At 65.8% G+C, this 56,989-nt stretch carries 50 protein-coding genes and 1 tRNA gene (2 of these 51 only partly in view); 33 read left to right on the top strand and 18 right to left on the bottom strand.

Annotated features, from left to right (window positions below):
• Positions 1 to 86: the 3' end of a ferritin-like domain-containing protein gene (locus tag HV681_RS05095; protein ID WP_175122066.1), read on the top strand. Its footprint begins 472 nt before the window's first position; 86 of the gene's 558 nt are visible here — the last part of the coding sequence; its start codon lies off the left edge, out of view; the stop codon is at positions 84 to 86.
• A 79-nt stretch (positions 87 to 165) separates the two neighbouring features.
• On the opposite strand, the gene rimO is transcribed toward HV681_RS05095, so the two are convergent.
• The 3 genes from rimO to HV681_RS05110 all read right to left on the bottom strand — a co-directional run bounded on the left by rimO (position 166) and on the right by HV681_RS05110 (position 2,728).
• Complete coding sequence (rimO, locus tag HV681_RS05100) at positions 166 to 1,512, bottom strand: 30S ribosomal protein S12 methylthiotransferase RimO (RefSeq protein ID WP_175122773.1); 1,347 nt, start codon at positions 1,510 to 1,512, stop codon at positions 166 to 168.
• 142 nt (positions 1,513 to 1,654) lie between these two features.
• Positions 1,655 to 1,906, bottom strand: a complete 252-nt coding sequence (locus HV681_RS05105) for a helix-turn-helix domain-containing protein (protein ID WP_175122067.1) — start codon at positions 1,904 to 1,906, stop codon at positions 1,655 to 1,657.
• A 189-nt stretch (positions 1,907 to 2,095) separates the two neighbouring features.
• Positions 2,096 to 2,728 (bottom strand): LysE family translocator, encoded by a 633-nt coding sequence (locus HV681_RS05110; protein WP_175122068.1) that lies wholly within the window; start codon positions 2,726 to 2,728, stop codon positions 2,096 to 2,098.
• A 94-nt stretch (positions 2,729 to 2,822) separates the two neighbouring features.
• On the opposite strand from HV681_RS05110, the gene rsmB reads away from it, so the two are divergent.
• The 7 genes from rsmB (at position 2,823) to HV681_RS05145 (ending at position 12,274) form a co-directional block, all read left to right on the top strand.
• A complete protein-coding gene (gene rsmB, locus HV681_RS05115; RefSeq protein WP_175122069.1) occupies positions 2,823 to 4,160 on the top strand; it encodes a 16S rRNA (cytosine(967)-C(5))-methyltransferase RsmB in 1,338 nt (445 codons plus the stop codon).
• A gap of 39 nt (positions 4,161 to 4,199) precedes the next feature.
• A complete protein-coding gene (locus HV681_RS05120) occupies positions 4,200 to 4,790 on the top strand; it encodes a DUF4390 domain-containing protein (protein ID WP_175122070.1) in 591 nt (196 codons plus the stop codon).
• Positions 4,787 to 7,102, top strand: a complete 2,316-nt coding sequence (locus HV681_RS05125; RefSeq protein ID WP_175122071.1) for a sensor histidine kinase — start codon at positions 4,787 to 4,789, stop codon at positions 7,100 to 7,102. Before HV681_RS05120 ends, HV681_RS05125 begins: the two co-directional genes overlap by 4 nt.
• 11 nt (positions 7,103 to 7,113) lie before the next feature.
• Complete coding sequence (locus HV681_RS05130) at positions 7,114 to 7,809, top strand: response regulator (protein ID WP_175122072.1); 696 nt, start codon at positions 7,114 to 7,116, stop codon at positions 7,807 to 7,809.
• Positions 7,806 to 9,185, top strand: coding sequence for a Trk system potassium transporter TrkA (gene trkA, locus HV681_RS05135; RefSeq protein ID WP_175122073.1), 1,380 nt, complete (start codon positions 7,806 to 7,808; stop codon positions 9,183 to 9,185). Before HV681_RS05130 ends, trkA begins: the two co-directional genes overlap by 4 nt.
• A gap of 53 nt (positions 9,186 to 9,238) precedes the next feature.
• Positions 9,239 to 10,708 carry a TrkH family potassium uptake protein gene (locus HV681_RS05140; RefSeq protein WP_175122074.1) on the top strand — a complete coding sequence of 490 codons (1,470 nt, stop codon included), beginning with the start codon at positions 9,239 to 9,241 and terminating at the stop codon, positions 10,706 to 10,708.
• A gap of 327 nt (positions 10,709 to 11,035) precedes the next feature.
• A complete protein-coding gene (locus tag HV681_RS05145) occupies positions 11,036 to 12,274 on the top strand; it encodes a YbdK family carboxylate-amine ligase (RefSeq protein WP_175122075.1) in 1,239 nt (412 codons plus the stop codon).
• Between the two features lie 111 nt (positions 12,275 to 12,385).
• On the opposite strand, the gene HV681_RS05150 is transcribed toward HV681_RS05145, so the two are convergent.
• On the bottom strand, positions 12,386 to 13,321 hold the full coding sequence (locus HV681_RS05150; RefSeq protein ID WP_175122076.1) for a methyltransferase domain-containing protein: 936 nt from the start codon (positions 13,319 to 13,321) through the stop codon (positions 12,386 to 12,388).
• 204 nt (positions 13,322 to 13,525) lie between these two features.
• On the opposite strand from HV681_RS05150, the gene HV681_RS05155 reads away from it, so the two are divergent.
• Positions 13,526 to 14,203 (top strand): ComF family protein, encoded by a 678-nt coding sequence (locus HV681_RS05155; protein ID WP_367647231.1) that lies wholly within the window; start codon positions 13,526 to 13,528, stop codon positions 14,201 to 14,203.
• A 223-nt stretch (positions 14,204 to 14,426) separates the two neighbouring features.
• Positions 14,427 to 14,897: a tRNA (cytidine(34)-2'-O)-methyltransferase gene (locus tag HV681_RS05160; protein ID WP_056559971.1), complete on the top strand. Its 471-nt coding sequence runs from the start codon at positions 14,427 to 14,429 to the stop codon at positions 14,895 to 14,897.
• A 22-nt stretch (positions 14,898 to 14,919) separates the two neighbouring features.
• Here the strand turns inward: HV681_RS05160 and HV681_RS05165 are convergent, their stop codons facing one another.
• From HV681_RS05165 to HV681_RS05185, 5 genes are all read right to left on the bottom strand, one after another.
• Positions 14,920 to 15,912 (bottom strand): Bug family tripartite tricarboxylate transporter substrate binding protein, encoded by a 993-nt coding sequence (locus tag HV681_RS05165; protein WP_175122077.1) that lies wholly within the window; start codon positions 15,910 to 15,912, stop codon positions 14,920 to 14,922.
• Positions 15,913 to 15,975: 63 nt separating this feature from the next.
• Positions 15,976 to 17,049 carry an NAD(P)H-dependent glycerol-3-phosphate dehydrogenase gene (locus HV681_RS05170; protein ID WP_175122078.1) on the bottom strand — a complete coding sequence of 358 codons (1,074 nt, stop codon included), beginning with the start codon at positions 17,047 to 17,049 and terminating at the stop codon, positions 15,976 to 15,978.
• 17 nt (positions 17,050 to 17,066) lie between these two features.
• Positions 17,067 to 17,597, bottom strand: coding sequence for a protein-export chaperone SecB (gene secB, locus HV681_RS05175; RefSeq protein ID WP_175122079.1), 531 nt, complete (start codon positions 17,595 to 17,597; stop codon positions 17,067 to 17,069).
• A 37-nt stretch (positions 17,598 to 17,634) separates the two neighbouring features.
• Positions 17,635 to 17,892: a glutaredoxin 3 gene (gene grxC / locus HV681_RS05180; protein ID WP_175122080.1), complete on the bottom strand. Its 258-nt coding sequence runs from the start codon at positions 17,890 to 17,892 to the stop codon at positions 17,635 to 17,637.
• 52 nt (positions 17,893 to 17,944) lie between these two features.
• Positions 17,945 to 18,367: a rhodanese-like domain-containing protein gene (locus HV681_RS05185; protein WP_175122081.1), complete on the bottom strand. Its 423-nt coding sequence runs from the start codon at positions 18,365 to 18,367 to the stop codon at positions 17,945 to 17,947.
• A 214-nt stretch (positions 18,368 to 18,581) separates the two neighbouring features.
• Between HV681_RS05185 and gpmA the strand changes: the two genes are divergently transcribed.
• The 7 genes from gpmA to HV681_RS05220 all read left to right on the top strand — a co-directional run bounded on the left by gpmA (position 18,582) and on the right by HV681_RS05220 (position 26,936).
• A complete protein-coding gene (gpmA, locus tag HV681_RS05190) occupies positions 18,582 to 19,334 on the top strand; it encodes a 2,3-diphosphoglycerate-dependent phosphoglycerate mutase (protein ID WP_175122082.1) in 753 nt (250 codons plus the stop codon).
• Between the two features lie 7 nt (positions 19,335 to 19,341).
• Entirely contained in the window at positions 19,342 to 20,943 is a 1,602-nt protein-coding gene (locus tag HV681_RS05195) for a peptidoglycan DD-metalloendopeptidase family protein (RefSeq protein ID WP_175122083.1), read from the top strand.
• A gap of 132 nt (positions 20,944 to 21,075) precedes the next feature.
• Entirely contained in the window at positions 21,076 to 22,521 is a 1,446-nt protein-coding gene (locus tag HV681_RS05200) for a S41 family peptidase (protein WP_175122084.1), read from the top strand.
• On the top strand, positions 22,518 to 23,276 hold the full coding sequence (locus tag HV681_RS05205; protein WP_108005846.1) for a HesA/MoeB/ThiF family protein: 759 nt from the start codon (positions 22,518 to 22,520) through the stop codon (positions 23,274 to 23,276). Before HV681_RS05200 ends, HV681_RS05205 begins: the two co-directional genes overlap by 4 nt.
• A 104-nt stretch (positions 23,277 to 23,380) precedes the next feature.
• A complete protein-coding gene (locus tag HV681_RS05210; protein WP_175122085.1) occupies positions 23,381 to 24,571 on the top strand; it encodes a GGDEF domain-containing protein in 1,191 nt (396 codons plus the stop codon).
• A gap of 236 nt (positions 24,572 to 24,807) precedes the next feature.
• Complete coding sequence (locus HV681_RS05215; RefSeq protein ID WP_175122086.1) at positions 24,808 to 25,527, top strand: FadR/GntR family transcriptional regulator; 720 nt, start codon at positions 24,808 to 24,810, stop codon at positions 25,525 to 25,527.
• Complete coding sequence (locus tag HV681_RS05220; protein ID WP_175122087.1) at positions 25,524 to 26,936, top strand: FAD-binding oxidoreductase; 1,413 nt, start codon at positions 25,524 to 25,526, stop codon at positions 26,934 to 26,936. The genes HV681_RS05215 and HV681_RS05220 overlap by 4 nt, the downstream gene beginning before the upstream one ends.
• Positions 26,937 to 28,108: 1,172 nt before the next feature.
• Here the strand turns inward: HV681_RS05220 and thiC are convergent.
• Entirely contained in the window at positions 28,109 to 30,022 is a 1,914-nt protein-coding gene (gene thiC, locus HV681_RS05225) for a phosphomethylpyrimidine synthase ThiC (RefSeq protein WP_175122088.1), read from the bottom strand.
• Positions 30,023 to 30,414: 392 nt separating this feature from the next.
• Here thiC and HV681_RS05230 point away from each other — a divergent pair, with 392 nt between their 5' ends.
• Complete coding sequence (locus tag HV681_RS05230; RefSeq protein WP_175122089.1) at positions 30,415 to 30,978, top strand: SecDF P1 head subdomain-containing protein; 564 nt, start codon at positions 30,415 to 30,417, stop codon at positions 30,976 to 30,978.
• A gap of 145 nt (positions 30,979 to 31,123) precedes the next feature.
• Here the strand turns inward: HV681_RS05230 and HV681_RS05235 are convergent, their stop codons facing one another.
• Positions 31,124 to 31,573 carry a helix-turn-helix transcriptional regulator gene (locus tag HV681_RS05235; RefSeq protein ID WP_175122090.1) on the bottom strand — a complete coding sequence of 150 codons (450 nt, stop codon included), beginning with the start codon at positions 31,571 to 31,573 and terminating at the stop codon, positions 31,124 to 31,126.
• A gap of 95 nt (positions 31,574 to 31,668) precedes the next feature.
• On the opposite strand from HV681_RS05235, the gene HV681_RS05240 reads away from it, so the two are divergent.
• Entirely contained in the window at positions 31,669 to 32,346 is a 678-nt protein-coding gene (locus HV681_RS05240; protein WP_254594889.1) for a transcriptional regulator, read from the top strand.
• A 1-nt stretch (position 32,347) separates the two neighbouring features.
• Here the strand turns inward: HV681_RS05240 and proB are convergent, their stop codons facing one another.
• The 5 genes from proB to HV681_RS05265 form a co-directional block, all read right to left on the bottom strand.
• A complete protein-coding gene (proB, locus tag HV681_RS05245; RefSeq protein WP_175122092.1) occupies positions 32,348 to 33,484 on the bottom strand; it encodes a glutamate 5-kinase in 1,137 nt (378 codons plus the stop codon).
• 55 nt (positions 33,485 to 33,539) lie between these two features.
• Positions 33,540 to 34,676 carry a GTPase ObgE gene (gene obgE / locus HV681_RS05250; protein WP_175122093.1) on the bottom strand — a complete coding sequence of 379 codons (1,137 nt, stop codon included), beginning with the start codon at positions 34,674 to 34,676 and terminating at the stop codon, positions 33,540 to 33,542.
• 201 nt (positions 34,677 to 34,877) lie between these two features.
• Entirely contained in the window at positions 34,878 to 35,138 is a 261-nt protein-coding gene (rpmA, locus tag HV681_RS05255) for a 50S ribosomal protein L27 (protein WP_006389959.1), read from the bottom strand.
• Positions 35,139 to 35,172: 34 nt separating this feature from the next.
• Positions 35,173 to 35,484 (bottom strand): 50S ribosomal protein L21, encoded by a 312-nt coding sequence (rplU, locus tag HV681_RS05260; RefSeq protein ID WP_006216228.1) that lies wholly within the window; start codon positions 35,482 to 35,484, stop codon positions 35,173 to 35,175.
• A gap of 242 nt (positions 35,485 to 35,726) precedes the next feature.
• Complete coding sequence (locus HV681_RS05265) at positions 35,727 to 36,485, bottom strand: IclR family transcriptional regulator (protein WP_175122094.1); 759 nt, start codon at positions 36,483 to 36,485, stop codon at positions 35,727 to 35,729.
• Between the two features lie 245 nt (positions 36,486 to 36,730).
• Between HV681_RS05265 and HV681_RS05270 the strand changes: the two genes are divergently transcribed.
• The 14 genes from HV681_RS05270 (at position 36,731) to HV681_RS05335 (ending at position 54,419) form a co-directional block, all read left to right on the top strand.
• Complete coding sequence (locus HV681_RS05270; RefSeq protein WP_175122095.1) at positions 36,731 to 37,900, top strand: fumarylacetoacetate hydrolase family protein; 1,170 nt, start codon at positions 36,731 to 36,733, stop codon at positions 37,898 to 37,900.
• A 181-nt stretch (positions 37,901 to 38,081) separates the two neighbouring features.
• Positions 38,082 to 39,047 carry an octaprenyl diphosphate synthase gene (ispB, locus tag HV681_RS05275; RefSeq protein WP_175122096.1) on the top strand — a complete coding sequence of 322 codons (966 nt, stop codon included), beginning with the start codon at positions 38,082 to 38,084 and terminating at the stop codon, positions 39,045 to 39,047.
• 141 nt (positions 39,048 to 39,188) lie between these two features.
• Positions 39,189 to 39,265 (top strand) — tRNA-Pro (locus HV681_RS05280).
• A 4-nt stretch (positions 39,266 to 39,269) separates the two neighbouring features.
• The gene (locus HV681_RS05285; RefSeq protein ID WP_175122097.1) at positions 39,270 to 39,596 is read left to right on the top strand and encodes a hypothetical protein; all 327 of its coding nucleotides are present in this window, start codon (positions 39,270 to 39,272) and stop codon (positions 39,594 to 39,596) included.
• 401 nt (positions 39,597 to 39,997) lie between these two features.
• A complete protein-coding gene (locus tag HV681_RS05290; protein WP_175122098.1) occupies positions 39,998 to 41,257 on the top strand; it encodes a nucleotide sugar dehydrogenase in 1,260 nt (419 codons plus the stop codon).
• Between the two features lie 38 nt (positions 41,258 to 41,295).
• Positions 41,296 to 43,773 (top strand): hypothetical protein, encoded by a 2,478-nt coding sequence (locus HV681_RS05295; protein ID WP_175122099.1) that lies wholly within the window; start codon positions 41,296 to 41,298, stop codon positions 43,771 to 43,773.
• Positions 43,770 to 45,827: a glycosyltransferase gene (locus HV681_RS05300; protein WP_175122100.1), complete on the top strand. Its 2,058-nt coding sequence runs from the start codon at positions 43,770 to 43,772 to the stop codon at positions 45,825 to 45,827. Before HV681_RS05295 ends, HV681_RS05300 begins: the two co-directional genes overlap by 4 nt.
• A 43-nt stretch (positions 45,828 to 45,870) precedes the next feature.
• The gene (locus tag HV681_RS05305) at positions 45,871 to 47,028 is read left to right on the top strand and encodes a polysaccharide biosynthesis/export family protein (protein WP_175122101.1); all 1,158 of its coding nucleotides are present in this window, start codon (positions 45,871 to 45,873) and stop codon (positions 47,026 to 47,028) included.
• Between the two features lie 7 nt (positions 47,029 to 47,035).
• Positions 47,036 to 48,373: an ABC transporter permease gene (locus HV681_RS05310; RefSeq protein ID WP_175122102.1), complete on the top strand. Its 1,338-nt coding sequence runs from the start codon at positions 47,036 to 47,038 to the stop codon at positions 48,371 to 48,373.
• A gap of 11 nt (positions 48,374 to 48,384) precedes the next feature.
• Positions 48,385 to 49,101 carry a hypothetical protein gene (locus HV681_RS05315; protein ID WP_056559922.1) on the top strand — a complete coding sequence of 239 codons (717 nt, stop codon included), beginning with the start codon at positions 48,385 to 48,387 and terminating at the stop codon, positions 49,099 to 49,101.
• Positions 49,102 to 49,222: 121 nt separating this feature from the next.
• Positions 49,223 to 50,254 carry a KpsE/RkpR family capsule polysaccharide export protein gene (locus HV681_RS05320; protein WP_175122775.1) on the top strand — a complete coding sequence of 344 codons (1,032 nt, stop codon included), beginning with the start codon at positions 49,223 to 49,225 and terminating at the stop codon, positions 50,252 to 50,254.
• Positions 50,247 to 52,160, top strand: a complete 1,914-nt coding sequence (locus tag HV681_RS05325; RefSeq protein ID WP_175122103.1) for a tetratricopeptide repeat protein — start codon at positions 50,247 to 50,249, stop codon at positions 52,158 to 52,160. Before HV681_RS05320 ends, HV681_RS05325 begins: the two co-directional genes overlap by 8 nt.
• A gap of 20 nt (positions 52,161 to 52,180) precedes the next feature.
• Positions 52,181 to 53,389 (top strand): pectate lyase family protein, encoded by a 1,209-nt coding sequence (locus HV681_RS05330; protein ID WP_175122104.1) that lies wholly within the window; start codon positions 52,181 to 52,183, stop codon positions 53,387 to 53,389.
• 97 nt (positions 53,390 to 53,486) lie between these two features.
• Positions 53,487 to 54,419, top strand: coding sequence for a glycosyltransferase family 9 protein (locus HV681_RS05335; RefSeq protein ID WP_175122105.1), 933 nt, complete (start codon positions 53,487 to 53,489; stop codon positions 54,417 to 54,419).
• 99 nt (positions 54,420 to 54,518) lie between these two features.
• Here the strand turns inward: HV681_RS05335 and HV681_RS05340 are convergent, their stop codons facing one another.
• Both HV681_RS05340 and HV681_RS05345 read right to left on the bottom strand, forming a co-directional pair.
• The gene (locus HV681_RS05340) at positions 54,519 to 56,615 is read right to left on the bottom strand and encodes a PhoX family protein (RefSeq protein WP_175122106.1); all 2,097 of its coding nucleotides are present in this window, start codon (positions 56,613 to 56,615) and stop codon (positions 54,519 to 54,521) included.
• A gap of 174 nt (positions 56,616 to 56,789) precedes the next feature.
• Positions 56,790 to 56,989 carry the 3' portion of a SecDF P1 head subdomain-containing protein gene (locus HV681_RS05345; protein ID WP_175122107.1) on the bottom strand. The gene runs 196 nt beyond the window's last position, so only the last 200 of its 396 coding nucleotides appear in the window; its start codon lies off the right edge, out of view; its stop codon occupies positions 56,790 to 56,792.

Genomic DNA, 56,989 nt, shown 5'->3' on the forward strand with positions numbered 1-56,989 from the left:
ACACGACCACGCGCCGTCTGCTGGAAGAAATCCTGGCGGTTGAAGAGGAACACGCCGACGATCTGTCGGACTTCCTGGAAAAGTGACGCGGCGCTGATCCGCCAAAGCAAAACGCCGTCCGGCGCGCGATGCGCCGGACGGCGTTTGTTCTGAAGACGCCCTGGATCAGACCACGTCGGCCCAGAGATCGTATTCGTCGGAGTCGGTGACGCGCACGCGCACCATGTCGCCCGGCTGCAGGGGCTTGTCCGAACTGACGTAGACGCAGCCGTCGATTTCAGGCGCGTCGGCGGCGCTGCGGCCCACGGCGCCGTCTTCGTCGACCTCGTCGATCAGCACGTCGATCTCGCGGCCCACCTTGAGCGCCAGGCGCTCAGCCGAAATGGTTTGCTGCAGCGCCATGAAACGCTCCCAGCGGTCCTGCTTGACGTCGTCCGGCACCGGATCGTCGAGCAGGTTGGCGGGCGCGCCTTCGACGGGCGAATACTGGAAACAGCCCACGCGGTCGAGCTGCGCTTCCTGCATCCAGTCCAGCAGGTACTGGAAGTCTTCCTCGGTTTCGCCGGGAAAGCCCACGATGAAGGTCGAGCGGATCGTCAGGTCCGGACAGATCTCGCGCCAGCGCTTGATGCGCGCCAGCGTCTTGTCCTCGAAGGCCGGCCGCTTCATCAGCTTCAGGATGCGCGGGCTGGCGTGCTGGAACGGGATGTCCAGGTAGGGCAGGATCTTGCCCTCGGCCATCAGCGGAATCACTTCGTCCACGTGCGGGTACGGATACACGTAGTGCAGGCGCGTCCAGACGCCCATCTCGGACAAGGCCATACAGAGCTCGGTCATGCGCGTCCTGACCGGGCGGCCGTTCCAGAAGCCGCTGCGGTACTTCATGTCCACGCCGTACGCGCTGGTGTCCTGCGAGATCACCAGCAGCTCTTTGACGCCCGCCTTCACGAGCCGCTCGGCTTCGTTCAGCACGTCGCCCACGGGGCGGCTGACCAGGTCGCCGCGCATCGAGGGGATGATGCAGAAGCTGCAGCGATGATTGCAGCCTTCGGAGATCTTCAGGTAGGCGTAGTGGCGCGGCGTGAGCTTGACGCCCTGCGGTGGCACCAGGTCCACGTAGGGGTTATGGTCGGTGCGCGGGGGCGCCGCGCTGTGCACGGCGCGTACGACCTCTTCATATTGCTGAGGGCCGGTCACCGACAGCACGCTGGGGTGCACGTCGCGGATCACCGATTCTTCGACGCCCATGCAGCCGGTCACGATGACCTTGCCGTTTTCGGCAAGGGCCTCGCCGATGGCTTCCAGCGATTCGGCCTTGGCGCTGTCGATGAAGCCACAGGTGTTGACGACGACCACGTCCGCATCGTTGTACTCGGGCGTGACTTCGTAGCCTTCGGTGCGCAACTGGGTCAGGATGCGTTCGGAGTCGACCAAGGCCTTCGGACAGCCCAGCGATACGAAGCCCACGCGCGGCGCGCGGCCGGGGTTGGCCTCTTGCGCGGCGGCCGTGATGGCATCGAGCGTGGCGTTGTTGCCGTTGCTGGGGGCAGCGCCGGCGCCTTTGCCGGGGCGGGAATGTTCAATAACTTCCAATCTAATTCACCGTAGGTTCGCGCACGGGCATTCGGCGTGCGGCGGGGTCATCGTCAAAGATTCAGGGCCAGGCCGGAGCGTCCTGGGAGGACAGGTGGCGCAGCGTTTCCGGATGCAGCATGGCGACGCGCAGCAAGGTCTGCGCGGCGCCGGAGGGGTTGCGCCGGCCTTGCTCCCAATCCTGCAAGGTGCGCACGCTTACGCCCAACAACTCCGCGAAATCCGCCTGCGGCAGGCCCACGCGATTGCGCGCTTCGCTGATATGCGACGCCTGCCACCGGACGGACCGGGCAGGCGGTACAGCCTTCTTCATAACTCAATCACTGGGAGGGGGCGGTGCGGCATTCCATTCGCGCCGGCGGGCATTCGGCCGGCGGCCGCACCGATGGGGATAGCGGGGCAGCGCAGGATTATACGGCATTGCCGTAGGCGGGAATAGCGGGATGGTGGGGCCCGTCCGGCAACGGGGGACGGAAAGCCGCGTGGAACCGGGGCCCGCGATTCAGGCCGCAGTGCGGCGATACAGCGCCAGCGTGCCCGCCAGTCCGATCAGCATGCCGCCGCAGATCCGGTTCAGCCAGCGCAGGCCGCCTGCCCGGAAGGCGCGCACCATCTGCGCACCCAGCGCCGCATAGGCCAGCATCGTCGCCACGTTCAGCAGCGCCAGCACGCCGGCCAGGATGGCGTACTGGGCGGGCAGGGGAGCGGCGGGGTTGATGAATTGGGGAAGGAAGGCCGACATGAACAGCAGGGCCTTGGGATTGGTCAGGGCCACGACGAAGCTGCGCAGTCCCAGCGACAGACCGGCGGGGCGGCTATCGCGGGCGTGTTCGGACGGCAGCGTCAGCGCCGTGTCCGAACGCAGGAGTTTCCAGCCCAGCCAGGCCAGGTACGCCGCGCCCACCCATTTGACGATCTGGAAAGCGACTTCGGAGGCGGCCAGCAGCACACCCAGGCCGCAGGCCACGGCGCCGATCAGGACCAGATCCGCCAGCACCGCGCCGCCCATGCCCCAGCAGGCGGCGCGCACGCCGTGGCGCGAGCCGTTGCTCATGGCGAGCAGCGTGGTGGGGCCGGGCGTGACGATGGCGACGGCAGAGGCCAGGACAAACAGCAGCAGCGTGGCGAGGGACATGACGGGCTCCAGGGCAGGGAGCCAGTGTGCCGCGCGGGCCGCCGTCCGTCCAGGTCCGGGCTACCATAGCGGTCTTACTCTTTGATTTCGCACCATGTCCACCCGTTCTGACTCCCCCAATCTGGCCCCCCCGCTTTCTTCCGTACTTCTTGCCAGCGCGGGGGTGGTGGAGGACGTGCTCGACGGGCGCTCGCTCACGGAGGCGCTGGCCGAGGTCGATGGCGCGCTGCGTCCGGCCACGCAGGCCGTGTCGTTCCACGCGATGCGCTACCTGGGCTGGGCCGACGCCGTCGGCCGCGAGATGGTGCAGCGTTACCCCAGCGTGTTGTTCGAATCCCTGCTGCTGGTGTCGCTGACGCTGCTCAAGGAAGAGGGCGATGCGGCCGTCGCCCTGCCCGGCATGCCGGTCTACGCCCCGCACACGGTCGTCGACCAGGCGGTGACCGCGGCCGCCGGGTCGCGCGCCCTGGCGTCCTACAAGGGGATGCTCAATGCCTGCCTGCGCCGTTTCCTGCGTGAACGCGCCGCGCTGGAGGCCGCGGTGGCCGACAGCCCCGAGGCGCAATTCAATCATCCCGGCTGGTGGGTCAAGCAACTTACCGTGGCCTATCCGAAGCAATGGCGCGAGATCCTGGCGGCGTCCAACCTGCCGGCCCCGCTGACCTTGCGGGTCAACCGCCGCCGCGCCACCCGCGAGCAGGTGCTGGCCGCCTTTGAAGAGGCGGGCTTGGCGGCAGAAGCCGTGGGCCAGTCGGGCGTGGTGCTGGCCACGCCCAAACCGGTGACGCAGTTGCCGGGGTTTGCCGAGGGCTGGTGGTCGGTGCAGGATGCGGGCGCCCAGCTCGCGGCCGAACTGCTGGCCCCTGCCGACGGCATGCGCGTGCTGGACGCCTGCGCGGCGCCCGGGGGCAAGACGGCGCATCTGCTTGAACTTGCCGACATCGACCTGCTCGCCCTGGATGCCGACGCCGACCGGCTTGGCCGCGTTGAACAGAACCTGGAACGGCTGGGCCTGGGCGGCGGCCATGTCCGTCTGAAGGCGGCCGACGCCGCCGACCTGGACGCGTGGTGGGACGGCAAGCCCTTTGACGCCGTGCTGGCGGACGTGCCGTGCACGGCGTCGGGCATTGTCCGGCGCCACCCTGACATCCGCTGGCTGCGCCGCGAAAACGACCTGCGCCGCACCGCCAGCCTGCAGACTCGGATCCTGGACGCGCTGTGGTCCACCGTGGCCCCCGGCGGCCGGCTGCTCTATGTGACGTGCTCGGTGTTCCCGATCGAAGGCACGCGCCAGGCCCTGGAATTCCTGCAGCGCCATTCCGACGCGACCCGCCTGGACGCGCCCGGCCAATTGCTGCCAGTTGCGGTCGATGCAACACCCGCGGCGCAACACGACGGGTTTTTCTACGCCTTGTTTGCCAAGCAGTCCTGAATCCCGAAGAATAGGGGCATGACGTAGTTCCGGTGCCGTATGTCCATTATTTCGCGCGTATTTCTTGGGTTGTTGCTGGTATCTGCCGTGCTTTTGACTGCGCCGGGTGGTGTGGCTCACGCGTCCGAGCCGCGCGTGACGCGCGTGGAGCCGGTGGTGCGCGACGGCAACCTGGAAATCGACGCGGACATCGAATTCGAGCTGAACCAGCAGTTGCGCGACGCCGCCCAGCGCGGCGTCGCGCTGTATTTCACGGCTGACCTGACCATCACCCGAGAGCGCTGGTACTGGTTCGACGAGTCGCTGGTGGACACATCGCGCACCTGGCGTGTGGTCTATAACGCGTTGACCCGCCAGTGGCGGGCAGGCGTGGGCGAGCTGTCCTTTCCGGTGGCCTCGCTGGACGACGCCATGAGCGCCATCCGGCATATCCGCAATTGGCGGGTTGCGAAGGCCGGCGAGTTTGATGCGGGGTCGCAATACAACGGGCAGTTGCGCCTCCGGCTGGATACGTCGCTGTTGCCCAGGCCGTTTCAGGTCAACGCCCTGAACAGCAGCTCGTGGGCGCAGGCGACGCCGTGGATGGACTTCTCGTTCATGTTGGGCGACAAGGAGAAAGATCCCTCATGAGGCTTTTGCTTCGGCTGGCGCTGATGGTCGGCGCCGTGAGCGGCCTGGCGCTGCTGGGCCTCTTGGCCTGGTCCACCGGAAACGCCTCGCGTTTTGCGCGCTACTACGACACGCTGCTGGTCCTGAACGGCATCTTTGCGCTGGCGCTCTTTGTCTGGGTTGTCGCGCTGACGGTCCGGCTGGCCCGGCAGATCCGGCGCCGGCAGTTCGGCGCGCGGCTCACCGCGCGCTTTTCCCTGGCTTTCGCCCTGATCGGCGTGGTGCCCGGCGCGCTCATCTACACCGTGTCGGTGCAGTTCATGTCGCGCTCGATCGAATCCTGGTTCAACGTGCGCGTGGACACGGCGCTGGAAGCCGGCCTGAACCTGGGCCGCGCCGCGCTGGATTCGCTGCTGGCCGACCTGGACGCCCGCGCCCGCTCGATGGCCGTGGAACTGAACCGCAGCACCGACAGCGGCGTGACGCTGGCGCTGACCCGGCTGCGCGAGGCCAACGGCGTGCAGGAAGCCATGGTGTTCACCGGCAGCGGCCGGATGGTGGCGTTTTCGACCAGCCAGTACGGCCAGTTGCTGCCGGCCATGCCGCCTTCCACGGTGATGAATCAGCTGCGGTTGGCGCGCGGTTATTCAGCGGCCGAAGCCGACGATCCGGTTACCGCGGGCGCCGAAGGCGGCCTGCATCTGCGCGTGGTGATCCCGCTGAACGGTCCGGACCGCTACGACAACCTGCTGGGTCCGGCCTCCGAGCCGCGCTGGCTGCAACTGCTGCAGCCGGTGCCCGAGCAGATCGCGCACAACGCCAACCTGGTGCAGCAGGGCTTCCGGGATTACCAGGAACTGGCGCTGTCGCGGCTGGGCCTGCGCAAGCTCTATGGCATCACGCTGACGCTGGCCCTGCTGCTGGCCGCGTTTGGCGCCATCGCGGTGGCGCTGTCCCTGTCCAAGCGGCTGGTGCGCCCGCTGCTCAGCCTGGCGGGCGGCACGCAGGCGGTGGGCGTGGGCGACTACCGGCCCCTGCCCGAGCCGCCGGAACGCGACGAAGTCGGCCAGCTCACGCGGTCGTTCAACGCCATGACCCGCCAGCTCGACGAAGCGCGCCGCATGGTCGAAAGCAACCGCCAGCAGCTCGAACGCTCCAACGTCTATCTGGAAAGCGTGCTGTCCAACCTGTCTTCCGGCGTGCTGGTGTTCGACGAAGCGTTCCGCGTCACCACCGTAAACCAGGGCGCCCAGACCATCCTGGGCGCGGACCTGCGCTCGGTCATCGGCCGCCCGCTCGAAACGGCGGACGGCATGCTGGAATTTGCGAATATCGTGCGCCAGGCGTTTTCCACGCACGCGGCGGTCGGCTCCGAGCGCCAGCACTGGCAACAGCAATTTGAAATTGCGCCCGCCCAGACCGAAGGCGAGACCGCATCCCAGCCGCTGACCTTGCTGGCGCGGGGCACGCACCTGCGCGTCGATGGGCGCGGCAACGGTTATCTGGTGGTGTTCGACGACATCACCGAAGTGATTTCCGCCAACCGGACCGTGGCGTGGGGCGAGGTGGCGCGCCGCCTCGCCCACGAAATCAAGAATCCGTTGACCCCGATCCAGCTCTCGGCCGAGCGCCTGGCCATGAAGCTGGAAGGCAAGCTGCCGCCCGCCGAGGCCCAGATCGTGGCGCGCTCCACCAACACGATCGTGAACCAGGTGGCGTCGCTCAAGCAGATGGTGGACGACTTCCGCGAGTATGCGCGTACGCCGCCGGCCGTCATGCAGCGCATCAATTTCAACGCGCTGGTGGCGGACGTGTTGTCGCTCTATGGCTGGGAACCCGAGGGCGCCCCGTCGCGCCTGACGGAAAAGGCCTTGAATCTGGACGTCAACCTGGGCGCCGACCTGCCCGATATCGAAGGCGATCCGACCCAGCTCCGGCAGGTGATCCACAACCTGCTTTCCAATGCGCGCGATGCGATCGCGGAACTGGGCGGGCAGGGCCGCGTCAGCGTGACGACCCAGCTCATGCGCAGCGAACAGCCTGATCGTGTGGCGCATCAGGCGCTGCGTTTCACGGTGGCGGATACGGGTCCCGGCTTCCCGCCGCAGGTCATGCAACGCGCATTTGAGCCCTACGTAACCACAAAGTCCCACGGGACTGGGTTAGGATTGGCAATCGTCCGCAAGATCGTGGAAGAGCATGGCGGACGTATCGACCTTGCCAACCGCAAGGAAGGAGGGGCGCGGATTTCCATCCTGTTGACCCGGCTCGCGCCCGGGTCCGACACTATGGACGCCACCGCGCAAGAAAAGGATAATGCGGCTACGCAATAGGTGGATGCTTTATGGCCAGAATTCTGGTGGTTGACGACGAAGTCGGTATACGCGAACTGTTGTCGGAAATCCTTTACGACGAGGGACACACGGTCGAGCTGGCCGAAAACGCGGCGCAAGCGCGCGCTGCCCGTCTTCGCATGCGTCCCGATCTGGTGTTGCTGGACATCTGGATGCCCGACACCGACGGCGTCAGCCTGCTCAAGGAGTGGGGCTCGCAAGGCTTGCTGGACATGCCTGTCATCATGATGAGCGGCCACGCCACCATCGACACGGCGGTCGAAGCCACGCGCATCGGCGCCATGGATTTCCTCGAGAAGCCCATAACGCTGCAGCGTCTGCTCAAGACCGTTGCCGCGGGTCTGGCGCGTGGCCGCGTGCCGCATGCGGCGCCCGCCGCTGCCAATCCGGCCGTCGCCAGCCCGATCGTGGCGCTGGAAGACGAACTGGATCCGCCCGCCGCGCTGGCCGCCGTGTCCGCCAGCGATGTGCCGGCCACGTCCAACGGCCAGCTGGGCAGCATCTCGCTGGACCAGCCGCTGCGCGAAGCGCGCGACGAATTCGAGCGCATCTACTTTGAATACCACCTGGTCAGGGAAAGCCACAGCATGACGCGCGTGTCCGAACGTACCGGGCTGGAACGCACCCACCTCTACCGCAAGCTCAAGCAATTGGGCATCGAGTCCGCGCGCAAGCGCAGCACATGAAGATCCTGATCATGGGCGCTGGTCGCGTAGGCACCAGCGTGGCGGAAAACCTGGTGTCCGAGCAAAACGACATCACGGTCATCGATTCCGACCCCGCCCAGTTGCAATACCTGCAAGAACACTTTGACCTGCGTGTCGTCCTGGGTGACGGCTCGCAGGTTTCTGTTTTGGAAAATGCCGGCGCCGCCGACACCGATCTCTTCATCGCCTGTGCGGCGTCCGACACCGCCAACATGGTGGCGTGCAAGGTCGCACGCCAGCTGTTCAACATCCCCCGCCGCATCGCCCGTATCCGCTCCGCTGAGTTTCCCGAGCATCCGGAACTCATGAGCGAAGAAGGCTTTTGCATCGACGCGCTCATCAGCCCCGAACGCAGCGTCACCACCTACCTGCAAAGCCTCATCGAGTTCCCCGAGGCCCTGCAGGTCGTGGAATTCGCCGAAGGCCGCGTCAGCGTCGTGACCGTACGCGTGGGGCATGGCAGCCCGATGGCGCATTCGTCCGTGGACAAGCTGCGCGACGTCTGGCCGGACGTGAAGGCGCGCGTCATCGACGTCCTGCGCGACGGACGTCCCCTGCGGGCGGGCAGCGGCACCGTCATCGCCCCGGGCGATGAAGTCGTGCTGGTCGTCGATTCCGACCACGCGCGGCGCGCTGTGCGCAAGCTGCGCGACGCCGAGCGCGCGGTGCGCCGCGTCATGATCGCGGGCGGCGGCAACATCGGCCTGCGCCTGGCGCGCCAGCTTGCCGAGGAAAAGTACAGCGTCCGCATCATCGAGCACGACCTGAAGCGCTGCGAATATCTGGCGACCCAGCTTCCGGACAGCGTGCTGATCCTGCACGGCAGCGGCACCGACGAGGCGCTGCTCGAGCGCGAGAACATCGAGGACATGGACACGTGGCTGGCCCTGACCAGCGACGACGAAGACAACATCATGTCGTCGCTGCTGGCCAAGCGGTTGGGCGCGCGCAAGGTGATCGCGCTGATCAACCGCCACGCGTACGGCGAACTCATGCAGGGCAGCCATATCGACATCGCCGTGTCGCCGTCGCAGGCCACCATGAGCGAACTGCTGCGCCACGTGCGCCGCGGCGACGTGGTGGCCGTGCACCGGCTGCGCCAGGGCGTGGCCGAGGCGCTGGAGGCCATTGCCCACGGCGACCGCTCGACGTCCAAGGTGGTGGGACGCGCGGTGGGCAAGATCAGCCTGCCCAAGGGCGCCAGCATCGGCGCGCTGGTGCGCGGCGAAGAAATCATCCTACCGGACGCCGACACCGTCATCGAAACCGACGACCACGTCATCGTCTTCGTGCCCTCGCGCCAGCAGATGCCGCGCGTGGAAAAGCTGTTCCAGGTTTCGGCCTCGTTTTTCTGATGCGCCGCCCCGTTCACCCCTTGCGTGGGCCGCGAGCGGCCGGATAAGCCTCCATGAAGCGCGTCCTGGCCACCCTGTACATCCTGGGCCTCACCATGGTGATGTTCGCCCTCACCATGCTGATCCCGCTGTTCATCGCCTATGTGGGCGGCGACGCGGCGCGCGACGCCTTCCGCGACGGCTTCCTGATTTCCGTCGGCATCGGCGGCGGCCTGGCCGCGCTGACCCGGCGCAACCGCAGCGAATTGCGGGCGCGCGACGGCTTCGTGCTGGTGTCGGCCGTCTGGGCAGGTCTGCCGCTGCTGGCGGCCATTCCGCTGCTGCTGTACTTCCATGGCGCGGGGCTGCCGCTGTCCTTCACGGGCGCCTATTTCGAGGCGATGTCCGGGCTGACGACCACCGGCGCCACGGTCCTGACCAACCTGGACACCTTGCCGCCGTCGATCAACCTGTGGCGGGCGACGCTGATCTGGATCGGCGGCATGGGCATCCTGGTGCTGGCCGTCGCCATTCTGCCGCTGCTGGGCGTCGGCGGGCATCAGGTGGTGCGGGCCGAGACCCCGGGGCCCATGAAAGACGAGCGCCTGACGCCCCGCATCGCCAGCACGGCCAAGGCGCTGTACGCGGTCTATTTCGTGTTCTCCATCCTCTGCTTCATCGCGTACCGGCTGGCCGGGCTGTCGTGGTTCGAGGCGTGGTGCCACATGGCCACCACCATGGGGCTGGGCGGTTTTTCCACCTGGGACGACGGCTTCGCGCACTTTGACTCCGTCGCGGTCGAAATGGTGGCGATGGTGTTCATGCTGATCGCGGGCATCAACTTCGCCACGCACTTCAATGCCTTCCGCCAGCGCAGTCCGCGCGCCTATTGGCGCTGTCCGGAGGCCATTCCGTACCTGGTCGTCGTGCTGGGGGTCGGGCTGGTCATCTCGGTGTACCTCTTCATCAAGGACGTCTACACCGATCCGCTGGAAGCGCTGCGCTACGGGATGTTCAACACCATCTCCATGGCTACCACGACCGGCTATGCCAATACCGATTTCGCCCAATGGCCGCTGTTTGCGCCGCTGACGATGCTGCTGCTGTCGGGCTTTGCGACGTCGGCGGGGTCGACGGGGGGCGGGATCAAGATGATCCGCGCCATCCTGCTGATCAAGCAGGCCCGCAATGAGCTGGTCACCATGTTGCATCCGCATGCCATCAGCCCGGTCCGGATCAACGGCCGGGCGGTTGAGACCCGCACCATGTCGTCCGTGCTGGCCTTCATGCTGTTCTACGGCCTGTCCATCGCGGTGTTCACCAGCCTGCTGCTGCTCTCGGGCCTGGACCCGATCACGGCGTTCTCGGCCGTGTTCGCCAGCGTGAACAACACGGGGCCCGGCCTGGGTCCGGTGGGCCCCATGGGCACCTTCGCGGTGCTGTCGGACTTCCAGATCTGGGTCTGCACCTTTGCCATGCTGATCGGCCGGCTGGAACTGCTGACGGTGCTGGTGCTCTTCACGCCGATCTTCTGGCGCAAATAGGCGCCCCGACGCCTCGAAATAGTCAGGGATACCCCTAATTAGGGTTATCCCGTCCCCTTTGGAAATCCCCGTCTTTTCTGGCTCCGCGCCGGGCGCTCGCCCAGAACCCGCGCCAATCCTGGGCGGTAAGCGCTTGCTTACTTTTCCTTAGAGGGAAAAACCGGATGATTCGCGATGTTGCACACAAATGTCACGATTTTCAATCGTTTTGCCACAAACCTGCGGCTATCATGCGTTCACAAGCCGCCGTCTAGTGCCCCCCGGGAGGTTGCCGGGCTTCAAGGTCGAACGGCGCATACCCTCATCAAACATTCAAAGGAGTCCGAGATGGAACAAATCCCGTTCATTTCGTCGGCCCCCAACACCCTGGGCATCGAACTCGAGCTGCAACTGATCGACCCCCGCAGTTTTGACCTTGCTGCAGCGTCTGACGAACTGTTGGCCCAAATGGCCAACCATCCTATTGCCGACCGCGTAAAACCCGAAATCACGCGGTCCATGATCGAACTGAACTCCTCGGTGCACGAGCACCCCATGGGCCTCTTGGCCGAAATGCGCGAGATGCGCGACGCCCTGGTTGAAGCCGCGGATGCGGTCGGCGTGTCGGTGGCGGGCGGAGGCGCCCATCCCTTCATGCGCTGGCAAGAGCGCTCCATCTCGGATACCCCGCGCTTCCAGTACCTGGCCGAAATGTACGGTTACCTGGCGCGTCAATTTACGGTGTTCGGCCAACACATCCATCTGGGCGTGAAAAGCGGCGACGACTCGATCAAGCTGCTGCGCCGACTCTCGCCTTACGTGCCGCACTTCATCGCGCTGACGGCGTCGTCGCCGTACTGCGAGGGGGTGGACACCCTGTTCTCGTGCTCGCGCCTGAATGCGGTCAACAGCTTCCCGCTCGCCGGCCACATGCCCCCCGAGGTCAAGGACTGGTACCAGTTTGAAGCCCACCTGTCCCAGCTTCGCGCTTTTGGTCTGGCCGAGAGCATCAAGGACTTGTACTGGGATATCCGTCCCAAGCCCGAGTTCGGCACGGTCGAAATCCGGGTCTGCGACACGCCGCTGACGGTGGAGCGCGCCTGCCAGGTGGCGGCGTTTGCCCAAGCGCTGTCCGTGCTGCTGATGCGCGAGGAAGATCCCAGCGACAACGCCTGGCTGTCCTATCGCAGCAACCACTTCCAGGCCTGCCGCTTTGGCCTGCAGGGCAGCTACGTCACGCCCGACGGGCAGCGCGTGCGCCTGATCGACCATATGCGTGCGCTGTTCCAGCGTCTGATGCCGGTGGCCGAGGAACTGGGTACGGGCGACATGATCGCCGCCTTGCGCGACGACGCCATGCGCGCCGGCAACGACGCCCGCTGGCTGCGCAGCCAGTACCATCGCCTGCGCGACTTGCCGCTGGTGGTGGAAGCCATGTCGAACGCGTGGCGCGGTACGGCGGCGCCCGTTGCGCCGCCGGCAGAGCCGACCGCGGTGCTTCGCCGCCGCATCCGGGCAACGTCCGAACCCATGCAAGGTCTGTCTGCGTCCGAGCCGGGCGTGACCGTGCCGGAACGCTTGCACTAGGCTGCGGCAGGGGCGCGTGCGAGGCCCGCTTGGCGGGCCTTTTTCACTGGCGCGGCATGCAGGTCTGCTTGCGGAGACCGATCTTTCAGGGCGGCTTTGCAGGCCCTGTCGTCAAAAAGTTCCGCGCTGCCGACCGCCGATCGCGCTGATGGACAGGCGGGTTTCGCCCGCCACGGTCCGATGCGCGGCGGCGCGCCAGGCGTGGCCGTAGGCCACTTCGATACTCAAGACGATCAGGCCGTCCGCATTGCGTTGCGCTTCCAGCGCCGCGCAAAGGCGGTCGCGCCAGTCGCGTCCCACGAGTCCGCCGCGGCGGCCTTCGGCCGGGTTGCCGCCCAGGGCGCGCACGTCCTGCAGCAGCTTTTCGGGGCTGCGGTAGGTCAGCGTCAGGATCTCCTGGTCCATCACCGGATCCGCAAAGCCGTTTTCCACCAGCAGGTCGCCGAAGTCGTGCATGTCCACGAAGGACGGCGTGGCCGTGCGCAGGCCGGCGTCCGCCAGCGCCTGCCGCAGTTCGCGAAGCGTGGCCGGTCCCAGACAGGAAAACATCGCCAGGCCGCCCACTTTCAGGATGCGGCGCCATTCGGCCAGCACGGCGTGCGGTTCGCGGTGCCAGTGCATGGCCATGTTCGACCACACCAGTTCCAGCGATTCGGGCGGCAGGCCCGTGTTGGCCAGATCGGCGTTCACGAACGTGGGGGCGGCCGGGCCGCGCCGCGCCAGTTTGCCGATCCAGGCCGACAGGCCGCCTGGCGCGTGACGCTGGCGCGCCTGCGCCAGCAAGGGCTCACAGTTGTCCAGGCCGGTGTAGGCCGCGTCGGGATAGCGTTCGCGCAGCAGCGGCAGGTTGTCGCCGGCGCCGCAACCGGCGTCCAGCATGGCCTGCGGTTGCACGCGGATGTACTGCAGGCGGCCGAGCATGCGGCGCGCCACTTCGCCATAGAGGAATTGGGCGTCGGCCAGGTCGCCGCGGCGCGCGAACTGGCGTGGCACGTCGGCGCTGACGAGGGGCAGGGAGGGGGGCGTTGCGGTTTCTGGCAGGGACATTTCGGTCGCGCTCGCGGGATCTCCCGGGGGCGGAGCATGGTTTGATCTGGGATGGCTCACATTATTGCCCATCCCGGCGGCAGGCTCCGATTGTCCCTACTGAACATGGGGCGACGGTTGTTGTCGCGCCTGGGATGCGATTGTCCGTTGTGCGGGGCTCGGGTCGCGGGCGCGCGGCTGTGCGCCGGGTGTCAGGCGGACATCATGGCCGGACCGCCGGGGGGCTTGGCAAGGTGCCCGCGATGCGCGCTGCGCCTTCAAGCGGGCGGACAGCATTGCGCGGCGTGTCTGGCGCAGCCGCAGGCGTTCAGCCGCACGATCACGGCGTTTGACTATGCGCCGCCCGGCGATGCGCTGGTGCTGATGCTGAAGACGCAGCTGCGGCTCAGCATGGCGCCGGTGCTGGCGCGAATGATGGCGCAGGCGGTGCGGGAGGCGGCGGCGCAGTCCGGCGCGCAAGCCGCCCGCATTCCCGGATCAAGCGGTTTCGACACCGCCGCCGACTGCGGGCGCTGCACCGGGTTCCTGCCACCCGATCTCCTCCTGGTCCCCATCCCCGCCAGCCGCGCGTCGCTGCGACAGCGGGGTATGAACCCGGCAGCCGAGATCGCGCGCAGTCTGGCCGCCGAACTGGCGCTGCCGTCGCCGCGTCTCCTGCTTGCACGGCGGCGCGAAACGCCCCGCCAGGCCACGCTAGGCCGGCGGGCGCGGCAGCGGGGGGCGGCGGGTCTCTTTGTCTGCACCGGCCCGGTTCGCGGACGGCATGTGGCGGTGGTGGACGACGTGATGACCACCGGCAGTACCGTGGGCGCGGCGGCCACGGCCCTGATGGCGTCAGGCGCGGCTAGCGTGACGGTATTGGTGGCCGCGCGCACGCCATGATCTGCCTGCAACGCCGTCTGGATCCGGCCTGGCTTCCCGCCCGCATCCCCGCCCGTGCCCCCGCATGCATCCTGGCCTGCATCCGCCGTTTGCAACGGCACCCGCATCCCCCCTTCACCGGACCGCCGTCGAGTCGCGGTTCCAAGCCCCGCCGCCAAATCGGCGACAATCACGCTCGCGCGGCCGCTTCCCGGCCACGGACCTTTCCACCTCTGCCCGCACCATGTTCCACGTCATTCTCGTCTGCCCGGAGATCCCTCCCAACACCGGCAACGCCATCCGCTTGTGCGCCAATACCGGCGCGCAACTGCATCTGGTGCGTCCCCTGGGGTTCGAGCTGGATGACGCCCGCATGCGGCGCGCGGGGCTGGACTATCACGAGTGGCAGCCTGTGCGCGTGCACGACACGCTGCAGGAGGCGCTGGACGACACCGGCGCCGTCGCGTCCAGCATCTATGCGCTGACCACGCACGCGCAGCGCAGCGTGGCCGACGTCAGTTTCAAGCCGGGGGATGTGTTCGTGTTTGGTCGCGAAAGCGCGGGCCTGTCGGACGAGCATCAGGCGATGTTTCCGCCGCAGCAGCGCCTGCGGCTGCCGATGCGCACCGGCCAGCGCAGCCTGAACCTGTCGAACGCCGTGGCGGTCACGGTGTTCGAGGCCTGGCGCCAGCAGGGCTACGAAGGGGGCGCATAGACGCCGCCCCTCGATCTGAAGATCAGTCCAGCGACAGCTTCAGCTTGTCGATCACCTGGTCCCAGCGCGCCTTTTCGTTCTTGATGCGGTTGGTCAGGGCTTCCGGCGTCGACGGGGCCGGCGTGAAGTATTGCAGCGCCAGCTGCTTGCGCACGGCCTCGCTATTGATGATGCGCGCCAGTTCGCTGTTGAGCCGTTCAATGATCGGCGTGGGCGTGCCGGCCGGCGCCAGGATCGCATTCCACGAGATGGCTTCAAAGTCCGGATAGCCCTGCGAGGCCATGGTGGGCACGCCGGGCAGGGCGTCGCTGGGCTGCAGGCTGGTCACGGCCAGCAGCTTGACCTTGCCGTCGCGCGCCTGGGGTACGGCGATCGCCGGCACCATGAAACCGGCCTGCACGTCGCCGCCGATGATGGCGGTGATGACCTGCGGAAAGCCGGAATACGGGATGTGGGCCAGGTCCACGCCCGCGCGTTCCTTGAACATCTCCATGGCCAGGTGGGCCGAACTGCCCGGACCGACCGATCCGTAATTCAGCGAGTTGCCGCGGCCCTTGACCAGCTTGACGAAGTCCTGGACGTTGTCGACCTTGAGGCTGCCCGGCACCACCAGCACGTTGGGGCTGGTGCCGACCAGCGATACCGGCTCCAGGTCGGTCAGCGGGTCGTAGCCCAGCGTCTTCTTATAGAGCGTGGGCGCCGTGACCAGCGGGCCGTTGATCGTGTAGAGCAGAGTGTAGCCGTCGGGCTTGGCCTGCGACACCATGCGCGTACCGATGTTGCCGCCGGCGCCCGGCTTGTTGTCGATCACGATGGGCTGGCCCAGGGCCTGGGACAGCGGCTCGGAAATCGTGCGCGCCAGGATGTCGGGCGACGAGCCGGGCGGGAAGGGCACGACCATGTGGATCGGGCGCTCGGGCCAGTCGGCGTGGGCGGCAACGGGCAGGATGGCGGCCAGGCTCAGGCAAAGGCCACGCAGCAGCGGGCCGACCCGGAACTTGCGGGTTTGCGTCATGAAGGATGTCTCCTCGGGGTGGGTGTCGTGTCTTGTTGTGGAAGCGGGATGGACGGGCGCGATCTAGGCGGCGCCGATGGCCTCGCCGGAGCCGGCGCCCAGTCCTTCATAGCGCGCATCCCGCGCCAGCAGGGCCGAGACGGCGGTCATGGGCGCGACGCCTTCGAACAGCACGGCGCACACCGCTTCGGTGATCGGCAATTCGACATTGATGGCGCGGGCGCGGTCCAGCGCGGCGCGGGCGCAGCGCACGCCTTCGGCGGTGATGCCGCTGGCCAGGATGTCGGCCAGCTTGCGGCCCGCGCCGATCTCCAGGCCCACGCGCCGGTTGCGCGACAGCTCGCCGGTGGCGGTCAGCACCAAATCGCCCAGGCCGGTCAGCCCGGCGAAGGTTTCGGCCTGCGCGCCCAGCGCGACGCCAAAGCGGGTCATCTCGGCCAGGCCGCGGGTGATCAGGGCCGCGCGGGCATTGGTGCCCAGCGCAAGGCCGTCGCCAATGCCGCAGGCAACCGCAATGACGTTCTTGAGCGCGCCGCCGACTTCGACGCCAACCAGGTCGGTGCTGGCGTAGACGCGCAGCGCCGCGCCATGGAAGGCGGCGGTGGTGGCTTCGCGCAGGGCGGGGCTGCTGCTGGCGACCGTCAGGGCGACGGGCAGGCCCTGTGCGACTTCGCGCGCGAACGAGGGGCCCGACAAGGCGCCGCCGGTCGCGCCGGGCAGGGCCTCGCGCATGATTTCGTGGGGCAGTCTGGCCGTGTCGGCCTCAAAGCCCTTGCACGTCCAGACGATGGGCGTGTCTTGCAGTCCCAGTGCGGGCAGCCGTTGCGACAGCGCCTCGCAGATGGACGTGAGACCCGCGACGGGCACGCCCAGCACGATCAGACGGCGCGCGGCGTCGTCCTGCAGGGTGCGCAGCGTGGCGTCCAGATCAGAGGAATATTGCAGCGTCTTGGGCAGGGAAATGCCCGGCAGATAGCGGGCATTTTCGTGGGTGGCGGCCATGGCGGCCGCTTGCGCGGCTTCGCGCGCCCAGAGCTGGGTGGGGTGGCGGCGGCTGGCGGCCGCCGCCAAGGCGGTGCCCCAACTGCCCGCTCCCAGGACGGCGACGCGCAAGCGCGGCTCGGCGGGTTGGTTCATGGGGCGCCGCGGGGTGCTTACTGGCGGGTGGCGCCGGGGGGCAGGATGATGCCCGATTCGGCGCCGTTGGCGCCGGCGGCCTGCTGCTGTTGCAGTTCGGCGATGCGTTGCTCGTACAGAGCCTGGAAGTTGACTTCGGTCAGGTGCAGCGGCGGCATCGAGGTGCGGGTGATCGCATCGGCGATGTTGGCGCGCAGGTACGGGTACAGCATCGTGGGGCAGACAATGCCCAGCAGCGGATCGAGTTGCTCTTCGGGGATGTTGGCCGCTTCGAAGATGCCGGCTTGCGTGCCTTCGACCAGGTACACGACCTTGTCGTTGATGCGCGTGGTGACGGTGACGGTGACCGTGGTTTCGAACACGGTTTCGGCCAGGCGCTGGCCGCCCACGGTGATGCTTACTTCGACCTGCGGCGCTTCCTGCTCCAGGAACACGTGAGGCGCGTTGGGCATTTCCAGCGAAAGGTCTTTCAGGTAGACGCGCTGCAGATTGAACGAGGGCGCGTCGTTGCCGCCTTCTTGCTGGGTGTTTTGGTCTTGATCAGCCATGAGTGTTTCCGTTGGTGGGAGAGGCAAAAAGGGGCGATTAGCCGTTCAGCAAGGGGGTCAGTCCACCCGAGCGGTCCAGGGCTATCAGGTCGTCGCAACCGCCGACATGGGTATCGCCGATGAAGATCTGCGGGACGGTGCGCCGGCCGGTGCGTTCGATCATGACATCGCGCTGGGACGGTTCGCGGTCGATCTGGATGATTTCCAGGTCGGCCACGCCACGCTGCTCGAGCAGCGCCTTGGCGCGGGAGCAATAGGGGCAATAGTCCTTGCTGTACATGACGACTTTGTTCATAGGGCGCTCCTGTGGGTACAAGAATAGGTAGATGAGGGCAAGTCCCCCTGCTTCAACCCTTCTGGGTTACCGGCAGGCTGGCGGCCGACCAGGCACGCATGCCGCCTTCCAGCGGCACGACGTCGGTGAATCCCTGGGCGCGCAGCTTGGCGGCGGCGCGGGCCGAATCGCGGCCATTGTCGCAAACCACCACCAGCGGCTTGTTCTTGGGCAGCGAGCCGGCCTTCTGCTCGAGGTCGGCTGCCGGCACGTTTCGTGCCTGAGCGATATGACCGGCCTGGAATTGCTCGACGGGGCGCACGTCGACCCACACGGCATTGCGCTGGTTGACCATCTGGATGGCTTCAGTCGTGCTGATGGCGGACCCGGTCCGGCCCTTGCGCAGGGCGGGAATGATCAGCATCACGCCGGAAACCACGGCGACGGCGACGATGAAGATGTTGTTTTTATCGAGCAAGAATTGCAAAAGGTCCACGAAGGCTTCCTGTAGTACGTCGGCGGGCGCTACGTCGGCTTGCGGGTGGGCAAGTCTTCCGGCCAGCCTGGTAGGGGCGAACCCTGATGCGACGCGTCCAGGACATGGACGCGGTGCGCCGGGGCAAAATCACGGGCAAAATCACTCAATTATAAAATGAGCGCATTCCTTAACCATCCTCCAACTTTAACCCGCCCGGCGGGCGCCCCAAACCATGCACAAACTCGTACTGATGCGCCACGGTGAAAGCCAGTGGAATCTTGAAAACCGTTTCACCGGCTGGACCGACGTCGACCTGACCGACACTGGCCGCGAACAGGCCCGCAAGGCGGGCGAACTGCTCAAGAAAGAAGGCTTCACCTTCGACCTGGCCTACACCTCAGTCCTCAAGCGCGCCATCCGCACCCTGTGGATCGCCCTGGACGCTATGGACGCCATGTACACCCCGGTCGGCGTGAACTGGCGCCTGAACGAACGCCACTACGGCGCCCTGCAGGGCCTGAACAAGTCCGAAACCGCCGCCAAGTACGGCGACGAGCAGGTCCTGATCTGGCGCCGCGCCTACGCCATCGCCCCGGAGCCGCTGTCGCTGGACGACGAACGCCACCCGCGCTTTGACAGCCGCTACGCCAAGATCCCGGCCGACCAGCTGCCCGCCACCGAGTGCCTGAAGGACACCGTGGCCCGCGTGCTGCCGTTCTGGAACGACTCCATCGCCCCGGCTATCCGCTCGGGCCGCAAGGTGTTGATCGCCGCCCACGGCAACAGCCTGCGCGCCCTCATCAAGCACCTGGACAACGTGTCGGACGACGACATCGTCAACCTGAACATCCCGACCGGCCAGCCGCTGGTCTACGAACTGGATGATGACCTGCGTCCGATCCGCCACTATTATCTGGGCGATGCCGCCGAGATCGAGGCGGCCATGGCTGCGGTCGCAGCTCAGGGCAAGGCCAAGAAGGACTGATATCTCTATGCGTCGCACGGCGGGGTTGTTGTTGGCGGTCATGTTGGCCAGTGGGACGCTGCCTGCGCGCGCCGCGCCCAGTGACCTCGCCGGGCGTCAGTCCGACGCCGAAAAGCAGCAGGCCGCCTTGCGCGACCGCATCGAGAGTCTGCAAAAGGACATCGACGACCGCGAGGCGGCCCGCAAAGAGGCCGCCGACGCGCTCAAGCAGTCGGAATCGTCGATTTCCCGCATCAACCTGCGGCTGAAGGAACTGGCCGACGCCAACCGCAAGGCGACGGCCGATCTCGCGTCGCTGGAAAAGCAGATCACCGCGCAGGAGGCCGTGCTGGCCAAGCGCCGCGTCGAACTGGCCGACCAGCTGCGCACCCAATACACCAGCGGCCTGTCGCCCTGGACGGCGCTGCTCTCAGGCGACGATCCCCAGGTCCTTGGCCGCAATCTGGGCTATCTGGACTACGTGTCCCGTGCCCGGGCCGACGCCGTGAAAGCGCTGCGGACCGACATCGACCGGCTGGCCGCCCTGCAGGCGCAGGCCGACGAACGCCGCGCCGAAATCGAAAAGGGGGTCGCCGAAACCTCCGAACAGAAAACCGCGCTGGTCGCCCAGCAAAAAGAGCGCGCCAGCCTGCTTGCCCAGCTTGAAGGCCAGATCGCCGCCCAGCGCGCCGAGGCCAACAAGCTCGGCCGCGACGATCAGCGCCTGTCGCGGCTGATCACCGATCTGGACGCGGCCATCGCCAAGCAGATCGAGGAAGCCCGCAAGGCCGAAGAAGCGCGCAAGCGCGCCGAAGAAGCCCGCCGTGCCGAGGAAGCGCGCCGCGCGGCTGAAGAAGCCCGCCGCGCCACCGAAGAGGCCAAAAAGCGCGCCGAGGCCGAACGCCGGTCGCAGGACGCGCGCCGCAAGGCCGAGGCAGACCGCAAGGCCGCCGAAGACGGCGCGCGCCGCGACAGCGAAGCCCGCGAGGCCGCCCAGGCGCGCGAACAGGTCGAAGCGGCAGCCCAGAAGAACCGCGGCCCGGTGGCCGTGGCCGACCCGGACGCCGCCGGCCTGCGTCCCGCCGAGCAGCGGCAGACCCGCATCGGCGGCCCGGCCGATACTCCGCCGTCAACAAAACCCGCGGATCCCCCCAAAAAGGCGGAACCTGTTGAAGAGCCCGCCACTCCAACGCGCAGTGCATCGGCCCAGCAGACCGCCAAGGCGCCGCCGGTCGGCGGCGGCAACGGCCTGCGTCATGGGCTGGCCATGCCGGTGCGTGGCCAGGTGCAGGGCAGGTTCGGGGTGGATCGTCCGGACGGCGGCGTGTGGCGCGGCGTGGTGCTGCGCGCGGCCGAGGGCACGCCCGTCAAGGTAGTGGCCCCCGGTACTGTGGTTTACGCCGATTGGCTGCGCGGCTTTGGCAACCTCATCATTGTGGATCATGGCCAGCAGTACCTGACCGTCTATGCTTACAACCAAAGTCTGCTCAAACGGGTGGGCGATGCGGTGGCCGGCGGGGATACTATTGCTACCGTGGGCGCAACCGGCGGCCAAGTGGAATCCGGCCTATACTTTGAAATTCGCCATCGTGGCGCTCCAGTGGACCCGGCCCAATGGCTGGCGCAGTAGATGTGACGGCTGGTGCAGCCGGTTTGCTGGAATGCAATCGGCGTAAACGCTGTCGGTAAATGAATGTCGTTGGAAAAATACCGTTGGTAAATTACCAAACCCATCGGCGAAAACAAAATTCGGGAAGTGTGCATGGGCACTCGTAAGTTTCGCGGTTTCGGTCTGATTGCCATCGGTGCGGTGGCTGGTGTGTTGCTGAGTGTTGGCGTGACTGCGGTCGCCCAGCGCGGCAGCCCCCTGCCTCTGGACGAGCTCAGGCAACTGAGCAATGTCTTTGCCGCCATCAAGAACAACTACGTCGAGGCCGTCGACGACAAGACCCTGATCGACAATGCCATTTCCGGCATGGTGTCGAACCTGGATCCCCACTCCGCCTACCTGGATGCCGACGCGTTCCGCGAAATGCAGACCGCGACGCAAGGCGAGTTCGGTGGCCTGGGCATCGAGGTCGGCGCGGAAGACGGCTTCGTGAAGGTCATCTCGCCCATCGAGGACACGCCCGCGGCCCGCGCCGGCGTCATGGCGGGCGACCTGATCATCAAGATCGACGACACGCCCACCAAGGGCATGACCCTGAACGACGCGGTCAAGCTCATGCGTGGCGCGCCCAAGTCGCCCATCACCCTGACGATCATGCGCGCCGATCGCCCGCAGCCGATCGTCGTAAAGATCGTGCGCGACATCATCAAGGTGCGCAGCGTACGCAGCAAGATGCTGGACAACGGCATCGCGTACGTGCGCGTCGCCCAGTTCCAGGAAAAGACCGGCGCCGACCTCGCCCGCCAGCTCAAGGAGCTGGGCGCGAAGGAACCGCCCAAGGGCCTGGTGCTGGACCTGCGCAATGACCCGGGTGGCCTCCTGACCAGCGCCATCGGTGTCTCCGGCGCGTTCCTGCCGCCCGATGCGCTCGTGGTGTCCACGGACGGCCGCACGCCGGACGCCCGCCACAAATACCTGGCGACGCCGTCGGAATACGCCCGCGGCGAAAGCAACTACCTGTCCGGCCTGCCGGCCTGGACCAAGACGGTGCCGATGGTGGTGCTGGTGAACGTGGGTTCGGCCTCGGCCTCCGAGATCGTGGCCGGTGCGCTGCAGGACCACAAGCGCGCCAAGGTGCTGGGCAACCGCACGTTCGGCAAGGGCTCCGTGCAGGTGATCCTGCCGCTGTCCGAAACCACGGCGGTCAAGCTCACCACGTCTCGCTACTTCACGCCCAGCGGCCGTTCCATTCAGGCCACCGGCATCGAACCGGACTACGTCGTTGCCGATACGGCCGACGGCGACCTGTTCCGCCTGCCGCGCGAAGCCGACCTGCAACGTCACCTGTCCAACCAGCAGACCACCAACGAAATCAAGTCCAGCGCCGACCAGGACAACGTGGAACTGCCGGCCAAGGTGTTTGAATTCGGCGGCAAGGACGACTTCCAGCTTCAGCAGGCCCTGAACCTGCTGGCCGGCAAGCCGGTGCAGAAGGGCTCGGCCCGCGCCCAGGCCAAGGCTGACGCCAAGGCCGGCGGCGGAACGCCCCAGCGCATGAAGATCACGCCGACCGGAGTCGAGCCCAGCAAGGACAAATGAACGACGAGCAACTGCTGCGCTACGCCCGCCACATCCTGCTGGACGAACTCGGGATCGAAGGGCAGGAAAAACTGCTGGCGGCGCGTGTGCTCATCGTGGGGGCGGGCGGTCTGGGTTCGCCCGCCGCGCTCTACCTGGCCACCGCCGGCGTGGGCGACATCACGCTGGCCGACGACGATGTCGTCGAACTCAGCAATCTGCAGCGCCAGATCCTGCACACCACCGCAAGTGTTGGCCGGCCCAAGGCCGAGTCCGGCCGCGACATGCTGGGCGCCTTCAATCCGCAGACCCGCGTTCACGCCCGGGTCGAGCGCCTGAAGGACCAGGCCTTGTCCGATGCCGTCGCGCAGGCGGATCTGGTGCTCGACTGCACCGACAACTTCACCACCCGCCACGCCATCAACCGCGCCTGCGTGCAGCACCGCAAGCCGCTGGTGTCCGGCGCGGCCATCCGGTTCGACGGCCAGGTCAGCGTCTATGACCTGCGCGACGACAACGCGCCGTGCTACCACTGCCTGTTTCCTGAAGCCGACGACGTCGAGGAAGCCAACTGCGCCACCATGGGCGTCTTCGCGCCGGTGGTCGGCATCATCGGCAGCATGCAGGCCGCCGAAGCCCTAAAGCTGCTGTCCGGCGTGGGCGAAAGCCTGTCCGGGCGCCTCCTTTGGCTGGACGTGCGCACCATGCAATGGCGCAGCGTCAATGTGCAACGTGACCCCGAATGCGCGGTCTGCGGCCACCGGGGGCACGCCTGAAGTCTGTCGGTATTGAACCCAAGAACAATACTAAAGGTTTCAAATACCTGCTATAACGCCAGCCAGCCTACTGATTTCGGGTAGAGGGGCATGGACATGACGGCGTGGATACAGGACTGAAGTTCAGCCTGCCCAAGTGGCGGCTGACACGTTGGCTGACGCATTCCGGGCATGACACGCCGGCGGACATCCGCGCGGCGCTCATCGCCAGTCTGTTCGGCACGCTTCCCATTTTTGCCGGCGGGGTCATCAACACGCTGATGATCTCGGGCGTCGTCGCGTGGCGGCGGCCCGAACCGCTGTATATCTCGTGGCTGATCCTGGAGGTCGTGCTCGCGCTGGTGCGCGTCGTCATCCTGCGATCCGCGCTGCGAGCGGCCCCCAAGGGCGGCAATACCCACACCGATCTCTACATCCTGCTGGCGTTGTTCTGGGCGTTCAGCGTGGGCTATGGCGTCTTCATCACCTTGTTGAACGGCGACTGGCTGGCCGCGACACTGGCCGGCGTGTCCTGCGGCGCCATGGCCGGCGGGATCTGCTTCCGGAACTACGGCGCGCCCCGCCTGGTGGGCGCCATGATTTTCCTGAGTCTTGGCCCCATGTGCCTGGGCGCGCTCTTCACCGGCGAATGGGTCATGGCGATCGTGTTCATCCAGATTCCGTTCTATCTGATCAGCATGGTCATCGCCTCGCACCGCCTGAACCGCATCCTGGTGTCCACCATGTTGGCCGAGCGCGACAGTGATCGCCGCGCCAGCGAAGACGCGCTGACCGGCCTGGCCAACCGCGCCGGCCTGCAGGCGGCGCTGGAACGCGTGTGCTCCAGCGCACGCGGCCATGACAGCGCCGCGGCGCTGCTCTACATGGACATGGACGACTTCAAGCGCATCAACGACACGCACGGCCACGCCGGGGGCGATCAGGTGCTCAAGACCATCGCGGAACGCATGCGCGCCATGCTCCGCGTGGACGACGTCGCCGCGCGGATCGGCGGCGACGAATTCATCGTGCTGGTCACCGGCATCGACGCCACCGCCGCGCTGCGGCTGGGCGAACACCTGCTGCGAGACGTCTCGCAGCCCATCACGCTGGCAGACGGCAACCGCGTCTGCGTGGGACTGTCCATCGGCATCTCGATCCTGTCCGGCGCCAACCGCACCCCGCAGGGCGCGCTGGACTCCGCCGATGCCGCGCTGTATCGCGCCAAGGCGCAGGGCGGCCGCTGCTGCGTGGTGGATCAGAGCGGGCAGATCGCGGAAAGCGAAGGATTGCAGAGCGCGTCCGTCGCGGCTTGATAGGGAGCGCGGCTGTCCGAATCGGTCCGAATCGGTCCAGCTCCGTATTCCGCGTGCGGCGTGCCCGTTGCGCAGCGGATGCTTTCCAGACGCAACCCCACCGCGCTTCGGACGCATTCCAGCTTCGATCTCCGCCGCGCGTTCCCACTTCCCGATCCCGCCGGTGAGTTGCACTGGCCCCCTCACGAAACAACAAAGTTATCAGATAACCTGAAAAATATGCCTATAATCCGCCCATGTTGACCAAGAGCCTCACCCTCACCGAGCAGGTTGCCCGCCAGCTCGCCAGCGACATCGCGGATGGTGTCCATGCCGTCGGCGCCAAGCTGCCGGCCGGACGCGTGCTGGCCGAGCAATACGGCGTCAGCGCCGCCGTCATCCGCGAAGCCACAGAGCGCCTGCGCGCACAAGGGCTGATCCAGAGCCGGCAGGGTTCGGGCAGCACGGTCGTCTCGCGCACCGGGGCGCAAGGCTTTCAGGTGTCCACCGGCATCGCGGTCGACCGCAAGAAGCTCGCCAGCGTCTACGAACTGCGCATGGAACTTGAAGGCGGCGCAGCCGCCCTGGCGGCTGTCCGCAGCACGCCGCAGGACCTGGACGCCATGGCGTCAGCCCTCGCCTCGCTGCAAGCCCATCTGGACCACCCCGAGGCCGGCGTCGAACATGACATCGCTTTCCACGTCGCCATCGCGACCGCCACGCACAACAGCTACTACCAGGACCTTTTGCAATACCTGAACCTGCAGCTGCGCCTGGCGGTCAGCACCGCCCGATCCAACAGCCGCCTGCAAGATGGCCTGACCGCCGCCGTGCACCAGGAACACGTCGCCGTGTTCGAGGCCATCCGCGCCCGCGATCCGGACCGTGCCCGCCAGGCCGCCATCCGCCACCTGCAGCAAGCCGCCGGCCGCCTGCAACTCGATCTTCTCTCTCCCGCCGCATCCCACATCTCATGAGCGCATCCGACTTTTCTCAACGGCTGGTCCAAGCCCTGGGCCCCGACACCGTCTTCACCGACCCGGCCGACATCGCGCCGTGGCTGTCCGATTGGCGCGGCCTGTACAACGGCCAGGCCCAGGCGGTTGTGCGCCCGCGTACGACGGCCGAGGTCGCCACGTGCCTTGCCTTGTGCCAGGAAGCCGGCGTGCCGGTCGTGCCGCGCGGCGGCAACACCGGCCTGTGCGGCGGCGCCACGCCTGACGGCGGCGCCAGCAACGTCGTCATCAGCCTGGACCGCATGAACGCCGTGCGCGCCATCGACACCGTGGCCAACACCATGGTTGCCGAGGCCGGCGCCATCCTCGGCAATCTGCGCCGCGCCGCGCAGGACGCCGGCCGCCTGCTGCCGCTCAGCCTGGCCGCCGAAGACTCCAGCCAGATCGGCGGCAACGTCGCCACCAACGCCGGCGGCGTGAACGTAGTGCGCTATGGCATGGCGCGTGAACTGGTCCTGGGCCTGGAAGCGGTGCTGCCCACCGGCGAAATCTTCCACGGCCTGCGCACCCTGCGCAAAGACAACACCGGCTACGACCTCAAGCAATTGCTCATCGGTTCCGAAGGCACGCTCGGCATCATCACCGCCGTCGCGCTGCGCCTCTACCCGCGCACCGACGTGCGATCGGTCGTGCTGGCTGCCGTCGAATCGCCCGCGCAAGCGCTGCAACTCTTCGAGATCCTGTTCGAACAATGCGGCGCGCGCCTGCAGGCGTTTGAGTTTTTCACCGGCGATTGCCTGGACCTGGTGCTGACGCACGCCGAGGGCGTGCAGGAACCGTTCGAACAGCGCTACCCGGCCTACGTGCTGGTGGAACTGGCCGACACGACGGACGAAACCGCCCTGAACACGCTGCTCGAAAACGTCATCGGCACGGCGCTGGAACGCGGCCTGTGCCTGGACGCCGCGGTCTCGGCATCGCTGGCGCAGTTGCAGACGCTGTGGAAGCTACGCGAGGAAATCTCCGAAGCCCAACGCGCCGACGGCCCGCACCTGAAGCACGACGTGTCGCTACCGATCGAACGCATCCCCGACTTCATGCAGACCGCCGAAGCCCGCGTACGCGCGCTGTACCCCGACATCCGCCCCTTCATCTTCGGTCACTTCGGCGACGGCAACCTGCACTACAACCTGTCCCGCCCCGCAGGCGCAGACCGAAACTGGGTCGCTGAGCATGGGGCGGCGATCACGGATGCGGTGTTGGATGAAGTGAATCGGTATGGCGGGAGTATTTCTGCCGAGCATGGGATCGGGCAGTTGAAGCGGGAGCACTTTCTGCACAGCAAGGATGCTGTGGAGCTGCGGTTGATGCGGGAGATCAAGAAGGTGATGGATCCTGCGGGGATCATGAATCCTGGGAAGTTGTTGTAGGCTGCGTCAGATCTTCGTGGGTCGTATCAGAGCTTCGTATGCCGCATCAGATCTTCGTAGGCCGCATCAGATCTTCGTAGGTCATATCAGATCTTCGTAGGTCGCCCGACGCCGCGGTCACCGTGGGCACGATCGCCCACGATTGCGGTCCGGAGCCTTCGCTCCGGACTGCCCCGTTGTCATCCTCGTCCGCCTTCGGCGCCCTACGGATTCCCTCGGGCGCATCGACGGCGCTCGCGCCCACGGTGACCGCGACGCCGTGCTGCTAGGGTCTTTGGTATGGGGCGCTGCAAGACCTGTGTTCAGGGCAGGAAATCTGCGGGGCCGCCGGGTTGCTGCCGCCCGGGCGGCGGCAACCCAGCATCTGTCCCGTGGAACGTCGGGGCGGTGTGCGCTTGCGCGATGGCGGGGATCGGTTTGCTAATGGTGCTCGCCGACGGGGGAGGGGCCGTGATGGGCGGCGCGCGTCAACGGTCCGCTACAACCTGCCGACCCGTACGCGCGCCGCCCATCGGGCACTTGAGTTCAAGTGGCGATTAGCGTCGGTACTGGTTGAGTTTGGCGAGATCGTCCGCCGCTGCCTGTGTCTGACCTCGTCGCGATGGCGGTGTCTGACACCTCACTTGGTCTTACGAATTCGAGTCCGTGGGTGTCAGACACCCGACTTGGTCTTACGAATCTAGCGGTGTCAGACACCTGACTTGGTCTTATGAATCTGGCGGTGTCAGACACCCGACTTGGTCTTCCAAATCCGACGATGTCAGGCGGTATCTCAACCAGATGCCGCCACACGCGAAGCGTCATCGCCTCGACGCAAGACGACGCGTAAGCCCCCAAAGGCCGCCCGCGCGGCCGGCCGGGGGCGGGCACCGCAAGACGCTTCTCTTCCACCCCGCGGATGGCAAGAACCTAAAGAACCCGACTCGCCCCAACGCCCCGGAAGATTAAGCAACTCGAGCCCGGTGTGGCGTGGGCCTGGGGTGGGCGGGGCGTTTAGATGCGCCCGAGGGAAACCGAAGGGAGCCGAAGGCGTACGAGGTTGACGAAGGGGCAGTCCGGAGCGAAGGCTCCGGACCGCAATCGTAGCCCCGCCCACCCCAGGCCCACGACGCGCCGGGCGTCTAAAGAACCCGATCCGACGCAAGCCGCAAGCCGCAAGCCACACCCGCAACTCACTGCCGGTGATAAACCTCACTTCCTTTCTTCACAAACTCCACCGACTTCTCCTGCATCCCCTTCGCCAGCGCCTCTTTCTCGCTAACGCCCTGAGCCGCCGCATAATCCCGCACGTCCTGCGTGATCTTCATGCTGCAGAAATGCGGCCCGCACATCGAGCAGAAGTGCGCCACCTTCATCGAATCCTTCGGCAGCGTTTCGTCGTGGAATTCCTTCGCCGTATCCGGATCCAGCCCCAGGTTGAACTGATCATCCCAACGGAACTCGAACCGCGCCTTCGATAGCGCGTTGTCGCGGATCGCAGCCCCCGGATGCCCCTTCGCAAGATCAGCCGCATGCGCCGCGATCTTGTACGTGATGATGCCGTCCTTCACGTCCTTCTTGTTCGGCAGTCCCAGGTGTTCCTTCGGCGTCACATAGCAAAGCATCGCCGTGCCGTACCACCCGATCAGTGCCGCACCGATACCCGACGTGATGTGGTCATAGCCAGGCGCGATGTCCGTCGTCAGCGGACCCAGCGTATAGAACGGCGCCTCGTGGCAGTGTTCCAGCTGCAGGTCCATGTTCTCCTTGATCATCTGCATCGGCACATGCCCAGGGCCTTCGATCATCACCTGCACATCGTGCTTCCAGGCCACCTGCGTCAGCTCGCCCAGCGTCTTCAGTTCGGCGAACTGCGCCTCGTCGTTCGCGTCATAGCCCGAGCCCGGCCGCAGGCCGTCGCCCAGCGAAAAGCTCACGTCGTACGCCTTCATGATCTCGCAGATCTCTTCAAAGCGTTCGTACAGGAAGCTCTCCTTGTGATGCGCCAGGCACCACTTCGCCATTATCGAGCCGCCGCGCGACACGATGCCTGTCATCCGGTCTGCCGTCATCGGAATGAACGGCAGGCGCACGCCCGCATGGATCGTGAAATAGTCCACGCCTTGCTCCGCCTGCTCGATCAGCGTGTCGCGGAAGATCTCCCAGGTCAGGTCCTCGGCCTTGCCGTCCACCTTCTCCAGCGCCTGGTAGATCGGCACCGTGCCGATCGGCACCGGCGAATTGCGGATGATCCACTCGCGGGTTTCGTGGATGTGCTTGCCCGTGGACAGATCCATCACCGTGTCGCCGCCCCAGCGGATCGCCCACGTCATCTTCTCCACTTCCTCGCCGATCCCCGAGCTGACCGCGGAATTGCCGATGTTCGCGTTGATCTTCACCAGGAAATTGCGGCCGATTGCCATCGGTTCCACTTCCGGGTGATTGATGTTGGCCGGGATGATCGCCCGGCCGCGTGCCACTTCCGCGCGCACGAATTCCGGCGTGATCGCGGCCGGAATCGAGGCGCCGAACGATTGGCCCGGATGCTGGCGCAGCAGGCGCTTGACCATCTTCTCGCCGTCGGGACCGCTGTCGCGCAGCGTCTGCAGGTAGTGTTCGCGGCGCAGGCTTTCGCGGATCGCCACGTATTCCATTTCCGGCGTGATGATGCCGCGTCGCGCGTAGTGCATCTGCGACACGTTCGCGCCTGACTTTGCGCGGCGCGGCGGGCGCTGCAGGTCAAAGCGCATCGCCGTCAGCTTGGGATCGGTCAGACGCGACTTGCCGTAATCGCTGGTGGGACCGGACAGCAGCTCCGTATCGCCGCGCTCCTCGATCCAGGCGCGGCGCAGTTCCGGCAGGCCGCGGCGGATATCGATCTTGGCCTCGGGGTCCGTATAGGGGCCGCTACAGTCGTACACCGTCAGCGGCGGGTTCTTCTCGCCGCCGAACATCGTCGGCGTGTCGTCCTGTTCGATTTCCCGGAAGGGTACGCGGATGTCGGGGCGCGAGCCCACTTCATACACGCGACGGGATTTGGGCAGCGGTGCGACGGCCGCCGCGTCGACTTCGGCGGTAGCGGCCAGGAATTTGGGATTGGCGTTCATGGAAAGCTCCAAGCGAGTGGTTGGAGCCGATCGGGATGGACTCCCGTCCAGGCGTGCGAAGACGCGCGGCGGGAATACGCTCCCAGCATCGGCATTATCCGTACTGGTACGAAGGGACTCTCTCAACACGTCGCCGCCCTGAAGCGGGACGAGTACCCCTGCGTGAACGCGAAGTATAGAGCCAAGCGGCCTTGGCGCCTTCATCAATCTGTTGGGAATGCCGCAAGCCGCGTAAATAGGGCTTTTCAAGCAGGCTGGTATTACTGCTTTACATTTGGATTCAGTCTAGGCAGACACCGTCATGCAGGTTCGGTACACTTTTTTCCACCCGCCGCGTGTACAGTCTTAGAGTCTTACCGTTCGGCATCAGCCCACTTAAGAAGGAATCGAGCATGCAACTGAACCTACGCACTTTGGCGCCCGCCCTCGTTGTCGTGACATTGGCGCTAGCGGGTTGCAAGACCGCCCCGACTAAGACGTCCGACGCCGCGACCACGCCTCAGGCGGGCCAGCAATCCGCCACGCCCGCGACCGCCGCGCGCGTGGATTTCTATCTCGCCAAGCGTGAACCCGGCGCCGGCCTGCGTGAAGTCAGCCTCCCGGACGGCAAGCTCTATCTGCAGGAAACGCCCGTCCTCACGCGCGCCGACCTGACCGATGCCGCCGCACTGGTGGACCGCCAAGGCCAGAACTTTGTTGGCCTGCGTTTCTCTGAAGCCGGCACGCGCAAGCTCACCACCGTCAGCACGGCCAACGTCGGCAGCGTCCTGGCTCTGGTGATCGATCAGGAACTGGTTGCCGCGCCGCTGATCGGCGAACCGCTCAACCGCGGCGTGCTGGCATTCGGCGTGCCTTCGGCTCAAGCCGCTTCCGAGATCGCCGCCCGCATCCGTGGCGACGCCGCTCCCGCGGCAGGTGGCACGGCCCCCGCGCCGGCGCCCGCCGCCAAGCCCTGATTCAGGGCGCGCAAAAAAACCGGCTCATGTAGCCGGTTTTTTTTGCGCCGCGTTTTTGTCCGGAAGGGGCGGCGCATGTATCGCGGGCGTCCAACAAGAGCGGGATGAATGGTTCCGCGTGGACGACCGCCCGCCTGTATCGCAATCAGCCGATCTTGCGGCCGCGCGGCTTGATGCCGCGGCGAAGCAATGTGGTTTCGATGAAGGTCTGGGTCAACGCTTCGAGCAATGCCCGTTCGTCAGCCGTCAGCGACTCGAATTGCGAGGGCGAAATGTTGGGATAGGGCCAAGGCGCCTGCGGGCGGGGCCGGCCGCCAGGGCGCGGCGCGGCGTCGGACACGCCTGATACTGGCAAGGTATTGCTCAGGTCGTAGGCTTCCAGGGGAAGTTCCATGGGACCCTTGCCGGTCTCCAGCCATTCGACTTCGATCTTCAACACCTGCGCCAGCTTGCGCGCGGATCGGCTCGAATGCCGCAGACCACTTTCGTAGCTGCCGATAGCACTTTGGGAGATGCGCACCAAACGGGCGAGCGCCTTCTGCGTGTGGCCACGAAGAAGACGCGCATGCTTCAGTCGGTCTGAGAATGTTTTCACAGGGCGATTGAAGCTTGCAGGTCTGTCACGTTGGTGGATATAAGTAACACTAGGGTGATAACTTCTGAGGCGGTCGCATGTGGGAGCGGGGCAGCGTGTTCATCGTGCCATCTGAGAATGTGGCGGGGTGGCGTCTTGCCGCCGTGCTGCGCCAGTTTCAATGGGAGACCCGCGTCTTCGCATCGGTGGACGCGCTGCAGGAACACCTGCCTGACCAGGCGCCGGATCTGCTTGCGCTGCAGGGCCCGCGCGCCGGCATTGCCGACCTTGTCGGCCATTTGCGCCAGGCCGCGCCCGGTGCCCGGGTGGTGTGGCAGGACGGCAGCGCCACCGCGGCCGAGCGCGCGGCGGCGCTGGACGCGGGCGTCGATGCCTGTGTGCCGGTCGGCATGGAGCCCCTGGAATGGGATGCGCTCTTGCGCAGCTTGTACCGGCGTTCGCGATGCGGACCGGGCGCTTGGCGCGTCGTTGCGCCGGGGCGGGTGCTGGTGGGCCCAGCGGGTCAGCGCCTGCCGCTCACGCTGCGCGAGCGCGCCGTGTTGATGCGGTTGTTCAATGCGCCGGGCTACTGCCTGCATCGCGAAAACTTCTTTCCGGCGGAAACGCGCGACCCCCTGGACGGCGCGCGGCGCGTGGATGTCGTCGTGTCGCGGCTGCGCAGCAAGGCGCGCCGGTTCAATATCGAACTTCCGCTATTGGCGGTGCGGGGATGGGGGTACATCCTGCTGCCCGAAGGCGCGGGCAGGGCGCCTTCGGTGGCGGACGGCGTCTGACTTACAGCACTACCAGGTTGTCCCGGTGCATGAGCTCGGGTTCGGTCATGCTGCCCAGAATGCGCGCGATCTGCGACGACGGCTGGCGCAGGATGCGGCGCGTGTCGGCAGACGAATAATTGATCAGCCCGCGGGCGCATTCCACGCCCTTGCTGTCCACGCAGGCCACGACGTCGCCGCGGCCGAACTCGCCCTCGACATCGGTCACGCCGATGGGCAAGAGGCTCTTGCCTTCGCGCAGCAACGCTTGCACGGCGCCGTCGTCCAGCACGACGCGGCCGCGCAGCCGCAGGTGATCGGCCAGCCATTGCTTGCGCGCCGACCACACCGGCAGCACGGCCTGCAGTTCGCTGCCGATGCACTCGCCCTGGGCCAGTCGCGTCAGCACGTTGCGTTCGCGGCCCGAGGCGATGACGGTATGCGCGCCGCTGTGCGCCGCGCGCTTGGCGGCCAGCACCTTGGTCAGCATGCCGCCGGTGCCGATGCCGCTGCCCGCGCCACCCGCCATCGCTTCCAGCGCGGGTTCGCCGGCCTGGGCATGCGAAATGAATTTGGCTTGGGGATTCTTGCGCGGATCCGAGTCGTACAGGCCACGTTGGTCGGTCAGGATGACCAGCGTGTCGGCTTCGATCAGGTTGGTGACCAGCGCGCCCAGCGTGTCGTTGTCGCCCAGGCGGATTTCATCGGTCACGACGGTGTCGTTTTCGTTCACGATGGGCACGACGCCCAGACGCAGCAGCGCAAACAGGGTGCTGCGCGCGTTCAGATAGCGGTGACGGTCGGCCAGGTCTTCGTGGGTCAGCAGGATCTGCGCGGTGCGCAGGCCGTGTTCCGCGAAGGCGGCCTCGTAGGCCTGGCACAGTCCCATCTGGCCCACGGCCGCCGCGGCCTGCAGCTCGTGCATGACGGACGGGCGCTTGCGCCAGCCCAGGCGCGCCATGCCTTCGGCGATGGCGCCGCTGGACACCAGCACGATCTGCTTGCCCTGCTTGTGCAGGGCGGCGATCTGCGCGGCCCAGTGGGCGACCGCGGCGCGGTCCAGGCCTCGGCCTTCGTTGGTGACCAGCGACGAGCCGACTTTGGCGACGATGCGCTGGGCGTGGGTGACGACGGAAACGGCGGGTGATTCAGCAGACATGATGGCGGCCGGCTGCGGCGAAAAAAAGCGTAATCGAAAGGACTGCGATTATGGCTTATTCGTTACCGCCGCGCGGCGCCGCCGGCTTGTCCGCGTCGGTGCGCGTGTCGTCAAAGCGCGGGTCCGGCGCCACGTAGGTGCCTTCGGCCTGATCCTGCGCAAGCTGTTCCTTTTCGCGTTCGGCGTCCAGGTAGTCCTGCAGCGCGTAGATCAGGTCTTGCGTGCCCTCGCCCGACAGGCCCGAGATGCCGAAAACCGGACCCGTCCAGCCGTAGAGTTCCAGGAAGCGGCGCTTGGTGTCCTCGGGGTCCGGCACCATGTCCAGCTTGTTCAGGATCAGCCAGCGGGGCTTGGCGGCCAGTTCGGCGTCATAGCGGCGCAGTTCCTCGACGATGGCGCGGGCGTCCGCGACGGCCTGCTCGACCGGATCGGCGTCCGGGTCCGGCGTGGACACGTCCACCAGGTGCAGCAGCACGCGGGTGCGCGCCAGATGGCGCAGGAACAGGTGGCCAAGGCCGGCGCCTTCGGAGGCGCCTTCGATCAGACCCGGAATGTCGGCCACGACGAAGCTGCGCGACGGCGACGTGCGCACCACGCCCAGATTGGGATGCAGCGTGGTGAACGGATAGTCGGCGATCTTCGGCTTGGCGTTGGAAATGCGGGTGATCAGCGTCGACTTGCCCGCGTTGGGCAGGCCCAGCAGACCCACGTCGGCCAGCACTTTCAATTCCATGCGCAGGTAGCGGTGCTCGCCTTCCTTGCCCGGCGTCCACTGCTTGGGGGCGCGGTTCACGCTGGATTTGAAATGGATGTTGCCCATGCCGCCCTGGCCGCCGGCTGCCAGCACGACTTTCTGTTCGTGCTTGTTCAGGTCGAACAGGACTTCGCCGGTGTCGGCGTCATGGATGATCGTGCCCACCGGCACGCGCAGGGTGATGTCCGGGGCGGCAGCGCCGTATTGATCCGAGCCGCGGCCGTTTTCGCCGTTCTTGGCGCGGTGCAGGCGCGCGTAGCGGAAGTCGATCAGCGTGTTGATGTTGCGATCGGCCACCGCATAGATGGTGCCGCCGCGGCCACCGTCGCCGCCGTCGGGACCGCCACGGGGAATGAATTTTTCGCGGCGAAAGCTCGCCACGCCATTGCCGCCTTTACCGGCGACCACTTCAATGGTGGCTTCGTCTACGAATTTCATGGTGTCTGCGCGTGTAGTGGGTGAGGGCGGGCGTCCGTACAGGGAGCCGCCGGGAGGCAATCGAGAGCTTACTCGCCAATTGCCTTCAAACAAAAAAGCCCTGCCGCACGCGACAGGGCTTTTGCCGTTCGGGAAACGCGGCGGACCGCGTTCCAGATCGTATGCAACCGCGGACGTGAGGTCCGCGGGCTTGCCAACCGATTACTCGGCAGCGACGATCGAAACGGTCTGCTTGTTCAATGCGCCCTTGAAGCCGAATTGAACCTTGCCGTCGACCAGCGCGAACAGGGTGTGGTCCTTGCCCATGCCGACGTTCACGCCAGCGTGGAAGCGAGTACCGCGCTGACGCACGATGATCGAACCAGCGGGAATGAGTTCGCCGCCGAATGCCTTGACGCCCAGACGCTTCGATTCTGAGTCGCGTCCGTTCCGCGTAGAGCCGCCGCCCTTTTTCTGTGCCATGTTTAGCTCCTGCTAAGTGGTACCGAGTCGCTTCTTAAGCCGTGATGGCTTCGATGCGGATTTCGGTGTAGTTCTGACGGTGGCCCTGACGCTTCTGATAGTGCTTGCGACGGCGCATCTTGAAGATCTTGACCTTGTCGTGGCGGCCTTGCGCAAGAACCGTTGCCTTGACCACGGCGCCGGAGACGAGGGGCGTGCCAACTTTCAGTTGGTCGCCTTCGCCCACGGACAGCACTTGGTCCAGGGTGATTTCTTGCCCAATGTCAGCCGGTATCTGTTCTATCTTGAGTTTTTCGCCAGCGGCAACGCGATACTGCTTGCCACCGGTTTTTACGACCGCGTACATGGGGTGTTCCTTAAATAGGTAAATGGGTTCGTTCGTGTGGCCTGCCCTGCTGGGCGAGGGTGCCTTGCTGAACCGTCCTTGCCAAATGCCCGAAGATTCAGGGCTGACCAGGACGTCAGGTGGCATACACGAACAACCGACGTAATTCGGCCATTGCTGACCGAATCCGAGATATTAGCCCGGGACTTTTGGAAAGTCAAAAAGCTGTTGCAGGCTAAGGGCTTAGGTGTGGCGTGAAGGCTTCAGACAGCCGGGATCACGCGCAGCGCAATGTCGCGCGCCACCCGGCGGATGCCGTCCATGGCCGCTTGCCGGTGGGCGTCGTCCAGCCGGTCGGTCGGGATGGACGTGCTGACCGCGACCCGCTTGCCCAGCGGCGTCACGCCGACAAAGGCCGCAAAGCATACGAGGCCGGTGGCGACTTCCTCCCGGTCCTGGGCCAGACCCTCTCGGCGCGCATCTTCAAGCTCGCGGTGCAGGTGCGCGGCGTCCGAGATCGTGCGGTCGGTGACGCGGGGCAGGGTCTTGGGTAGCCGGACGGCCAGCTCCTCGGGCGTCAGGCTGGCAAGCAGCGCCTTGCCCAGCGCGCAGGCATGTGCGGGCAGCCGCAAGCCTAGGTCCGACACCAGGCGCACGGGCCGGCGCGCATCTTCCCGCGCCAGGTACACCACGTCAAAGCCATCCAGCGCCGCCAGTTGCACGACCTCGTTGCAGCGGTCCACGAAGGCGGCGGCCGAGTGGTGAAACGCCGCTTGCAGACCATCGTGCCGCAGGTAGGCGGCGCCCAGCGCCATCAATTCCAGTCCGATGATGTAGCCGCCGTCCTGGCGTTCGACCCATCGGCGTTGCTCCAGGCAGTCGAGCAGCAGGTACAGCGTGCTCTTGGGCATCTCGCAGGCCCGCGCGAGTTCGGCGGCCTTGACCGGCGTGGGGCGGCCCGACAGCACGCGCAGGATGTCGTGGGTGCGGCGGATGGCGGGGACGTCGTAATCGGCAGCCATGATTCCAATAGGTTGGACATAAAAGCAGGATGTTGGACATGATAAATGAAGTCTCCTAGACTGGTTCGCCATGCCGATGGGTGAGCCGCGTTGCGGGGATCCCCATGCCGCATGGATTGCGCGTGTCGGGCTGCCATGCCCGACACGCGCAATCCATGCGACCGTGCCACCGACGCCCGGGCGGTGACCCGGCGCAAAACAATCACGCGCCCGCCGCCCGGACGGGCATCACGCGAGGAGACACCATGAACGACAACACCCTGCTGCCCGCCGACCTGCCCGACGCCCTGTTGGTGGGCCGCGTCTGGCGCCCCGATCCTGCCGGCGGACCCAGCGTGGTCGTTGTCCGTGCGGGCGAGGTGATCGATATCACCGCCACGGCGCCGACCGTATCCGACCTGCTGGACCATCCCGACCGCGTGGCCGTGGCGCGCGAGGCCAAGGGTGAGTCCCTGGGCGACGCGCACGCCCTCATGGCGGCCACGCTGCAAGGCGCCGACGGCCCGCGCCTGCTGGCGCCGTGCGATCTGCAGCCCGTAAAGGCGGCGGGCGTCACCTTTGCCATCAGTCTGCTGGAACGCCTGATCGAGGAAGAGGCGGGCGGCGACGCCGGCCGCGCGGAGGAAATCCGCGTGCGGATGCAGGCGCTGATCGGCTCGGATCTGTCCCGGCTGCGCCCGGGATCGCCCGAAGCCATCCGCCTGAAAGCCGAAATGATCGAGCGCGGCCAGTGGTCGCAATATCTGGAAGTGGGCATTGGCCCCGATGCTGAAGTCTTTTCCAAGACACCGCCCATGGCCTCGGTGGGATTCGGCGCGCGGATCGGCGTGCTGCCGGAATCGCAGTGGAACAACCCCGAGCCGGAGATCGTGCTGGCGGTCGACAGCCGGGGCGAAGTGGTGGGCGCCACCTTGGGCAACGACGTGAACCTGCGCGACATCGAAGGCCGCAGCGCGCTGCTCCTGACCAAGGCCAAGGACAACAACGGGTCCTGCGCCATCGGTCCGTTCATCCGGCTGTTCGATGGCGGCTTCACGCTGGACAGCGTGCGCGATGCCGACGTCTCGCTGCGCATCGAAGGCCCCGACGGGTTCGAGCTGGACGGCGTCAGCCACATGCGCGAAATCAGCCGCGATCCGCTGGACCTGGTGCGCCAGACTTTTGGTGCGCACCATCAGTATCCCGACGGCTTCATGCTGTTCCTGGGCACCATGTTTTCGCCGTCCAAGGACCGCAAGGGCCCTGGCACCGGCTTCACCCACGTGACCGGCGACCGGGTCGTCATCGCCTCGGAGCGCCTGGGCGCGCTGGTCAATGAAGTGCAACTAGCCACCGAAATCCCGCCCTGGACGTTTGGCGTGCGCGCGCTTTACGCCAACCTGGCCGCGCGGGGGCTGCTGCCGTACGGGCGCTGAGCCCGCCGCTGGATCCGACCCGGGGCAGGGCCCGCGGCGCCGGGCCTTGCCGCTTGCGGCATGCGCGCCCGGAATTCCCGCGCACTCCCCGTATAATCCACGGTCGAATCCCCCGCCGACCGCTGGCGGGCCCAGCGGTAAGAGCCGTCACGCGGCTCGCTTCACACTTGTCGGATACGTCTTGAATCTCCCCGCGCTCATTGCCCCCATAGCTGACGATATGAAAGCCGTCGATGCGGTTATCCGCGAGCGGCTGAATTCCGATGTGGTTCTGATCCGCACGATCGGCGACTACATCATTGGAGCGGGCGGCAAGCGCATGCGCCCGGCCATGGTGCTGATGGTGGCGCGCGCCCTGGGCTACGAAGGCACCCATCACCAACTGCTGGCCGCCGTCGTGGAATTCATCCACACGGCCACGCTGCTGCACGACGACGTGGTGGACGAGTCCGACCTGCGCCGCGGGCGCGAAACCGCCAACGCCGTGTTCGGCAACGCGGCCAGTGTCCTGGTGGGCGACTACCTGTATTCGCGGTCGTTCGAGATGATGGTCGAGGCCGACTCGATGCGCATCATGAGCATCCTGTCCGAAGCCACCACCGTGATCGCCGAGGGTGAGGTGCTGCAGCTTCTGAACGTGCATGACCCGGACGTCTCGCAAGAGCGCTACCTGCAGGTGGTGCGCTACAAGACCGCCAAGCTGTTCGAAGCCGCCGCCCAGGTGGGCGCCGTGCTGGCGGGCGCCACGCCCGACCAGGAGGCCGCCGCGGCCGCCTATGGCCGCCACGTGGGCACCGCGTTCCAGCTGGTCGACGACGTCCTGGACTACAGCGGCGACGCCGCCGCGCTGGGCAAGAACGTTGGCGACGACCTGCGCGAAGGCAAGCCCACGCTGCCGCTGATCCGTGTCATGGAAGTGGGTACGCCTGAACAACAGCAACTGATCCGCGACGCCATCAAGACGGGCGACGCCGACTTCGCTGCCGTGGCCGCCGCCATCCAGGCGACGGACGCGCTGGAACACGCCCGCCTGGCCGCCGTGGCCGAGGCAGATCGGGCCCGTGAAGCCCTTTCGATCTACCCCATTTCCCCTTTTCAAAATTCTCTGTTAGAATTCTGCGCTTTCGCGGTGAATAGAGATCGCTAGCAAAAAAGGCGGTTGGAAATTCACTGAGGTTGTACCAACCGGGTGGTCTGAGTGATCAGGCAGCCTGTAGCGAAAAAGCAGTAAAGAAAGTGCGGTGAAACGTTTAGTGGGTCTGAGCACCGCTAAATGAGTAGTCAAGATCGGGGCGTAGCTCAGCCTGGTAGAGTACTGCGTTCGGGACGCAGGAGTCGGAGGTTCGAATCCTCTCGCCCCGACCACTTCATGTGGTCGAGAATTCAAGAAGGTGTTTCCCGACACCTTCTGGCTGAAAGCCGGTATCGCGCAAGCGCTGCCGGCTTTTTTGCATTTGCGCGGATTGTTTTTACAAGAAGTGCAATGCAAGAGGTGCATTGCAAGAAGCGCATTGCAAGAAGCGCATTGCAAGAAGCGCCGCGTATCGCACAACCACCTGTTGTCTGCCATGTTGTCCACGGCCCGGCCATTTATTACCGGGCGATGAAAACCCAGGCATGTCTCGTGCTGATAATGGTGCGTGCTGATCCAGTTTGGTGCATCTTTTTTATATTGCCTGACGCAATTACTAAATAAGCTACCGATCTGGATAATGATTTTTCAGTTTGGTTAAACCAGACTAAGAAAAACGTCTTTTCATATTTGATTACATGAAACGGCCGTCTCATGTTGCGGTTTGTGTAATGAATGTAATTTTTCTAGGGATTTCCCGGGTTTTTTACGGGTTGTCCTGATTTATTTCCGCAGCAATAAAAATATTTAGAAAAAAGTTTGCTGCGTGACCCCTCTACGATGCCCAGGCTCGCCAACCGGATAGTTAACCGGGTACCGAGCCAAATTCATTTTTAGCAATACGTCCGCCCCTATACGGCAAGGGTATTTCGATTTCATGTCGAAGTGCTCGCTTCGGGGCGTCGATTTCTAGTGTCTGCGACACGACGAAAACAGTGAGGTCCCCCGTGGTAAAGAGAATCGCAGTGTGTGGCCTTGGATATGTCGGCCTGCCCGTGGCAGTGGCATTTTCCAGGCGCTTTGATGTCATCGGCTTTGACGTGGACAAGCGGAGAATCGCACGGCTGAAAGAGGGTGATGACTGGACTGGCGAGATCGAACGCGACGTATTGCTTGCCTCCCCCATGCAGTTCACCGACCAGTTGTCCGAACTGGAAGGCTGCGACTTTTTCGTAGTGGCTGTCCCGACGCCCGTCGACGAGAAAAACAATCCCGACTTTTCCCTGCTGGTTCGGGCGTGCCAGGCCATCGGCCCCGTGCTGCGCCCCGGCTGCATCGTGGTCTTCGAGTCGACCGTCCACCCCGGCGCCACCGAGGAAATCTGCGGCCCGGAACTTGAGAAGGCATCCGGCCTGCGCGCCGGCGTCGACTTCAAGCTGGGCTACAGCCCCGAGCGCATCAACCCGGGCGACCGGGAGCATCCGCTGGAGAAGATCGTCAAGATCGTGTCCGGCCAGGACGAGCAATCGCTGGAAGTGATTGCCGGCGTGTACGAGCAGATCATCGACGCGGGCGTGCACCGCGCCTCCTCGATCAAGGTGGCCGAAGCGGCCAAGGTGCTCGAGAACACGCAGCGCGACATCAACATCGCGCTCATGAACGAGATGTCCAAGATCTGCGATCTGGTCGGCATCCGCACCTCGGAGGTCCTGGCGGCCGCCGGCACCAAGTGGAACTTCCTGAAGTTCACGCCCGGACTGGTGGGCGGCCACTGCATTGGTGTCGACCCGTACTACCTCACGTCCAAGGCCCAGGAACTGGGCTATCACCCTGAAGTCATCCTGTCCGGCCGCCGCATCAACGACGGCATGGCCGCGCACGTCGCCTCGCGCCTGGTGCAGCAGCTTGCACGCAACGGCCGCCTGAACGCCACCACCCGCGTCGGCATCCTGGGCATGACCTTCAAGGAAAACGTGCCCGACATCCGCAACTCGAAGATCGTCGATCTGTACCACGCGCTTGGCCAGTACGGCATCACGCCGGTTGCGTGCGATCCGATGGTCGATCCGGAGCAGATGGAGCACGAGTACGGGATCAAGCTCGTCGACCGCGGCGACTTCCGCGACATGGACGTCCTGATCCTGGCGGTGCCGCACCGCGAAACCATGGAAACCATCTGGGAAGACCTGCCGCAGCTCGTCAAGAACGGCGGCATGGTCTGCGACTTGAAGTCGGTGCTGGATGCCAAGCGCCTCCCGGCCGACCTTTTGTACTGGACTCTCTAGTTCAGGCTCGTAATCCATCAATACAGGAGAGACCCTGAATGACCGCATTTACCATCGCTCCCATCGGAACCTGCCGCATCCACACGCCCCTGCGTGATGCCGTGGGCCGCTACCCGATCAAACTTCAGCTCGGCCGCAACTACGGATTCGTGCACACGGCCGCCGAAGCCCTCCAGCAGGCGCGCTTCATGTTCAGCCAGAGCGACATCCCGGCTGACGTGCAGCGCCTGATCTTCCGTCCGTCCAATGGCGAGCAGGCTCGCCAAGGCACGCACAAGCCGGCTGACCTGTACATGGTCGAGCTGTCCTCGCGCAAGCTGCTCACGATCGACGGACACCCTATCCAGTCCAACTATCTGGTCCGCTACTTCAGCGAATTCTTTGCCGACCGCGCCCGCACCCGCGCGTTCTGGTCGATGGCCGTGGCCGATCGCCTGGCCGAGCGCCGCGCGCAGCTGGATCAGGATCCGGTCTTCAAAAGCTTGAACGCTGAAGACCGCGATCTGCTCGCCCGCGTCGTCAAGCGCGACCAGACGGACGAGGAGATCGAGCAGGAGATGCGCCAGCTCGTCGAGCTGCTGGGCCGCGACAAGGTCGTGTTTGTCACCCACGTCAACGCCCACACGCCGGACAACGTGCCGATCGAACAGCGTCAGCAGCTGATCGCCGCCATCTCGGCCGCCGCGCAGCGCATCGGCGTGCCGTGCTATGACCCGACCCCGCTGATGAACAAGCTGGGCCAGGCCGACGCCATGGAAGACGGCGGGCTGGACCTGACCCATTACACGCCGGCCTTCGCCGAGCGCCTGTATACCGACTGGTACAAGAACTTCATCCGTCCGCGCATGAGCTCCTCGACCCCGCAGGTCTCGGTGCCCAAGCTGGGCGCGGAAGAAAGCGTCGAACGCATCGAGAAGCTGTGGGACTCGGGCGAGCTGCGCGAAGCCTCGCGCCGCGTGCGCGATGTGCTGCGCCGCTACCCCAGCCTGCCGGATCACGTCGTGCTCTTCGCGCGCATTCAGGAAGAACTGGGCGACTACGAGGGGTCGTTGGCCCTTCTGGGCAGCGCCGATGCGCTGTCCTCGGGCAGCAAGGCCGAGCAGATCCTGATGCGCAACCAGTTCAAGCTGGGCCGCTACGACGTGGCGTACTCGCTGGCCGCAGGCCTGCTGGGTGACGAGATCGAAACGCCGGAAATCGTCCGCATCGCGGCGGTGTCCGCCGGCCACCTGGGCTATGTGGACGAAAGTCTGGGCAACTGGAAGCAGCTGTTCCGCATCTCCGAACCGACCGACACGATGGCGGTGGAAGCGGCCGACACGGTGCTGTCCCTGCTGCAGACGGGCGGCGACATGGAAGCGGCGATCCGCTGGGTGCACGAAGTGCGCGCGGCGATCCCGAACTACGGCCGCGGCTTTGCCGTGCTGTGGCGCGACCGCCTGCTGGCAGGCGACCGCGACGCGCTGCGCGACCTGGCGGGCGAACAGCCCAAGCTGGAAGAGGGCGACGCGCTGGAGCTGGTCAAGGAAGCCTCGTGGCGCGGTTGCATCATGGCCGCGGCAACGCTGGCAGCCTCTTGCGGCCTGGCCAAGAGCGAGAACGAAGAGATCAGCGCATGGCTGCAATCGCAGTCCGCGACGTGGGCCGAGGAAGGCAACCGCGCCCTGGAAGAAGGACGTCTGCGCGACGCCGCCGAACGCATCTGCGCGCACCGCCTGCTCAATCCCGACGCGCTGGCCGGCGCCCGTGCACAGCGCGCCTTCGAACGCGCCATGCGCCTGGGCGTGCGTGCCGCGCTGGTGGCCGGCAACCACAAGGAAGTGATCGACCTGACCAACCTGGCCATCGACACCAACGTGGACTTCCCCGAACTGCACGCCATGCGTGGCCGCGCGGCTGACGCGCTGGGCGACAAGAAGACGGCGATGCGTCACCTGGAAGTGGCCGCCTCCGGCGATGCCGCTCCGTTCAGCGCCAAGCTGCACTTTGCCCGCGTTGCCTTCAATGGCGGCTGGTTCGGTGAAGCGATCGACGCGTACAAGGATGTGCTGGGTCATTCGGGCGCCGATCAAAGCGCCAAGGACGAAGCCGAACGCCAACTCGGCCGGCTCGGCCCGCGCGCCATCCGTGGCGCTCGCGAGATCCTGTCGAACGGCGATCATCAGGCCGCTTGGAAGCTGCTGGACCGCGTCGCGCAATCGTGGCCCGGCATGCCGGAAGTGGACCACGAAAAGCGCCGCATCCTGGCCTATCTGTACGCCGAAGCGCGCGCGCTGGAACCGTCCAGCACGACCGAGCGCCTGGCGCTGGGCGAACGCATCGTGTCGCTGGTGCCGGATGATCCCATCGGCCTGCGCCTGGCCGCGGTCGGCGCCATGCGTCTGCACCGCTTCGAACAGGCCCTGCCGTACTGGAAGCAGTTGCAGGAACGTTCCGAGAACCCGGCCCAGTATGACCACTACATCGAGCGCTGCCTTGTCTGGATCGAGAAGATCAACCGGAGAAAGGCAGCATGAATCCCCCTCTGATAACCGAGCGAGTGGACGCCAAGTCCGATCTTCAGCAAGTTCAAGCGCAGTTGGAGGAAATCGTTGCGGCATCGGGGCGGGTTCAAGTCGCTCAGGACAACCTGGCGCGGGCCAAGCAGCTTGCCCGCGATCACATGGAAGACTCGAAGGTCCGCTTCCTCCTGCTCCGCCTGCAGGAGTCGGCGGGTCTGAACGAGGGCATGGCCGAGCAGTGGGCCACGCTGCTCGAGGAGTGCCCGGATGACCTGCAGATCGTGCGCTACTGCGCGACGCGGCTGGTGAAGGAACGGCACCTGGACGAAGCCATGGCGCTGGTCGACCGTCACCTGCCGGCCGAGACGACGAATCCGGACCGCCTGTTTGCGCGGGCGAAGCTGCTGAGCGACATCCGCGCGCACGAGCAGTCGGACGCGCTGTTCCGGCGTCTGATCTCGCAGCACACGGATCGCAACATGCGCGTGGAGTTCGCCAAGCGCCTGCGCAAGCGCGGCCTCCTGGCCGACGCGTGGGACGCGATCGCGCCCGTGGCCAAGCACCTGACGCCCGGCAGCAAGGCGGCCGAACTGGCCGAGGGGCTGGCCAGTGACTACGCGTTCTACCAGCGCTTCGAATCCGAAGAGGGGCTGGCGGGCAAGGACGTGCGCATCGTGTCGATGAAGCACGCGATCCTGCACTTTCGCAACCGCAAGATTGCGGAAAACACGCCGGAAAAGCCGGTGTCGGTGGCGCTGGTCACCGGCAGCCTGGGACCGGGTGGCGCCGAGCGCCAGCTGACCCGCCTGGCGGGCGAGCTGACCCGCCTGGCCGCGTCCCCGGAACTGCAGCCGCCCGACATCCTGATGCGGCCCAAGAAGGTCGAGGTGCTGGTCAAGCAGCACACCGAGCCCTCCGGGTCGCCCAAGAAACAGGACGACTTCTTCCTGCCGGTGCTCATCAAGGCGCAGATTCCGGTCACGGAGATCAACCGCCTGCCGGCCATCTCGGTGGCGCACCAATCAGTGCCCGAAGGCAACCTGGGCCGCCTGCTGGAACAGCTGCCTCCGCCGGTTCACTATGGCGTGACGCGGCTGGCGCCGGTGTTGCGCGCCAACCGTTTCGACGTGGTCAGCCTGTGGCAGGACGGCACGTGCCTCTTTGGCGCCCTGGCGGCGCTGTTGGCCGGCACGCCGACGATCCACCTGGTGTTCCGCGGCCTGCCGCCGAACATCCGCAAGGACCGTTTCCGCGAAGAGTATCCCGAGCTGTTTCAGGCGCTGGCCCTGGTGCCGGGCGTGGTGTTCGTGAGCAACAGCCGCAAGGCCGCGGAAGCGTACGCCGAGTGGCTGGACCTGCCGCTGGAACGCTTCCACATCCTGTACAACGGCGTGCCGGATCTGGCGACCGATGCCTCGGACGCCGACAAAGCCAAGTGGGAAGCCTTCCACGAGCGCACCAAGGACGCCACCGAGACGATCGGCGGCGTGTTCCGCCTGGAGCCGGACAAGCGTCCGCAGCTCTTCATCAAGTTGGCGGCGCTTTACCTGAAGGAACGGCCCCAGGCGCGCTTTTTCCTCGTGGGCGACGGACGCCTGCGCGAGAACATCGAGGCGCTGGCGCTGGAGCACGACGTGCTGGAGCGCCTGTTGCTGGTGGGGCTGTCGAATCACGTGGGCTTCTGGTATTCGAAGATGGACGCCAGCGTGCTGTTGTCGCGCTACGAAGGCCTGCCGAATGTGCTGATCGAGGCCCAGTTGCTGGGCGTGCCGGTGATTTCCACGCCGGCCGGCGGCGCGGAAGAGTGCTTTGTCGAGGACGAGACGGGCCACCTGCTCAGCTGCGTGGATCATCCCGACATGCACGAGGCCTGCGAGAAGGTCCTGAACATGGTGGACCAGGTGCGCAGCAATGCGGACATGCGAGCAAATAGCCGCCAGCGGGCGCAGAAGCTGTTCTCGCTGGACGCGATGCTCACGAAGTTCATGAGCATCTGCATGCCCGCCATGACCGAGTCCGAGAACGACGAGCGCATTGACGTTGCGCCCAAGCGCCTGATGCAGGCGTGACGGGTAGTTGCTCTTTTTAAAAGTGCTGAAGTTGAAGGAACCTATGCTAATGAACGTCCCGGCCCTGGGCGCGCGGCGCCATGCGACGCTTGCCATGCTGCTGCTTGCAGCGCTGACACTCACGGGTTGCCAGCTCCCACGGTCCGGCCCGATGCTTAGCGAAATGACAGGGGCTCACGATGACAAGGACGTCATCGTGATGCCCGTGTCGCGCGAACTCGCGCGAAAGAGCCGGGTGCCTGATGTGGCGGACTTTCCGGTGCGCTACCGCGATCTGACGCAGGCGGGTTTCGACAAGCTGGTGCCGGGTGACGGCATCAACGTGAAAGTGTGGGAACGCGGCGGTCTCGGCGTGTTCGCCGCGGACCCGTCGGGCGTCAGTGATCTGGGTAACCAGGACATCGACAGTGCCGGCAACGTTACGTTTCCCATCATCGGGAAGTTCCGCGCCGAGGGCCTGACGCTCGGCAAGTTGCATGACGCCATCGTGGCGCGCCTGAGCAAGCTCGTGGTCGGCGCCGACGTCAGCGTCACGCGCGCGGCCGACGCGCGCGGGCAGATGGTGACGGTGCAGGGCAACCTGACCAAGCCCGGCATGTATCCCATCACGCAGACCGCCCAGCGCCTGAGCAGCGCGCTGGCGCAGGCCGCGCCCGTGCAGACCAACCCCGAACAGCTCATCATCAGCCTGCGCCGCGACAGCCAGGTGGCCTCGGTGCGGCTGGCCGACATCTACCGCAACCAGAACAACGACATCCTGTTGCGCTCGGGCGATGTGATCACCGCCTACGACGCCAAGGAATTCCTGACCGTGCTCGGCGCGGCCGGCCAGCAGGGCCGCGTGGAAATCAGCAAACGCAATTACAGCGTGCTGGACGCGCTGGCGGACTCGCGCGGCCTGGACGACAAGCTGGCCGATCCGCGCTCGGTGTTCCTGTTCACGCCCGCGCAAGCGGGGGCCGAAGGCAAGCCGGACTTGCTGCCCGTCGTGTACCAGTTCGACCTCACGCGGCCGGAGCAGGTGGCGCTGGCCCGCGAGTTCACGGTGCATGAAGGACAGGCCATCTACATCTCGGACGCGCCGTTCACGCAGGTGCAGAAGGTGCTGTCGGCCTTCCGCGTCACGATGAGCGCCGGCTTCAGCGCCACGCGAGCCATCGACAGCGATTCGGGCGGCGGTTCGACCGGCGTTGCCCAATAACGCGTCCATGAGCAACGAGGATCGGATAAAGGGCTGGCGCTCGCGCCGGAAGGACAACAGCTACACGGTGGGGTCTGGCGTCGCCAACTGGCGGCTGGATCCGGCCGCGCTGTTCGAAGCCAAGGCCCCGCCGGGCGTGCTGTTCAAGCCGCTGCTAGCCCGCCTGCAGGGCGAGCCGCACGACTCCGTCGCGGCGCGGCGGGCGGTGTACGAGGCCGTGCAGGCGGAGCTGGACGCCGAGATCGTGCGCAGCCAGGTCGACGAGACCCTGGCGGACTTCTCCCGGCGGCGCCTGCGCATCATCGTGCGCCTGCTGGAGCAGGACATCCGCGCGGGCGTCGAGGTGTTTGCGCCGGGCTACATGCCGGCCAAGCTGGTGGCCGAGGATGAGCGGCTGGCGGTCGCGCATGCCCGCCGCGTGGAACGTCGCAAGCAGGAAGAGGCGCGTGAAGCGCGCCGCCATGCGTCACGCAACGACATCGCGCTGGAGATCGAGGTTGCGCAGAGCGAAGCGGGTGATCTCGCGATCCTGCGCGACCGGCTGCGCTCCCTGCATAAGGGGCATTCGGAGGACACCGCCGGCCATCGGCCGATCGGCCGCACGCTGATGGCGATGTTCATCTACCAGCTGCGCGTGATGCACGGCGAAAGCCGCATCGCGCTGGTGTGGGCGCTGGTCGGCCCTGTCGTGCTGCTGACCCTGATTTCGTCGCTGTACATCCTGATGGGCACGCACTACATCCTGGGAATGGACGTGCAGACGTTCTCGCTGTTGGGCGCGACGACCTGGATCATGTTCCGTCAGATCGCGTTCCGCAGCAGTACGGCGTATGTCTCGGCACGCGGCCTGCTGAATTTCCAGGGCGTCACGCCGCTGATGTGCGCGCTGGTGCAGGCCATGATCTACGTATCGGTGTATGTGGTGGTGTTTGGGGTGCTGATCACCGGGGGCCATGCGATCGGGCTCATCACGCTGCCCAAGAGCTGGGCCGGCTTCATTCTTTTTGTGGTCCTGATGGGCGTGGCGGGCGCGGCGATGGGGGTGCTGTTCGGGTCGATTGCGACCTACTGGCACTTCTTCCTGCGGCTGGCGCCGATCATCGAGCGCTTCCTGCAGATTTTCGCGGCGGTGTTCTTCGTGTCGGAGCAGTTTCCCGAGCAATTGCGGCCGTGGATGCTGTGGTCGCCTCTGGCGCACGGCATGCAGTTGCTGCGCTCGGCGTACTTCCATGCGTACGAGTCGCACGATGCCAGCCTGGGTTACTTCCTGACCTCGCTGGTGTTCATGATGGTGATCGCGCTGGTGGCAGAGCGCCTGGCCCGTCCCAACGTTCAGCCAATGTGAGGGTGAAAAAGATGATCCATCTCAATGGCGTAACCGACGAACCCTATTCCTTCGGCAGCAGGCAGCCGCTGCTGGCCAACGCTACGCTCGACATCCCGGCGGGGCGCTATGCGCTGCTGTCGCCCGCGCCGGAGATGCACCGCCAGCTGGTGGACGTGCTGTGCTGTCTGCGTCCGCCGCGGCAGGGCTTCGTCAAGCACGACGGCAATGTGTCGTGGGCGATCGGCCGGCAGGGCTTCATCCGCGGCAAGGCCAGCGGGCTGTCCATGATCGATTTCGTCAGCGAAATGTACGAGATCGACCCCGACGCCACGTATGAACTGGTCGCGGACCTGATCAGCGATCCGAAGATGCTGGCCAAGCCCATGGAGCATTGGCCGCTTTATGTGCGGCAGGAGTTTTCGTTCGCGCTGGCGCTGGCGCCCGCGTTCGATGTCTACGTGATCGAAGGGAGCATCCCCTTCGAGCCCTGCCGTTTCACCCGGCTCTGGCTGGCGCTTTTTGAAGAGCGCCTGGTCGGCCGGACACTCATTTTTTCCAGTTATCGCCAGAATCAGTTGGCGGATTATTGCTTCAAAGGCTTGATCTATGAACGAAGCGCGCTCAGCATCGACGACGACCTCGACCAGTGCCTCCGCAGGTATCCCCCGCGACGATCACGGAGCGACTCCGGCACAGGCGACGACGTCCTCGGAGGCGGCTTCGACGAAGGCCAACTCGGGTTCTGACGGCGGCTCCGAGATCGAACGCCGCCGCCGCGAACGGCAGTCGGCCCTGCGCGAGCGCCGCCGCCATCGCTGGATCAACGCGGTGATCGTACTGGTGCCGGTGGTGCTGGCGGTGATCTACCTGTTGATCGTCGCCACGCCGCGCTATGAGGCGGAGTCGCGGTTCTTCGTGCAGTCGGCGTCCGGCCAGCAGGGCGGTGGCGGCGCAGCCGCCAGTCTGCTCACGACGGGCAACTCGGGCGGCATGCTCGGCGGATTTGTCGATGGCTGGGCAGTTGCGGACTTTCTGAAGTCGCGCGACAGCATGCAGCAGCTGGACAAGAAGGTCGGTCTGCGCCGCTATCTGATGAACGATGGGCTGGACCCGTTCAACCGCCTGGCCGAGGATTCCAGCGAAGACGATCTGTACCGCGCCTATCAGGCGTCGGTGCACGTGTCGTTCAACGCGCTGGAGCAGATCGACGTGCTGCGCGTCAGCGCGTTCTCGTCGGAAGACGCGGCCACGCTGTCCCGGGAGCTGATCGGCCTGGCCGAGCAGTTCGTCAGTTCGATGAACGAGAAGGGCGTGGCGGACAAGCTGAAGGTGAGCGAAGAGTCGGTCAAGTTTGCCGAGGAAAAGGCGCTGGCGGCGCGCGATGCGCTGACGACGTGGCGCACCAAGCACGGCAACATCGACCCCAGCGCGACGGTGTCGATGCTGCTGAACCTGTCCAGCCAGCTTGAAGGCGAGCTGAGCACCGCGCAGATCAATCTGGACAAGATCCGCGCGCTGGATAACAAGGACCATTTCATGCTCAAGCCTGCGCAGATGCAGGTGACGGCCCTGAAAAAGCGGCTGGCATCCGTGCGTCAGCGCCTGAGCGGCGACGGCAACACGGAAGCCAAGCAACTGAAGGAATATGAGGCGCTGCGCAATGCCCAGGTGTTTGCGGATTCCAACCTGACGCTGGCGCAGCAGTCGTACCAGCAGGCGATGACGGACGCGCTGCGCCTGCAGCGGTATCTGTCGATCATCGCGCAGCCGGTGCCGACGGATCGGCCCAGCAGCCCGCGCACCGGCATCCTGCTGTTGCAAGCGCTGGCACTGGGATTTGTGCTCATGTTCATCGCTCGCGTCGCGATGGCTTTGTTGAGGGGGCTGCGTCATGGTTGATACGGTCATCGAAAGCCGCCGGCCGGACGCCGGCGCCGAACCGCAGGACGCCACGGCGCGCCTGCGCGAGGTCATCGGACAGATCCGCGCGTCGGCAGACCCGGCGAGCGGCATGACCGCGCTGGAACCGGCGCTGCGCCCGGCCAAGGACGGCTGGCGCGAGGTCCGGCGGCTGCTGGTCTCGCCCGACGTGAAGGAGGGCAAGCTGGCCTCTGCCATCGCGGCGCTGGAAACGCTTGTTGCGGTGTATCCCGCGCGGGTGGACGACAGGCGCCTGCTCGCCAGTCTGCTCGGCCGCCTGGAGCAGTGGGACAGGGCGATCGCCGAAGCCGATGCCGCCGCCGGCATCGAGCCCGGCAATGCGTCGCTGCATGCCGCGCGCATCCAGATGCGTGTGCAGGCGGGACGCGTGCCCGAGGCGGCGGAAGTCGCCCGCACGACCCTCCCGCTGGCGCAGAGCGCGCCCGAAGACGCTTATGCGTGGATGATGGCCTTCGTGCGCAATGGGGACGTCGCCGAAGCCTCTGGCATCGCGGCGTCGCTGGATCCGGACAAGCTGCCCAATGAACGCGTGGCGACGATGGCGGTACGCGCATTGCTGGCCGACGGCCGCACTGCGGCTGCAATCCGTCTGGGCGACGGCGCGCTGCGCGCGGGCCAGGATTGCGCGGCGCTGCGATCGTCGCTGGGACTGGCGCATCTGCGGCGCGGCACCGAAGACGATCGCAAGACCCATGCGCTGACGCACTTCGAGGCCGGCCTGCAGGCCGCGCCCGACGATGTGCGGCTGCTGACGCTGCACGGCGAAACCCTGCTGCGCGCCGGACGCTACAAGGATTCCGTGGCACCGTTGGCGCGCGCCATCGAACTGGCGCCGGATCTTGAGCAGACGCGAGGCCTGTATGCCCGCGCGCTGCGCTACACCTTGCAGTACGACGCGGCGGCCGAACAGATGATGTTCCTGCTGAAGAAGTCGCCGGACAACTTGCTGTGGCAGCGGTCCGCCATTGGCGCGCTGTCGCAGGCCGGGCGCAAGGACGAGGCCGAGGCGCTGTTCGAGCAATACGTCGCCAAGCGTGGCGCGCGGCTGCCGGAGACCTTCCAGGAAGCGTTGGCGCGCATGGAAGAACAGCTCGACACCGCGCCGATTCCGCAGGCGCGGCTGGACTGGGCCTGGTCGATGCGCGGCGACACCAGCATCGATCGCGCCACGTGGGAACGCCGCGCGCGTTGGGGCCACATGATCGACCATCTGCTGTTCGACTGGCTCGAATGCCGCGAGGAGCGCGTCGAAGAAGCGATGGCCATGCTGGGTGAGCTCGATACCGGCGAGCGCTTCTTCGCGCCGCTGCTTGCCGCCGGCCGCGGCGTCGTGGTCGCCACCGCCCACGTCGGGCCGATGTATGCGGGCCTGATGGCGCTGGAACTGGTCGGCATTCCGTCGCGCTGGCTGGCGTCGGCGCCCAGCATCGCCCGCAGCAGTTACGCCGAGGCGCTGATCTCGACGGCCGACCAGACCGAGGCGCAGGTCGCCAAGGCCTGCATGCGCGCGATCAACTCGGGCTTTGTGCTGTGCCTGGCCATCGACGGCGCGGCGAATCCCGCCGCGCCGCGCACGACCTTCGAAGGCCAGGACGTCACGTATTCCGGATTCGCGGCGCATCTGGCGCACCGGATGGGTGTGCCGTCGGTGTTCTACGCGCCCCGCTGGGAGAACGGGCAGGTGGCCTACACGCTGGAAATGCTGCCGGCCGCCAATCCCGGCGAGGACGCGGACGCGTACGCGCTGCGCTGGCAAAAGGCGTACTTTGAACGGCTGCGCGAGCATCTTGCCGGCCCGCCGGAGAACCTGCGGTTAAGCGGCGGCATCTGGCGCCATGTGACGGCGGCGGATCCGTCCGCGTGAAATTTGAGGGAGCGGTTGCGATGCGACTTCGAAAGACAGTGATGGTGTGGCTGCTGACGCTGACCGGCTTGTATGGCGGGGCAGCGGCAGCAAGCGGGCAATGCGCGGCGCCCGATGAACACTGCCCGTTCGTAGCCAGCTTGCTGGCGCAGCGCGAAGGATATGGCGCCAAAGCCACGGGCGGTCTGGGCGGCAAGTTCATCGAGGTGACCTCGGACCAGGACGCCGGACCCGGTACGCTGCGCGCCGCGCTGGCACAGGCCCGCAAGGGACCGGCATGGATACGCTTCGCGTCCGACATGACGATCGTCCTGAAAACCCAGTTGCGTGTTCCGTCCAACACGACCATTGACGGCCGCGGCAAGCGTGTCGCCCTGATCGACGACGGCCTGGGCGTGTACGGCGCGAAGAACGTCATCCTGACGCATCTGACAATCGACGGGCGGCTCACGCGGCTTACGCAGGCCGTGAATGTGGCCAATGACAGCCGCGATGTGTGGGTCGACCACATGGACCTGTCGCGGATGTCGGACCGCCTGCTGAACGTGAAGAACGGCTCGACCGACGTGACGATCTCTTGGACGAAGTTCCACAACTCGAACAAGGTCATGCTGCTGAACAACATCACGTCCAAGAATCTCTTCCAGAACTACGAGCGCGATTCGATTGCGCGCGTGACGCTGCATCACAACTATTTCTTCAACACCGTGCAGCGCAATCCGCGCGCACAGTTCGGCACCTTCCACCTGTTCAACAACCTGCTCGAAAACTGGGACTTCTACGGCATGAGTTTCAGCCTGGAGGCCAAGGCGCTGGTCGAAGGCAACATCTTCAACAACGACGCACAGCGCAAGTGCGTCGAGCCCGAGTTCTACCCCACGGTGGAAGGCATCAACGTCAACTACTGCCGCTACATCCCGATTGCGCCGGCACGCAGCGCACTGGACAACGGCGACTCCGATCGCGGCGCCTATGAAAAGCGCAAGGCGGATCACGGCTACACCCGCGATTTCAAGGCCTTTCTGCGGTTGAAGGACAACCTGTATCTGGGCGATGCCAAGCCGGTGCTCAAGGACTATCGCCCCGAGTCGGCGCCGACGCCGTCTTACTGCTACGGCTACGAGAAAGCGACGCCCGAGCTGGCCGAGAAGATTCGCAAATTTGCCGGTAATACGTCGGGCGATACACCCTTGCCGGCAACGCGCACCGGCGCGGGTTGCCCGGGCTGAGGTATGCTCGTCCCCGCGCTGATTTTGTAGTTTTCTGATTGTGCGCATTTCCACAAGAAATCAGGATTTCTTGCGTGATTTCATCAGGTGAGGAACCATGTCCGACATCGTCGTATTCGTTCGTAACAAAGCACGCTTTGGCGACCAGATTGTGGCGTTTCCTGCGCTGTACCAGGTCAAGAAACTGTGGCCGGACAAGCGTGTCCGCGTTGTCTCGCGGTTTGACGTGGAGGCCTTCTATACGCAGCTGCCATGGGTGGATCAGTTCGTCCGCGCAGAAGCATTCGGCGATCAGGTCAAGGCGCTGCCCCCACGCGCCAGCGCGTCGTTGACGCTGCATCATTCCAGCGAGCGCTTTGCGCTCATCAACCTGCTGCGCCGGCCCAAGTTGCGGCTGGGCTTCAGCAACCGCCGGCTCGGCGACTGCGTCTGGACGCACTCCCACGCCAAGGACATCCGCGAATACATCGGCCTGGCAAACCTGCGGCTGCTGTCCACGCTGCAGGAACACGATCCCGAAGCGATTGCGCGCCAGTGCTTCGTCGAAATCGGCCGACCCTGTGCGGGCAAGGTGCAGCCGGCCGACATCGTCCTGATTCCGGGCGGCGGCGCCGGGCAGTTCAAGCGGTGGTCGCTGGATCATTATGTTGCGCTGGCCGACCTGCTGCAGGCGCGGCTGGGCGGCACCGCCAATTTCACGTTTGTCCTGGGTCCGGCCGAAGCGGCCGAGCGCCAGCGCCTGAAAGACATGAATCGGCCGGACTTCCGCCTGGAATGCTCCCGCTCCGTGGCCGAGCTGGTCGCACTGATGCAGGACGCGCGGCTGATCGTCTCCAACGACTGCGGCCCTTCGCATATCGCGCAGGGGCTTTGCGTGCCCTACGTGGGCGTGTTCAACGAATCGAATCCCGAATGGTTCTGGGCGCGCGATTACACCCGCGACGTCGTGCCGGAAGCAGGATCGAAAGCGATCAATTCGATTCATCCGGGGCGCGTGTTCGAGGCGTGCATGGCGGTGCTGGCCCGGTAGCGGTCTGACGCGGCCCGCCAATGAAAAGCAGCCACCCGATCCGGGTGGCTGTTGTCTTTCGGCGTTCAGGGTGAGCGGGTCACCCCGGACGTCATGTCATCACACCCCGATCGGACCGCCGTCGGCACGACGGATCACCACCGTCGACGAACGCGGGCGGACGACGCCCGTGGTGGCGGTGGTTGCATCTTCCGTGTCGTAGGCCGGCCAGTTCACCGGGTGCTGGATGTTCAGGAAGATGCTGGTGTAGTCCGGCGTGAAGGCAAAGCCCGTGACTTCGGCTTCGTTCGGGCCGACAAAGAAGCGGCGCAGGTCGGCCTGGTTGGTCGCGTTGATGGCCGGGCCCGTGCCGGTGCTGTCGGCCAGCGCGCCGGGGATCACGGCCAGCATCTGGTCGTTGGTCGCCTTGGCCACGTTGTTGTTGCGGCCGCCGTCGATGCCGTTGTCGGTCTGGATCCACAGGATGCCGCGCGGGTCGATGCCGATGCCGTCCGGGCTGGCCAGCTGGTTCAGCGTGGTCAGGCCGGAACGGTTGGTGTCGGCGTCGGCGCCGGCGTCGGAGCCAAACACGAAGATGTCCCACTTGAACTTGGTCGAGCCCGGCTCGTCGTGCCAGCGCACGATGTGACCGTTGACGTTGTTCAGGCGCGGATTGGCCGGGTTGGTGCCGCGGCTGGCGTTGCGGCTGGAGTTGTTCGTCAGCGTCAGGTAGATGTCGCCGTTGGTCGGGTGCGTGGCCGTCCATTCCGGGCGGTCCATCGGCGTGGCGCCGACGAAGTCCGCGGCGCCGCGGGTGTTGATGATGATGTTTTCGAGGCTGCCGAACTCATCGGCCAGCGTGCGGCCGCCGGCGCCCACGGTCGTGCCGGTGAGCGCGATCCATTGGCCCGTGCCATCGGCGTCAAAGCGCGCGACGTACAGCGTGCCCTTGTCCAGGTACTTCGCGCCCACCGCGAGACGGTCGGTGCGCTCGGCGTCCTTCGGATCCCACACGGCTTCCGACACGAAGCGATAGATGTATTCAAAGCGCGAATCGTCGCCGCTGTAGAAGGCGAGCGGCTTGCCGGCTTCGGGCAGGCCGTAGGCGCAGCCCTCGTGCGCGAAGCGGCCCAGCGCGGTGCGCTTGGTGGCGATGCTGTTCTCGTTGTAGGGATCGATTTCGACCAGGTAGCCGAAGCCGTTGATCTCGTTGCGATAGTCCTGCGTGAAGTCGGCGCCGGTCTCGGTGATGTTGAAGCGCGCGAACTCGCCCTGGACTTCCAGCGGGTCGTTGGCGCCCGTTTCCCATTCGTAGCGGCCCTTGTCGTTCGGCACGCCGACGCGCTGCTGGTGCGCGGGACGCGTGCCGGTGTTCACGAAGCACGCGGCCCAGTTTTCTTCGGCCGTGATGTACGTGCCCCACGGGGTGTAGCCGTTGCCGCAGTTGTTGTTGGTGCCGCGCACCATCGTGCCGTTGGGCGAGTACGGGGTCTTGACCCAGTCCGTGCCGCCGACGGGGCCGGCCAGTTTCATCGGCGTGGCCGACGTGAAGCGGCGGTTGTAGCGCGAGTTGTGAACGATGGTCCAGCGGCCGTTCTCAAGGCGCACGTGCAGGATTGCGACGCCGTGCGCGTTGATTTCCTTGCGGATTTCCTCGATGGGGCGCTTGCCGGCGAGGGTGGTCGCGCCGTTCGGGTGCAGCGCCTTCTGGTCGATGTATTCGTGGTTGACCGCCAGCAGGCCCTCGGTGGAGCTGCCGTTGATCGGGAAGAAGTGCATGCCGTCGTGGTGCATGCCGGTGGAGTTCAGCAAGTCAGTCGAGCTGTTGTTGCCGTTGCGGTCCCACGGATTCGCGTTGTCGTTGAACGGCGTGCCCCACGGTGCGAACACATGGGCGATGTAGCCGGCCGGCACGACACAGGCGTCGGTCATGGAGGTGGGCAGGGACTCGAAGCCCAGCTTGACCGGGGCCGGCGCCGGAGGCGTCTCCGTGCCGGGCTGTTCCGGCGCGGGGTTCTGGCCACCGTTGCCGGCATCGTCGTCATCGTCGTCGCTGCCATTACAGCCGGCAAGACCGAGGCTGGTCATCGTCGCGAACGCAGCGGCGATACCGCCGCGCATCACCATGCGGCGGGACATGTTCTTTTCGAGAATCTCGCTGAACGGGGTGCTCATGCTGGGATTGCGGACGGTCTTGTCGGAGATGGACTTGCTCATTTGAACTCCTGGCTTTGGGTCTGATGCCCGATGGGGACGAGCAATACTAGAAGTCCGAAATGAAAGGTTAATGACAGATGACTGAAACCTGTTGCGCCTGCGCCATCTTGTCCAAAACAAAAGGCTGACGCCGCATGCGCGGGCGTCAGCCTGTGGATGCAAGGGCGGGCGTGCTTATCGGTTTTCGTCGTCCATCGTCAGCGCGCCGTTCTTCATGATGCCTTGCGCGATTTCCTCGGCGGACTTGCCCGCAAAGCCATGCTCGCCTGCGGTGATGCGCAGGCTGTCGCCGTCCAGCGGGCTCATCAGCGTGGCCGAGGACAGCAGAATGCCGTTTGCGCGGAACTGCACGCGCTGGCCCACGCGTTCGCGCG

This window comes from Achromobacter animicus (assembly GCF_902859585.1).
Lineage (GTDB): Bacteria > Pseudomonadota > Gammaproteobacteria > Burkholderiales > Burkholderiaceae_B > Achromobacter > Achromobacter animicus.

What these genes read in the sequence shown, in the direction of transcription:
- HV681_RS05300 (WP_175122100.1), top strand. Translation starts at nt 43,770, where the DNA reads ATGAATCCCCCTCTGATAACCGAGCGAGTGGACGCCAAGTCCGATCTT.
- HV681_RS05325 (WP_175122103.1), top strand. Translation starts at nt 50,247, where the DNA reads ATGGTTGATACGGTCATCGAAAGCCGCCGGCCGGACGCCGGCGCCGAA.
- HV681_RS05145 (WP_175122075.1), top strand. Translation starts at nt 11,036, where the DNA reads ATGGAACAAATCCCGTTCATTTCGTCGGCCCCCAACACCCTGGGCATC.
- gpmA (WP_175122082.1), top strand. Translation starts at nt 18,582, where the DNA reads ATGCACAAACTCGTACTGATGCGCCACGGTGAAAGCCAGTGGAATCTT.
- HV681_RS05205 (WP_108005846.1), top strand. Translation starts at nt 22,518, where the DNA reads ATGAACGACGAGCAACTGCTGCGCTACGCCCGCCACATCCTGCTGGAC.
- grxC (WP_175122080.1), bottom strand. Translation starts at nt 17,892, where the DNA reads ATGAACAAAGTCGTCATGTACAGCAAGGACTATTGCCCCTATTGCTCC.
- HV681_RS05155 (WP_367647231.1), top strand. Translation starts at nt 13,526, where the DNA reads ATGGCCGGACCGCCGGGGGGCTTGGCAAGGTGCCCGCGATGCGCGCTG.
- HV681_RS05335 (WP_175122105.1), top strand. Translation starts at nt 53,487, where the DNA reads ATGTCCGACATCGTCGTATTCGTTCGTAACAAAGCACGCTTTGGCGAC.
- rsmB (WP_175122069.1), top strand. Translation starts at nt 2,823, where the DNA reads ATGTCCACCCGTTCTGACTCCCCCAATCTGGCCCCCCCGCTTTCTTCC.
- HV681_RS05120 (WP_175122070.1), top strand. Translation starts at nt 4,200, where the DNA reads ATGTCCATTATTTCGCGCGTATTTCTTGGGTTGTTGCTGGTATCTGCC.
- HV681_RS05230 (WP_175122089.1), top strand. Translation starts at nt 30,415, where the DNA reads ATGCAACTGAACCTACGCACTTTGGCGCCCGCCCTCGTTGTCGTGACA.
- proB (WP_175122092.1), bottom strand. Translation starts at nt 33,484, where the DNA reads ATGTCTGCTGAATCACCCGCCGTTTCCGTCGTCACCCACGCCCAGCGC.
- HV681_RS05310 (WP_175122102.1), top strand. Translation starts at nt 47,036, where the DNA reads ATGAGCAACGAGGATCGGATAAAGGGCTGGCGCTCGCGCCGGAAGGAC.
- HV681_RS05165 (WP_175122077.1), bottom strand. Translation starts at nt 15,912, where the DNA reads ATGACGCAAACCCGCAAGTTCCGGGTCGGCCCGCTGCTGCGTGGCCTT.
- rplU (WP_006216228.1), bottom strand. Translation starts at nt 35,484, where the DNA reads ATGTACGCGGTCGTAAAAACCGGTGGCAAGCAGTATCGCGTTGCCGCT.
- HV681_RS05285 (WP_175122097.1), top strand. Translation starts at nt 39,270, where the DNA reads ATGTGGTCGAGAATTCAAGAAGGTGTTTCCCGACACCTTCTGGCTGAA.
- HV681_RS05340 (WP_175122106.1), bottom strand. Translation starts at nt 56,615, where the DNA reads ATGAGCAAGTCCATCTCCGACAAGACCGTCCGCAATCCCAGCATGAGC.
- HV681_RS05110 (WP_175122068.1), bottom strand. Translation starts at nt 2,728, where the DNA reads ATGTCCCTCGCCACGCTGCTGCTGTTTGTCCTGGCCTCTGCCGTCGCC.
- HV681_RS05305 (WP_175122101.1), top strand. Translation starts at nt 45,871, where the DNA reads ATGCTAATGAACGTCCCGGCCCTGGGCGCGCGGCGCCATGCGACGCTT.
- HV681_RS05295 (WP_175122099.1), top strand. Translation starts at nt 41,296, where the DNA reads ATGACCGCATTTACCATCGCTCCCATCGGAACCTGCCGCATCCACACG.
- HV681_RS05160 (WP_056559971.1), top strand. Translation starts at nt 14,427, where the DNA reads ATGTTCCACGTCATTCTCGTCTGCCCGGAGATCCCTCCCAACACCGGC.
- rpmA (WP_006389959.1), bottom strand. Translation starts at nt 35,138, where the DNA reads ATGGCACAGAAAAAGGGCGGCGGCTCTACGCGGAACGGACGCGACTCA.
- HV681_RS05315 (WP_056559922.1), top strand. Translation starts at nt 48,385, where the DNA reads ATGATCCATCTCAATGGCGTAACCGACGAACCCTATTCCTTCGGCAGC.
- HV681_RS05265 (WP_175122094.1), bottom strand. Translation starts at nt 36,485, where the DNA reads ATGGCTGCCGATTACGACGTCCCCGCCATCCGCCGCACCCACGACATC.
- obgE (WP_175122093.1), bottom strand. Translation starts at nt 34,676, where the DNA reads ATGAAATTCGTAGACGAAGCCACCATTGAAGTGGTCGCCGGTAAAGGC.
- trkA (WP_175122073.1), top strand. Translation starts at nt 7,806, where the DNA reads ATGAAGATCCTGATCATGGGCGCTGGTCGCGTAGGCACCAGCGTGGCG.
- HV681_RS05195 (WP_175122083.1), top strand. Translation starts at nt 19,342, where the DNA reads ATGCGTCGCACGGCGGGGTTGTTGTTGGCGGTCATGTTGGCCAGTGGG.
- HV681_RS05105 (WP_175122067.1), bottom strand. Translation starts at nt 1,906, where the DNA reads ATGAAGAAGGCTGTACCGCCTGCCCGGTCCGTCCGGTGGCAGGCGTCG.
- thiC (WP_175122088.1), bottom strand. Translation starts at nt 30,022, where the DNA reads ATGAACGCCAATCCCAAATTCCTGGCCGCTACCGCCGAAGTCGACGCG.
- HV681_RS05215 (WP_175122086.1), top strand. Translation starts at nt 24,808, where the DNA reads ATGTTGACCAAGAGCCTCACCCTCACCGAGCAGGTTGCCCGCCAGCTC.
- HV681_RS05200 (WP_175122084.1), top strand. Translation starts at nt 21,076, where the DNA reads ATGGGCACTCGTAAGTTTCGCGGTTTCGGTCTGATTGCCATCGGTGCG.
- HV681_RS05330 (WP_175122104.1), top strand. Translation starts at nt 52,181, where the DNA reads ATGCGACTTCGAAAGACAGTGATGGTGTGGCTGCTGACGCTGACCGGC.
- HV681_RS05140 (WP_175122074.1), top strand. Translation starts at nt 9,239, where the DNA reads ATGAAGCGCGTCCTGGCCACCCTGTACATCCTGGGCCTCACCATGGTG.
- HV681_RS05170 (WP_175122078.1), bottom strand. Translation starts at nt 17,049, where the DNA reads ATGAACCAACCCGCCGAGCCGCGCTTGCGCGTCGCCGTCCTGGGAGCG.
- HV681_RS05220 (WP_175122087.1), top strand. Translation starts at nt 25,524, where the DNA reads ATGAGCGCATCCGACTTTTCTCAACGGCTGGTCCAAGCCCTGGGCCCC.
- HV681_RS05150 (WP_175122076.1), bottom strand. Translation starts at nt 13,321, where the DNA reads ATGTCCCTGCCAGAAACCGCAACGCCCCCCTCCCTGCCCCTCGTCAGC.
- HV681_RS05270 (WP_175122095.1), top strand. Translation starts at nt 36,731, where the DNA reads ATGAACGACAACACCCTGCTGCCCGCCGACCTGCCCGACGCCCTGTTG.
- HV681_RS05130 (WP_175122072.1), top strand. Translation starts at nt 7,114, where the DNA reads ATGGCCAGAATTCTGGTGGTTGACGACGAAGTCGGTATACGCGAACTG.
- secB (WP_175122079.1), bottom strand. Translation starts at nt 17,597, where the DNA reads ATGGCTGATCAAGACCAAAACACCCAGCAAGAAGGCGGCAACGACGCG.
- HV681_RS05125 (WP_175122071.1), top strand. Translation starts at nt 4,787, where the DNA reads ATGAGGCTTTTGCTTCGGCTGGCGCTGATGGTCGGCGCCGTGAGCGGC.